The following is a 50,239-nucleotide window of genomic DNA, read 5'->3' on the forward strand; positions in this document are numbered from 1 at the left end:
AAGGCCCTCGAAAGTGTACTCAGGATCAACCCCGCGCTCAAAGCGGTAGCGCGCGTCGGAGTTGATCTTGAGCGCGCGCCCGGTGGTCGCGATTTGCACATGATCCCAGAACGCGCTTTCGAGGAAAACATCAACCGTCTCATCGGTGCAGCCAGTCTCTTCACCGCCCATGATGCCCGCAATGCTCTCGGGACCATTGTCATCGGAGATGACCATCTGGCCTGCCTGCATCTTGTAGGTCTTTTCATCCAGCGCCAGCAGCTCTTCACCGCCTGTCGCGCGATGAACACGCAGGTTCCCGGATACCTTGGCAGCATCGAACACATGCAGAGGACGGTTCTGATCAAAGGTGAAGAAGTTGGTGATATCCACCAGGGCAGAAATTGGACGCAGGCCAATCGCGGTCAAACGGTCCTGAAGCCATTTTGGTGAGGGGCCGTTTTTGACACCGCGGATCATACGACCAGTGAACAGCGGGCAGCCGTCCAAGGTGTCCTCGTCTATCGTAACCTTGATGGGGCTCTCGAACTGACCTTCCACCGGTTTGTAATCACTGGCCTTCAGCGTCCCGAGACCGCGTGCCGCAAGGTCACGGGCGATTCCATATACGCCAAGCGCGTCAGGGCGGTTCGGGGTGATCGCGATCTCGATCATCGGATCGACCTTCGCTGGATCATTCGCCGCAAGCCAGTCCACCAGCTTGTCGCCGACCTCGCCCGAAGGCAGCTCAACGATACCGTCATGGTCTTCGCCGAGCGTCAGTTCTTTCCACGAAGCCATCATGCCGTGGCTCTCGACACCACGGATCTTGCCCACTGAAAGCGTGAAATCCAGACCAGGAACGTAGTCGCCGGGTTTGCAGAGCACCACGGTTATGCCCTCGCGTGCATTGGGCGCACCACAGACGATCTGCTTTTCGCCCTCGTCGGTCATTACGCGACAAACGCGCAGTCTGTCGGCATCCGGGTGTTGCTCCGCACCGACCACCTTGGCCAGGGTGAAGGCGCCCAGTTTGTCAGCCGGGTTCACGACCTCCTCGACCTCCAGCCCAAGGTCAGTCAGGGTCTCGGTGATCTCTTCGACGCTTGCATCAGTGTCGAGGTGGTCCTTGAGCCAGGAGAGTGTGAATTTCATCGGTCAGCGCCCTTTGGCAAAGTCATCAGGTTTGCCAAAGGCAATGGCAAAGAATGCCTCCGGGTTCAAGCCTTGCTGCATAAAGGTCAGACCACTTCGCGCTGTCTGCGGCCTGAAAAACGCCCCTCGACCGCGAAGGCGCATGCCGACCTGCAAAAAACGCAGTCTTCCCAGAACCCGCACGCCTCGCTATCGTCGGATGTTGAGGGTGGCGAAACATGAGTTCTCTGACGCGGCACATCGAACATGTACTAAAAACCGCGACCCATCCGGGCGCGGCCGCGCGCTCGCGCCTGGCAGCTTCATGGCGCCGGTCGCTCAACCATCACGGGCTTGATCCGGGACAGCGCCGGGACGTGCAGCGCATCTGCGCCCGCTCCCTTGCCGAGCGGATGGAACAGGCCGATTGCATGCGCCGCATCGCGCTGCCCAAGATCGATGCCCTGTTTCAGCTGGTTGGCGGATCTGGTTGTGGTGTTCTGCTCACCGATTGCGATGGGGTTGTGCTCGACCTGCGCGCAAGCGATGGCGATACCGACACTTTCAACGCATGGGGTCTGGCGCCGGGCGCGGATTGGTCCGAGGCCTCCGAAGGCACGAACGGGATCGGCACATGCATTGCTGAGGCGCGACAGGTGATCATCCACCGCGAAGAACATTTCCACGCTCGCAACACCGCCATGAGCTGCATGGACGCGCCGATTTTTGGGGCTGATGGACGCCTGATTGGTGCGTTGGATGTCTCCTCGGCGCGGGCGGATCAGACCGCGTCTTTCAACCAGCTGATTGCCGCCAGTGTCGCTCAGACGGCACGTCAGATCGAAGCCGATGTGTTTCGTGCCGCTTTTCCGGAAGCGCGTATCATCACCGCAGAAGCGGGCAGTGCGGAGGCGGCTGTACTCTTGGCGGTGGACGGAGATGACATTGTGCGAGGCGCCACACGGGCCGCACGAAAGGTCTTCAATCTGTCCCAAACCGGCCCCATAAGTCCTCGTCCTGCGTCAGATCTGCTTGGGTCCGAAGACGATTCGAATGGGTTCGACGGGGCGCAACGGGCAGCGGTGAACCGCGCCCTCTCTCGCACCAACGGAAATGTATCAGAGGCGGCACGCCTGCTTGGCATTGGCCGGGCCACGCTCTATCGCCGGATGAAACGTCTCGGCATGCGTGGCGAATGAAATCTACTCACTCCTCCCCAAACCTGTCTCAGAGCTGAGACAGATGCGCCGGCACTCCGCACTTGGGGAGATGACGCGAAGCCAGAGCTTCGTCAGCCTTCCTTAGAACGCCCGGTGGAGGACCGGGCGCCAAGAGGAGGACTATTCATGAATGAAATGACGCAGGTTGCGGGCGAATATACGTCGCCCTTCAAGGCGCGCTATGACAATTTCATTGGCGGTAAATTCGTCGCCCCGGTCAAAGGGCAGTATTTCGACAACATTACCCCGATCACTGGCGCCAAGGTCTGTGAGGTCGCCCGCTCCAGCGCCGAGGACGTGGAGCTTGCGCTCGATGCCGCTCACGCGGCCAAGGACAGTTGGGGCAAGACCTCTCCAGCGGAACGCGCGAATACCTTGTTGAAAATCGCGGACCGCATAGAGGAAAACCTCGAACTGATCGCCACGGCGGAAACATGGGACAATGGCAAACCGATCCGGGAGACCATGGCAGCCGATATCCCCCTGTCTGTCGATCACTTTCGCTATTTCGCGGGTGTTCTGCGTGCCCAAGAGGGCAGCATGTCCGAAATCGATCACGACACGGTCGCCTACCACTTCCACGAGCCGTTGGGCGTAGTGGGGCAGATCATCCCGTGGAACTTCTCGGTTCTGATGGCCGCCTGGAAGCTGGCCCCCGCGCTGGCGGCCGGCAATTGCATCGTACTAAAGCCCGCCGAGCAGACCCCGGCGGCGATCCTTGTGCTGATCGAAGTGATCGCGGATCTTTTGCCTGCGGGAGTTCTGAACATCGTGAATGGCATGGGGCCAGAGGTGGGCCGCCCGCTTGCCGAGTCCGATCGGATCGCCAAGATCGCCTTTACCGGCTCGACCGAGACCGGGCGGATCATCATGAAGGCAGCGACCAAGAACCTGATCCCGGTCACGCTCGAACTTGGGGGAAAATCGCCAAATATCTTCTTTTCGGATGTGATGGCGCAGGATGACGCGTTTCTCGACAAGGCGGTCGAGGGCTTTGTTCTATTTGCCTTCAACCAAGGCGAGGTCTGCACCTGCCCCTCGCGAGCGCTGATTCAGGAAGACATCTACGAAGAATTCATCGAACGCTGCATCGCGCGCGTCAAAGCGATCAAGCAAGGCGATCCGCGCGACATTGAAACCATGGTCGGGGCGCAGGCGAGCCAGGAACAACAGGACAAAATCATGTCCTACCTGACCATCGGCGTCGAAGAAGGCGCTGAGGTGCTTGTCGGTGGCGATGCCGCCCGGTTCAACGGGGACATTGCCAACGGGTTCTATGTTCAGCCGACCATCCTAAAGGGCCACAACAAGATGCGCGTGTTCCAAGAGGAAATCTTTGGCCCTGTCGTGTCGGTGACCACCTTCAAAGACGAAGAAGAGGCCCTCGCAATTGCAAATGACACCATGTATGGCCTCGGCGCCGGCGTCTGGACCCGTGACGGAACCCGCGCGTATCGCTTTGGGCGCAATATCGAGGCAGGCCGCGTCTGGGTGAACAACTACCACGCATATCCGGCGCACGCGGCCTTTGGCGGGTATAAACAATCCGGGATTGGGCGCGAAACCCACAAGATGATGCTCGACCATTATCAGCAGACCAAGAACATGCTGGTGAGCTACAACCCCAACAAACTCGGGTTCTTCTGATCTGAGACAAAGCTGTCCAGCCGCGCGTTCCGCGGCTGGCCTTTTGGTCAGGTTTTCGCACGCTAGGCGGGGGCGAGCTGGCCCTGATAGTGCACCAGCAGATCTCCAGTAAGCGGCGTCAGAAGCTTCACATCGAAACAGAAGCGTCCATCCCGCTCATGCTCTCGCGCAATCGACACGGGCAAGAGCCAACGGGGCAACGGCAGAGGGCCCAATCGAGCCGAGCGGACAGGGAAATGCAGCGCGCCCTCTGAAACCCTAAGCCCGAGAAGAAACGTGAACGGCCCAAACCGCTCCGTCATTCCCGCAGGTGTTCTGGTCAGAACGGAATGAAACAGCCGCCCCCCAAACCGGCGGTGCCAATGCTCACTGTCGCCGCTGACTGTTTTTACCACCTCAACATCGATATGCGCCGCCTGGGCCGGAAATCCAAACACCCAACCAAGAAAACGACTCCAGAGGCTGCGACCCCGACGCACACTCGCCTGCCCCTGCCAGCGGCTCAGGTCCGAGGTCTGATGAGTTGCGCGCACGACTTCGGGCAGGTCGTCAAATGACGGGCCCAAAACCCGCGGAAAGATGGCTTGCACAGGCTCCGAGACCACTTCGGTCGTGACTGAGAGATCGCCCATTGCGCCCTCCGCCTCAGCGAGCGAAATCACCTCCAGCGCGGGTTGCGCCCCAACCGGAAACTCACCGCGACGCAGCAAAGCGCGTATCGCAATCGCGGGAACATAAGGCCCATCTCCCCCCTCGGCGAGCATACGCCAAAAACGCCGCTCGCCATTGGTGATAACCATGACAGACATGCCGCCGCGCCCGCTCCCGAACGGGGCCAGCAGATCGGCTCCGAGTTTAAAGATCCCTAAAACAAAACCGTTGATAGGCACGGGAACCCATCTGCGCAGATACGCAAATGCGGCCAAGCCATAGCGCATGACCGCAAGTTCGAGCCCGGCCCGGAACGCCACACTGTCCGCCCCAAAGTGATCGGGAAAGAGCCTTTGATCCGGCACCTCGATCTGCCACGCTTGGCGTTGCAAGCCTTGCGGCCAATCATAGCTCTTTGGCTGCGACCAACCCGACACAGTCTCCCATGCACCGCCGCGCCAGACCGGCATGGGACGACCGGCCTGCATCAAAATAGAGCGCATGACCGCAAGGCCACGTGGGCTGCGATTGCCCGGCAAAATCGCGCTTTCGATGACCTCTGGTCGCGCACCCGCAGACAATGCTCTGACAGCCGCACTAGAAAGTGCGGGCACTGTCGATAGACCTGAAATCGCCGCGCGTCCGGCCGCACGCGCCTCTGCGTCCAAACTGCGAATGCCCGCGCAAAAAGCCGCGTTGTCAGATAGATCGAGATAGTGTTGCCCTGCCTTCAACGCGGCACGGGCCAGTCGGTAGGGGTCGTTGCCTTCGGTGGAACACGGCCCCGCAGCATCTACCACCACATCAAAGCCTGCAACGCCCGTCAGGTCGCCCTGCCGATCAAGGCGCAGCGCAGCGCATCCCAGCTTGGAGGCCAGCCGCTGCGCGCGCCTAAAATTGCGCGCCGCAAGGGTCAGATCATGTCCGTCTCGAACTAAAAGCTCTGCCAGGCGCGCACCAAAAACGCCTGTGCCACCGACTATCAAAACCCTCACTCAATCAACCTCTTGCGAAACTCCGGGTCAGGCAAGACACAGATGTCACCCTTGCCAAAGAGCATGTAGCGGTTGCGCGCCAAACGTCGATATAGCCAATTGCGTACGGGGCGCGGAAAGAGGCGAAGCACGACGACCAGATGTCCCCAACCACCAAAACTGCGACCAGCATGGATCATGCCCTCAAAATCCATATAGGCCTGCCCCGCATCGAGATAGAGCCAGCTGGTCGGATCTTCTGCACGTAACCCATAATGTTTCAAAAGGGCCCGACCCAAGGGAGACTGTACAGGACAGATACGCACGCGCCCACTTCGATCGAGACGGTGAATCATGCGGGCACCCCAGCTACAGAGCGCACACTCCCCATCCATCACGGCAATCGGCGTGTTGTCGCTAAATACCGGCACGTTGGAGTCGTTGCGATAGCTATACGGAGGTCTCATAACACCCAAAGCATCGCAACCATGCCCAGAGAAGGCAACCGCCGTTGCAAGCGCAATCCCGCGACGGATTGCCCTCTAACCCGGGTCGCGACGCTACTGCGCTGCGATTTCGTCTTGATCTCCGGTGCGACCACCCGGGCGATAATTCAGGATCGGCATCAGCCAGCGCTCTGCCTCATCTTGAGAGAGCCCTTTGCGCTTGGCGTAGTCGGCGACCTGATCCTGTTCCACCTTGGCGACGCCGAAATAATAGGCCTCCGGATGACCGATATAGATGCCGGAAACCGAGGATCCGGGCCACATCGCCATGCTTTCGGTCAAGGTCACACCCGTGGCCACTTCTGCATCGAGGAGTTCGAAGAGGGTGAGCTTTTCGGTATGATCGGGCTGCGCCGGGTAGCCTGGGGCGGGACGAATGCCACGATAGGGCTCTCCGATCAGCTCCTCAGGGGCAAAAGCCTCTGTCGGAGCATAGCCCCAATAGTCCCGGCGCACCCGCTCATGCAGCATCTCGGCCATGGCCTCGGCGTAGCGATCCGCAAGCGCCTTCACCATGATCGCGCTATAATCATCGCCGACATTTTCAAAGCGTTCGGCGATCTCGACCTCTTCTGGGCCTGTGGTCACGACAAACCCTCCAACCCAGTCAGCCACGCCTTCGGGAGCAACGAAATCCGCCAATGCGAGATTTGGGCTGCTCTTGCGCTTGGAGGTCTGCTGGCGCAGCGTGAAGAACGTGGCCAGCTCCTCTTCCCGTGTGTCATCCATGAAGAGGCGAATATCATCGCCTTTACGATTTGCAGGCCAAAACCCCACTACTGCGCGCGGTTTGAACCACTGTTCCGTGATGATCCGGTCGAGCATCGCCTGCGCATCCTTGAACAACGCGCGCGCAGCCTCGCCGTATTTTTCATGCTCCAGAATCCGGGGGTAAACGCCTTTCAACTCCCATGTCTGAAAGAAGGGCGTCCAGTCTATATACTGCGCGATCTCCGCGAGATCCCAGTCGTCGACCACTCGGGCGCCAGTGAATTCGGGCGCTTTGACCTGATAGCCGCTCCAGTCGATCTGCATCGCATTTTCCCGCGCCGACGTCAGTGGCAAACGGGTTTTGGCGCGCTCGGCACGTTCGTGGCGCTCGGCAACTTCTTTATATTCCCTCTGGATATCAGCGACATAGCTGTCCCGCTGGGTGTCGCTCAGAAGTGAAGAGACCACCCCGACAGCACGGCTTGCATCGGTGACATAGATCGCCTGGTTGCGCTCATATTGAGGGGCGATTTTCACCGCCGTATGCACCTTGGAGGTGGTCGCCCCCCCGATCAGCAGCGGAATGTCAAAGCCCTCACGCTCCAGTTCAGAGGCAAGATGCACCATCTCGTCGAGCGAGGGCGTAATGAGACCAGAAAGGCCAATCACATCGACATTATGCACCCGCGCTTCCTCGAGGATCTTTTGTGGCGGCACCATCACCCCAAGATCGATGATCTCGAAGTTGTTACAGGCCAAAACCACACCAACGATATTCTTGCCGATGTCGTGTACGTCACCTTTGACCGTTGCCATCAGGACAGTGCCCGCGGTGTCCTTGCCACCACCACCGTTTTGACGTTTTTCTTCTTCCATATACGGAAGAAGTACGGCCACGGCCTGTTTCATGACGCGGGCGGATTTGACCACTTGCGGCAGAAACATCTTACCCGCCCCAAAGAGATCGCCCACCACGTTCATCCCGTCCATAAGCGGGCCTTCGATTACATGAAGAGGGCGCTCAGCCGCTTGGCGTGCCTCTTCAGTGTCTTCCTCGACGAATTCCGTGATCCCGTTGACCAGAGCATGTTCAAGCCGCTTTTCGACCGGCCATTGGCGCCATGTCAGGTCACGTTTCTTCTCTTCCCGTGTGCCACCCTTAAAGCGCTCTGCAATATCCAGAAGGTTCTCGGTCGCGGAGCCGCCGGCTTTGGGGGTGCGGTTCAGAACAACATCTTCGCAGGCCTCCCGCAGTTCCGGGTCGATCTGATCATAGACCGCCAGTTGGCCTGCGTTGACGATCCCCATATCCATGCCAACCTTGATGGCGTGATAAAGGAACACCGCATGCATCGCTTCGCGTACTGGCTCGTTCCCGCGGAAACTGAACGACAGGTTCGACACCCCGCCCGAGACATGACAGTGCGGCAGATTTTCCCTGATCCACCGCGTCGCCTCGATAAAATCGACGCCATAATTGTCATGTTCCTCAATCCCGGTTGCCACCGCAAACACATTGGGATCAAAGATGATGTCTTCGGGTGGGAAACCCACCTGCTCGGTGAGGATCTTGTAGGCGCGCGCGCAGATCTCGATCTTGCGCTCGAAACTGTCAGCCTGCCCCTGCTCGTCAAAGGCCATCACCACCACGGCCGCGCCATACGCAAGGCAGAGGCTTGCCTGATGCAGGAAACTCTCCTCGCCTTCCTTGAGCGAGATGGAGTTCACAATCGGTTTGCCCTGCACACATTGCAGACCCGCTTCGATCACCTCCCATTTCGAGCTGTCGATCATGATCGGCACCCGCGCGATGTCGGGTTCAGCGGCCACGAGGTTCAGAAAGTCGATCATCGCCTGCTTGGAGTCGATAAGACCCTCATCCATGTTGATGTCGATAATCTGGGCGCCGTTTTCGACCTGGTCGCGGGCAACGTCCAGTGCGGTGGCATAGTCGCGATTGGTGATCAGCTTCCGAAACCTGGCAGATCCGGTGACATTGGTCCGCTCCCCTACGTTCACAAAGGGAATGTCCTTGGTAAGCACAAAGGGCTCGAGGCCGGAGAGACGCAGCAGTGGTTCAGACATTTGCAGCCTCCCGGATGCGACGTGGAGCGTAGGGTGCGACTTGTTCCGCAATAGCGCGGATGTGCTCCGGCGTAGTGCCGCAACAGCCGCCAACCACGTTTACCAGCCCCTCCTTGGCAAAGATCTCTACCTTTGCGGCAGTGTCTTCTGGCTCTTCGTCGTATTGACCAAAGGCATTTGGCAGTCCCGCGTTTGGATAGGCACAGACCAGGGTATCGGCGACACCGGCCAACTCCGTCAGATGCGGGCGCATGGCATCCGCTCCAAGGGCACAGTTAAGCCCAACGGTAAAGGGACGCGCATGGCGAACGGAGTGCCAGAACGCCGTCGGGGTCTGCCCCGAGAGCGTGCGACCGGAAGCATCTGTGATGGTTCCGGAAATCATGATCGGCAAGCGCTCACCATGTTCTGCAAAGGCCTCAAAACAGGCGAATACCGCCGCCTTGGCGTTGAGCGTGTCAAAGATTGTCTCAATCAGGATCAGATCCGCGCCACCGGCGATCAAACCTCGAATCTGCTGACCATAGGCCACCCGCAAATCATCAAAGGTGACCGCCCGGTAGCCCGGATCATTCACATCAGGACTGATCGACGCCGTCCGGTTGGTGGGCCCGACCGCGCCGGCCACCCAGCGTTGTTTGCCATCTTCGGCCGTTGCACGATCCATCGCGCGGCGCGCCACCCGCGCGCCCTCGGCATTGAGATCATGCACCGCATCCTCAAGTGCGTAATCGGCCTGCGCGATCGTGGTCGAGGAAAACGTATTGGTTTCGACAATGTCGGCCCCAGCCATCGCAAAGTCATAGTGGATCTGCTCAACCGCCTCGGGTTGGGTCAATATCAAGAGATCATTGTTACCCTGCTGCGGATGGTTGGAGTGAAACGCACAGGAATGTCCCCCGTGGCCGCGAAAGGCTTCTTCGTCGAGGCCCAGCTTTTGTATCTGTGTCCCCATCGCTCCATCGAGGATCAAGATACGCTCTTGGGCTGTTTTGCTTAGGGCTTCAAAGGCTTTTGATTTGGGAAGGTTAAAGTTTTGCATCTATCCGCTCGCAGAGTTTCGGATACTCATAAAGACCAAGTAAGCTGCTAGCAAATTCATCTTTTGGCTAATGATTATGAGCTTGACTCACATTAAGGCCAATAGACGCGAGAAATGCGACATGCAGGCTTCCTCAGAAAGTGGCAGCTGCGACAGAAAAAGGGGCCGCGAAACCGCGACCCCTCTTTGACGTTATTCTCTTCGGAAATCGCGCAACCGCGACGCCCTCCGAGCAAACCCGCATCACCCAAGTCGATCAATGCACATCTCAGTGCGTCAGGCACGTTTTGAAACCTGCAGAAATCTCGGACAGCAGATCTGTATAGAACGACGGCCCAGTTGCGATTTCGGTCCCCAGCGGGTCGATCACAACGGCCTTAATGTCGAGCCCATCAGCGACGGTGCCTACAAGACCTGCATTGAATTGCGGCTCAGAGAACACACAGGAGACCTCTTGACCAGCAACCGCATCGCGCATTTCTGCGATCCGCGCGACGCTCGGGTCGGAAGCATCTCCAAGAGCAATTGCACCAAGAGCACGAAGCCCGAAGCTTTGCTCAAAGTACTGATATGCATCGTGGAATACCACGAACTGCCCATGGGCTTCGCCGAGATCTGCCTTTGTGGCAGCAACAATTGCGTCGATTTCGGCTTGGCCCGCACGCGCGTTGTTCTGATAGGTGTCCGCATTCGCCGGATCGATCTCAGAGAGCTCATCGGCAATCAAGGCCAGCCACTGCTTGCCGTTTTCAGGTGCCAGCCAGGCATGCGGATCAACCCCGTCGTGCGCGTGATCGTCATGACCATGGTCATCGTGAGCGGTCTCATGCGAGTCGTGATCGTGGGCGTCATGCGCATCCTCATCGTGACCATGCGCGTCTTGATCATTTGCATGGTCGTCATGGTCGTGTGCACCGTGATCATCATGGCCCTTGTGGTCATCATGATCGTGCTCTTCGTGCCCGTGACCGTCGTGAGCATTTTCCTCATGACCATGTTCGTCATGAGCATGATCTTCATGGGCGTCGTGACCATGGTCATCGTGGTCAGCCCCACCAAAAACCACCCCTTCGCGGAACTCAAGCCGCATCGTCTGCGGGGCCTCGAGCAGGGACACCACATGCGCATCCCCTGCGAGCTCATTGAGCGAGCCGAGCAGCCAAGGCGACAATTCATCACCGATCCAGAACACCGCATCCGCAGACGACAACGCGCGGGCATCCGATGGCTTCAGGCTATGCCCATGCGGAGACGCTCCGGGCGGAACCAGAACGTCTGGCGCGCCAACGCCATCCATGACCCGAGCGACCAGACCTTGCACGGGTGCAATGTCGGTCACGACACGCGGGGTCTCTGCAAAGGCAGGTGCAACGGATAGGCTGAGAAAAAGCGCGGGCAATACTGTTCTGGGCACGACGGGCCTCCAGCTAGTGTTATATCATAACGTTGTTGCGGCTTGATAAACCGCATGTTGTAACATATCAATCCCAAATTCACGCCTGAAGGAGGCCCCATGGACAGTGTCGGCTTTACCTCCCACGACCATACCCGCTGTATCTCGGGTGGGCTGGAGTCCATTGAAACCTTCTGCAAAGACAACCGCTTGCAGCTCACACCTGTGCGCAGACGCGTGTTGGAGATTCTCCTCCAGCAGCATCGCGCCCTCGGCGCCTATGAAATTCTGGACTACTTGCGCGACGAAGGACTCGGCTCCCAGCCGCCCGTTGCCTATCGCGCGCTTGATTTCCTCGTGAAGCACGGATTCGTGCATAAGATTGAGCGCCTGAATGCCTTTATCGCCTGTGTCCACCCCGGCGAGACCCATACGCCTGTTTTCATGATCTGCAGATCCTGCGACAGCGTCGCCGAAGCGCAGCGCGAACCGATGCAGGGGCAGCTTGGAGATGCGGCACGCGCCGCAGGGTTTACCATCGAGCGCGCCGTGGTAGAGGCAGAGGGCCTTTGCCCCAAATGCCAGGAATAGCCGATATGCGCCTTGTCTCGCTCCGGAACGCGACCATCCGCCACAGTGGAACGCCGGCACTGGAAAACGTCGATTTTCACATTGACCGGGGCGAGATCGTCACGATCCTTGGGCCGAACGGATCCGGCAAATCAACGCTTTTGCGCTCCATCATTGGCGCCCTCCCCCTCAGTTCCGGGACGGTCGAACGCGCACAGGATCTGCGGATCGGTTATGTGCCACAAAAGCTCCACATCGACCCCACACTCCCGCTCACGGTTGAGCGGTTCTTGAGCCTTCCGGTTCGCATCAGCAAGACCGAGACGGAGAATGCCCTGGCCGAGGCGGGGGTCCCGGGCTTGCGCAAACGGCAGATGACCGGGCTGTCGGGCGGGCAGATGCAGCGGGTGCTGCTGGCACGCGCATTGTTATCAAAACCGGACCTTCTGATCCTGGACGAAGCAACGCAGGGTCTCGACCAACCTGGATCCGCAGCCTTCTATCAGAAGATTGCCTCTGTGCGCAGCCAGATCGGCTGCGCGGTGTTGATGGTGAGCCATGAGCTTCATGTGGTAATGGCGGCCTCGGATCGGGTGATCTGCCTCAATGGGCACGTCTGTTGCGAAGGCGCACCTGCCCAGGTGGCCAGCGCACCGGAATATCAGGCCTTGTTTGGCAGCGGCACGCATGGGGCACTGGCCCTTTATCGGCACGAGCATGATCACATCCATGATTGCGATCATGACCATGCAAAAGACGAGCATGAGCACGCATGATCTTTCTGGACGACTTCATAATTCGCGCAGCGCTTGCCGGGATCGGAGTGGCCTTTGCCGCCGCCCCTCTTGGCTGTTTTGTCGTGTGGCGCCGAATGGCCTATTTTGGCGATGCCACCGCACATGCATCGATCCTCGGTGTTGCCCTGGCGCTGACATTTGATGTGTCTATTTTCAGTGGCGTGCTTGTGACCGCGCTGCTGATGGCCAGCACCATTTCAACGCTAAGTGGGCGTGGATACGCGATGGATACGCTGCTGGGAGTGATGGCCCACAGCGCTCTGGCACTAGGGTTGGTTGCTGTATCCTTCTTGCAAGGTGTGCGCGTCGACCTCATGGCCTATCTTTTTGGCGATATCCTGGCCGTATCCCGCGGGGACCTGGCCGTGATCTGGTCGGGTGCCGCCATGGTGCTCGGACTCATGTGGTGGCGCTGGTCCTCGCTGTTGATCGCGACCCTGAACCCCGAACTTGCGCAGGCCTCTGGCGTCAACCCGAGGCGCGAGCAACTTGTGCTCACGCTTGCGCTTGCCCTTGTCGTGGCCGTCGCGATCAAGGTGGTCGGTGTCTTGTTGATTGCGGCGATGTTGCTGATACCAGCCGCAACAGCCCGGGCCTTTTCCTCCACGCCGGAGCGGATGGCGGTTTTGGCGATCTGCATCGGCTGCGCCTCTGTAGTGGGAGGCATCTACGTTTCTTTTGGCGCGGACACACCTACAGGCCCCACCATCGTCAGCACCGGAACCGCGCTCTTTGCCGCCGCCAGCATTCTGGCCCTGATTGGAAGGAGCTTGCGCCGCCAGGGATGAGCGGCGCAGCATTCTTCGGGGCTGCGCGTTCTAGGCTTCGAGCTTGTTCTGAGGCTCCGCCGAGTCGCGATCCTCGGTCCATTGGTGAAGCGCGTCCAGAAGCGCCTGCTTTCGGATCGGCTTACTGAGAAAGTCATCCATGCCAACCTCAAGACAGGCTTCTTCGTGGCTCTGCAAGGCATTCGCCGTCAGCGCAATGATCGGCACCCGGCGCACGCCGGTTTCGTTTTCGATCTTGCGAATGGCCTTTGTTGCGTCGAGCCCGTCCATAACCGGCATCATCATGTCCATGAGGATGACATCGGGGCGCTCTCTTAGATACATCTCAATGGCTTCCTGACCGTTGGACGCAATGATGATGTCCACGCTTTCACTCTTGAGCATGCGCGTAACGACGACCTGATTGGTGCGATTGTCTTCTGCCATCAGCACCTTGATACGCTGCATAGTCTTCGCATCTTCAGAACCCGAAGGCGCGCGCTCTTCCACTGCGAAACCTGCACCGAGCGCCTGACTGATCACGCCGCGCAGGTCATCTGCCCGCACGGGCTTCAACACCTGATGACACACCTCGATGTCTGCCAGCATCGATTGCGACAGAGCCGGGTCGACGGAGGAAATCACGATGATCGGCACCCTCGCGGTATTGGGCAGCCCCCGGATGCGCAGCGCCAATTCGTACCCATCGCAATCGGGCATGTTATAGTCGAGAAAGATGAGGTCGCAGGTATCCGTCGCATCCCGCATTTCATCCAGATGCAGCATGGCCTCCATCGCGGAGGCCGCCTCGGTGACCCGCAAACCCCAAGAGCGCAACCGCTCCCCGAGAATCCGACGATTGAGTTCGAGATCGTCCACGATCAATGCATGAAGTCCCGAGACGGGCTGCTCAGGCAGAAACGCGACGGGCGCGCGGTCGCTGGTTGGCAGTGAAATGTCGATGGTAAAGACAGACCCTTTGCCTTCGCTGGAGGTCACATGGATGCGCCCCTTCATCATCTGAAGAAGCCGCGTCGAGATCGCCAGCCCCAGCCCGGTCCCCTCAAAATTCCGCGTCGCTGCGCCATCGACCTGCTCAAAGGCATGGAAGATCCGGTCCAGTTTTTCGGCAGGGATACCGATGCCCGTATCAACAACAGAAATGCGCAGATCCATCAGCTGTCCGCGTGCGACGCCGGTCACATCGATGTGTACCGAACCACGCGATGTGAACTTGACTGCATTGCCAACAACATTGGTCACGATCTGGCGGATACGCCCTGCGTCACCGTCGTAAAACTCTGCTAGATCAGGGTCATAGCGCAGGGTCAGCTGAACCCATTTTTCCGCAGCCTTGGGCGCCAGCAGCATGATGACATCCTCGATCACCGTCCGCAGATTGAAGGTGGCCTGTGTCAGTTCGAGCTTGCCCGCTTCGATTTTTGAAAAGCTGAGAATATCGTTGATGATGCTCAGCAGCGCATTGCCGGACTTTACGATTGTCTCGGTATAGAGCTCCTGATCCGGTGTCAGTTCGGTCTCGCGCAGCACTTCTGCCATTCCGATCACACCGTTCATCGGAGTGCGGATTTCATGACTCATATTGGCGAGAAATTCAGATTTCGCGCGGCTGGCGATCTCGGCCTGCTCACGGGCGTGTTCCAGGGCTTTTTCCCGCTCGTCGCGTTCGGCAAAACTGTCTTCCAACACGCCGACCGAAACATTCAATGCCTGAAACTCCCGGCTTGAATACCAAGGAAGCGAGAAATGGCCGGTCTTGGCGCCCGCGACCGCATTGGACATGCGTGCGTGCACGATCTGCAAGGGGTTCAACGCCAATCGATACACGAGATACAGCATCAAGAGCGACATCGCGATCACCGCCAACACGGTCCAGGTGATGGTTTGGCGCACCTTGTCGAGCACGATTTCGCGACCCTCGGCCGTCGACCATTGCACGACCATGGTGCCAAAGACAAAACCCTCGAACTCGACGGGGCGTCGATACATCACATAGCCCTCAGCCTCATCGGCTGCGCTATTGGAGGCCTCCGCGATGACCTCCCCCTCGCTATTCTCGATATTGATCGACAGGATTTTGGGGTAGCGTGTGATCGCCTCGACCAGACCGGTTTCCAGAACCGGGACATCCTCGACAATGATCGCTTCAAGCATGAGCCCGCTCAGCAGCGAAACTGTCAGATTGGCCTGTTCACTCAGCTGTTCGCTGACACGCTCCACCTCGTAGCGCCGGGCCACACCGCCGACCGCAACAACGACCAAAAGCGCCGCGAGCGACATCGACACGACGATCTGAGATAGAATCCCTTTGCTTTGTAAGAGTTTGCGCAGTGGCGCTTTCAAAACCCTTGGCTCCGTATCATTGCGCGCCTCACAAAATCATAGTCCTCATCGCTGCCCGCGAGAAAACCGTTCTTGGCGACTCGTTTCATCATCTCTTCATTCTGCGAAGACAACATCACAGACTTCATCGCTTCCAGTACCCGTTCGTCGAGCCCTGCGCGTGCAAGCCAGGGCTTTGTGACGTTGTCAAAAGACGCCAGAGCGCGGATGGGTACACCTTTGGCAACGAGTTCTTTAAAGGTGCTCTCTTTCAAGGCACCCGCACTGAATTTTCCGGCTCCAACCGCCTCACCCACAAGATCGTGGCGCCCCAAATATTCATAGCCATGCAGCTGATCAGCCGTGATCCCCGCATCCAACAGATACGACTGCGAGAGATACCGTCCGATCGTCGACAACTCATCACCAAAGGCAAACGACAGCCCGGCCAGATCTTCGACACGTTCGATGCCGCTGTCCTTGTGAACGGCGATCACCCCTCTAAAGCGCTTGCTGCCTTTCTTGGACTCCATGGCAATGATCGATATGCCCGGGTTGCGATCCGTTGCATGCACATAGGAGGCTGGTCCAAACCGTGCAAAGTCGACTCGCCCGGTCGCCAGATCGTCGATGCTGGTCTCGTAGTCTTTTGAAATTTTCAAACCGATCGTGACATCTTCTTCGAGAAGAATTTCCATCTGGTTTTCAAGGAAAGTCAAAAACGGACGATATTTGCGCACCGTCGCAGACGGCTTGTCTGCAGCATAAGTGCCAAAAACCAGCTCAATCTCTGCACGAGCGGGATGCGCTGCAACGAGCAGTAGCATGCATGCAACCAGCGCGGTGGCGAGTCGTTTCACAGCGCCACACCCAGAAGGCGAATGAGCCGCTGTGCTTCTAACAGACGCGTATGCCTTCGGCATGAACCTCTCCAATCTCAACGCGTTTGGGCAAGTGTCACCCTCTGAGCGCCTGTTTCCAACCAACTCTATGCCATAGATAAGCCGAAAACTTATTGAAAATTAACCAATAATCACTCGTTCCGCGAAAAAATTAACCCTCTGGAAAGGAATGCGACGTTTCTATGACGCATCCTAAAACCTCCATCAGGTTCCCTTTCCGTTCAGAAGGACTACCCGTGAGTACACCATTCTTACCGCCTTGTATCGCCCAGACGGTTAAAATTTGTATTTGTTTTGCATCAATTGCGGCGTTTTTGTCTGTAGCCCCGACCGCAGCATATGCGATTCCCTCCCCAGAATTGGTTCTTGGCTCGGTCTCGTCCTTGTCACAGATTCTCGCTGTGGTTGTCGCAACGATTTCAGGCTTTGGCGCGATTATCGCGTCACGTTTGGGTCTGAAAACCCGTTCAGGTGGCAGAAAATTTCCCGTCAAAACGATGACGGCGCTGATTTTGCTGATTGTAGCTTTGGGTTTTGCAAATCACTGGCAGTGGCAAAGCCACAAGACAGAAGAGCAGCTGCGCCTGCAAGCCACCTTGACCCGGCCCGCACAATTTGCGGGCACCGAGATCAAGGACGAAGAGCTGAAAGAGACCAGCTATAGCGCGCAAGAAACCCACGCGCAGGGCATCACCACCGAGGAGGCTTCCGCGCTGCTGTCCAAGGGGGACGTCAAATTCTTTGATATTCGCGAGACCGCAGAGAACGCCATGGGCACTCTGCCCGGCGCGGACCACATCCGCTTCCCGGACTTTCGCGAAAATCCACCCGTGGCGCCGGGCGATACCGTTGTCCTGTTTTGTCACAATGGCAACAGAAGCTCCGAGACCTGCACGGAGCTCTCGAAGCTCGGCATCGACTGTCGCTTCATCACTGGCGGTATCGAAAAATGGATCGTCGAGGGGCGCGATTTCTCCGACAGTCGGGTTCAGAGCCTCTCTGATCTGCGCGCGATCCCCGAATACCCGAACAAGTCTCGCCTGATAAATACCGAGACATTCAAATCCTACATGGCGGGCGAGCACGTCCAGATTGTCGACACCCGTTATCCCGGCGATTTTGAAACTGGGCACCTGCCCGGTGCAATCAATATCCCACTGCGGGCGCTCACGAGTGAGGAACTCGAGCGACGGATTTCCCGCCTGCGCAAGGTTCCGACGGTTGCGGCCTGTTATGATCGGCGCAGTTGTTTCATGGGTCAGGTGCTGGGTCTGGAACTGACACAGGCGGGGATCCCATTTGAGGGCCGATATACTGTTCCCTGGGAGTACTTCATTGCGCCGCCGCCCAAACCGCATGTGGTGGAGTGGCTGGCCGAACAGGAAAGTGGTCTTTGGGACAAGGCCATCGCCGGCCTCAGTGCTGCTCTGCTGTGGGGGCACGCCAAGTCTCATCTGCTGCTGAGCCTGTTGGCACTGGCGGCGATCTCGCGAATTCTCGTGCTGCCCATCGCACTCAAATCCGAGAGCGATCAGATCACCCTGCGTCGCCACAAGGCGGATCTGGAGGCGCTAAAAACGCGACTCGCCCATGACCCGATGCGCAAGGCGCGCGCGATCCGCGCGTTTTATGCACAACATGGATTAACCCCCATGCGCAATATGGCGGCCTTGTTGTTCCTGCCGTTGATGATGCTGGGGTTGCAAGCCGCCGAGCGGGCCGCGGCAGAGGTTGTGGGCGGTTTCCTCTGGATCACGGATCTGGGCGCTCCCGATCCCATGTGGATCGCGCCAGTGCTGACCTGCGGGCTTGCGGGCGCGTATCTCGTGTTTGCAATTGCGAAATCTCGTCGCGCGGCACTCCTATGGCTGGGTCTCGGCCTCCCGGCCCTGTTTCTCTTGACGATGGGGCTATCAGCAGCCGGAAACCTCTACCTCGCCATGAGCCTTACAGGGCTGTTGGTGCAGTATCTCTATGTCTCTGGCGCGTTTGCCCGAAAAATACAGTTGCGCAAGCGACTACCCGATGGTGTCCATGCGCTTGCTCAGACTGAGGCCCTCTCGACGGCGGGCAACAAGGCGCTGCGCTTGTCGCAGATGTCGCGGGCGGGATTCCCGGTGCCCAAAGCCGTTGTCCTGACCGACCGCTTCCTTAACCAGTTCAAAGATGCGGATGACCCCAAGCAACAGCAAATGGCCGCGTCTATCTGGCGCAATGTCGGCCCAAGGCCCTGCGCGGTCCGTTCGTCTGCCAGCAATGAAGACGGCGCGGACCAGAGCTTTGCGGGGGTTTTTGACTCTGTTTTGGACGTCAATAAGGATACGCTTTGCGCAGCGATCCGCTCTGTTCTGGCTTCCTTTGCCTCGGAGCGCGCGGACAGCTATGGCAGCGCCGAGGAGGGCCATGCCAACATTCTCGTGCAGGAAATGGTCAACGCCACCTATGCAGGGGTTCTGTTCACCCAGGATATGCAGGCCCCCGGAATGATGCTCTTGGAGTGGGTCGAGGGATGCGGCGAAGATCTGGTGTCCGGTCGCAAGACTCCTGGCACAGCGCGCTTTGGCCGAGTGAGCGGTCTAGCGGCGCAAGACACACACGCCCCGCCGTTTGACCCAGCAGAGCTTTTGAAGATGGGACGCGCCATTGAGGCTCTATTTGAGAGGCCGCAGGACATTGAATGGGCTTGGTCCGAGGGTCGGTTCTACATCCTACAATCTCGAGACATCACAACCGTGGCGATCGGCAGTGCCTCTGAACAGGCCACGGCCGAAGAGTGGCGCAGGCTATTTGCCGCGCGATCACACACTGAGGGTTCCGATGCAATCATCCTTGAGCAGGACGAAATGAGCGAAGTTCTTCCACGCCCAACGCCCCTGTCTTTTTCCTTGATGAGCAACCTTTGGGCCCCCGGGGGCAGTCTTGATCTCGCCAGCCGGGCATTGGGCTTGCCCTACAACCTTCCCGAGGGCGAGGATGCGCATTTGGTGCGCCTCTTTGGTAAAACCTATGTCGACACCGCGTTGAAAAAAAAGCTCTCGATGGATTTGCGCGGCAATCGAGCGAACCGCATGCGCAAGCAACTGACACCGACACTTGAAGGGTTCGAACGCGAGGTGCTTCCGGCTCTTCTGGATCGCATCGAGGACTGGCAGGCGCTACGTTTTGAGGCTCTCCCTCGGCACAAGCTATTGAAAACAATATCGGTCCTGCGCGACTACTTTGTCACGGAGATCTATGTCGAGGCGGAGAAGATCAACTTGCTCGCCGCGTTTTCCATGCAAGAGGCCAATGCCGTTGCACAAGGCGATCCTGCCCTGCGCAGCCATCTGATGCAGGCTGAATTGAAGTATTCGCCAGCCAGCCTCCTGGCGCAATGCACAGGCACCGAAGAGGAAGCACAGGCCCGCGCGCTTGAATTGATGGGACACCGGGCGATGTTTGACTACGAATTGTCGACACCGCGCTATTACGAGGCGCCCGGGCTTTTGTTTACGTTGCTTGATCCCTCTCATCACGGGTTGGAACCCGCTGAACTGCCCTCTGGCGTGCCAGAAACGCTTAGGCAAACCCTAGAAATCGCAATCGCCTTCCAGGACCTCAAGGAACGGGCCAAGCATGAATCCCTGCGCGTCCTGAGTGAGCTGCGGCGCGCGCTCTGTGCATTGGGGGAGGACACCGGTCTGGGGTCACTGATCTTCTATCTGACGCTGGACGAAATCCTCACGGCCGATTGGACGCAGGTAGACATGCTCAGAGCACAAGCAGAACAGCGCAAACATCATGATACGCTCTGCCGGGATCTTGCACCAAACGCGGTTCAACTGAGTTTGCGGGACTGTGAGCTGCTCTCATCCGGGGGCGTCAAGACGCTCGACGAGGGCACGCTTGGCGGTATTTGCGTTGCAGGTTCCGGTCGCGCCACTGGTCGCGTGTACAGGATTGCCGATGAAACCGCCTATGGGCCCGAGGCCTTTGAAGGGTTCGAGCCCGGCGACATCATCGTCTGTCACATGGTAAACCCCGCTTGGCTGCCACAAGTGCTGCAGGCCGGCGCAGTGATCAGCGTTGTCGGTGGCTGGCTCAGTCACATGGCAATCGTTGCCCGTGAAAAGCAGATCCTGATGCTCGTTGGCGCACAGGGCCTCGAGGCGCTCTCTCATGGCGATGTCATCACGGTCACGGATCGCGGTGAAATCGAACCTGAATCTGATAGCAGCGAGGCGTTGAGGGCCTGATCCGCCCCTGCAGATCATATGTTTTGGGTATCCTCACCTCAGAACATATGATCTGTAGCAACCATGACCAAACCGATTGACCCACAGCAAGCCAACCGACTGCTCAGTACCATCAAGTCCCGCATCGAGACTTTGCCACCCAAGCTGAAGACCGCGGCGAAATATGTGATCGATTCCCCCGGGGACTTTGGGCTCGACCCAATTCGCGTGAGCGCAGACAAGGCGGGAGTCAGCCCAAATACGCTCACTCGGCTGGCAGAGGTGTTCGACTACGAAGGCTTTGAGGATTTTCGTGCGCCGTTTCGTGCCGCATTGGTCACGGATCGGGAGGCAGACCTTGGCTCAGAGTGGCTCGACCAGCTGGCTGCGGGTGATCAGACATCGGCTCTTCAGGCGCGCGCGGCACGTAATGCACTCAATATCACCGCCCGTTCCTTGCGGTTGATGACCCCAGAGCGAACGACAGCGATCGTCGACGCGATGACTTCTGCGCGGCACTGTTTTGTCACCGCAAGCCGGTCGACACATGCCTTGGCTTATTACTTTCACTATGTTGGACGCATGGCCCTGCCGACGCTCGAGCTAGTACCTCGCCACATGGGCGATGCCGCGGACGATCTTCTCGATATTGGGCCGCAGGACTGCCTTTTTGCGATGACGTTTGCGCCGTATTCCACAAGCACGATCCGCGCGATCCGCATGGCACGGGAAGCCGGAGCAACCGTGATCCTGCTTTCGGATAGCGACACCATTGCACCGGGGGTGCGGGCGGACCATCAGCTCACCTTCTCGGCGCAATCTCCACATCATTTTGGCTGCCTGTCCGGGGCGATGGTTCTTCTTGAGAGCCTGCTATCGCACCTGATCCATGCCGGCGGCGCAGATGCACAGGCCCGAATTTCGCGGTATGAGACCCTACGTCAGGACAGCGGCGTCTATTGGAGCGCAAAGCGCCTGCCGCGTACGCCCTCACGATAAAGAACAGGCCGCCCAATTGGGCGACCTGTCGGATTTAATGGCTCAGGATTGGCCCCGATTGGGCCAGGCGTTTGGATCGAGATCGAGATCCGGGAAATCTTCCATACGCAGCACGGGCCGCTCGACCCCCGCTTTGAGCTGTTTGCGAAAGTCCTGCAAAACCCGCAGCGCAATGGGAAAGAGCATCATCAGAGCCAAGAGGTTCACCAGCGCCAACACGCCCATCAACGGATCCGAGAAGAAGAAGACCGATGTCGCGTTTGGAGCCACGGCACCCAAGAAGACGATCCCCACGACCACCAGCTTCAGCAGCGTCATCGCATGAGGCGTCTTGGTGAGGATGGAGATTGCATTCTCTCCGAGGTAGTAGTTGTAGATCACCGAGGAGAACGCAAAGAGCAGGATCGCAAAGGTCATGAAATACTGCGACCACGCGCCCAGATGCGACACCATTGCGCTCTGGGTCAGGGCGACGCCGTCAACATCGGTGGCTCCCGGGACGTAAACATCGCTCAGCAGGATGACAAAAGCAGTGCAGCTGCAGATGATGATCGTGTCAATGAACACAGAAAACGCCTGCGTGATCCCCTGGCTGATCGGGTGGTTCACCTCAGCTGTTGCTGCCACGTTGGGGGCAGAGCCGAGACCCGCCTCGTTTGAAAAGAGCCCGCGGCGCAGTCCCTGTGCCAGTGCAGCGCCCATGCCCCCACTGACCGCCTCTTCAAAGCCAAAGGCATTGGCAAGAATACTGCTTAGAACCTGAGGGATCTCGCCGATGTTGGTGAGGATCACGATCAGCGCCATCAGAAGATACCCAACCGCCATGACCGGGACCACAACCTCGGACGCTTTGGCGATACGTCGAATACCACCAAAAACGATGAAACCGGTGACAATTGCCAGGAAAATACCCGTCCACAGGCGATCGATCCCGAGGGAGGCCTCTGCCGCACCAGCCACCGTGTTGCCCTGAAACGCGTTGAACCCAAGCGCGAAGGCCGCAATCAGGCAAATCGCATAGATCACAGCAAGCCAGCGATAGTTTTCGCCCAAACCGTGCAGGATGGCTCGCGCAGGCCCGCCGCGATATTGTCCCGTGAGGGGGTCTGCGCGCTTGAAGAGTTGCGCAAGAGAACATTCCACCAGGCTCGTGGCCATCCCGACCAGCGCAATCGCCCACATCCAGAACACTGCCCCAGGGCCACCCAGTGTAATGGCGACCGCAACACCTGCGATATTGCCACCGCCCACGCGCCCCCCAACAGAAACCAAGAGCGCCTCGCGCGCGGAAATCTGACCGGTATCGGTACGACCGCGGGTCAAGACGCGGAACATTCGGCCAAAGAACTCAATCTGGACAAACCCGGTGGCGACGGTGATGAAACTGCCGAAAATGACCAGTATCGGGACCAGGGACCATCCCCAGGTCAGGTCTCCGATCACACCGAAGAATTGTTCAAGCGCTTGCATCGCTTTTCTCCACTCACATTAAAACACGCGGGCGGGATACGTTGCTCCTAGCGGGGATGCAACGGCGCAAAGTGGAAGAAGAGACCGGAAAAGACCAGATCTACAAGGCCCATTCTCCACATAGGCGGGTTTCAAGGATCTCGCGCCGAGTCGCCAGATCTGCGCTTTGCGACAGCGCATGCAGCAGCTTGGCATAGGCCGCCTCGACGGTCATGTCGCGCCCGTCGATAGCTCCGGTCTGCGCAAGCATTGCACCCGCCGCATAAGTACCAAGGGAAATGCCGCCCTCGGCACATTGGCTCACGGCGAGGACCGGAACGCCGGTGTCTCGTGCTTGCAACATGGCTTTGCGCAGCCCCAGGCCCTCGGGCACGGTGCCAGAGCCGTAACAGCGCAGTACAATCCCCGCGGCCTGTTCTACCGCACAAGAGATCAACGAGGCATTCATTCCCGGAGCCACCGCCGCAATCAGCGCGGTGGCATCGCCGTATTCAAAAATGCTGAGAGTTTCCGCCACCCGGAGGGGGGCTGCATCCGTTGGTGATGCGGTGAATGCGTCAAAGGCCACCGAATGCGATTTTCGCACCCGCGCGCCATGCAGCAACTTACCTGCAAATTGGACCCAGACGCCGGGCGCAGCCTGTTCCGCCGCGAGAAACGCGTCTCGGAGGTTGTCGCTGCCGTCGCTGCCCTCCTCGGTGAGTGGCAGCATCGCTCCGGTGATCACAACCGGCTTGCGCAGCCCTTTGAGACCAAAGGACAAAGCAGCGGCCGTAAAGGCGAGTGTGTCGGTGCCATGTGTCACCACAAACCCCGCGCAATCGTCATGATGCGCTGCGATCTGCGCCATGATCCAGTTCCAATCCGCCGAGGTAGCGTTGGCGCTGTCGATCAAAGGGGATGCCGTCACAACCGTAAAATCAGCCTCTATTGCGCCGATGCGCTGCAAACCGTCGAGCTCCGCCTCCACGATTCCTGTTTTGGGGGCGAACCCCTCTGGCGAGGGGGCCATGCCAATGGTGCCGCCGGTGTGGATTACGCAAATGGTCATTGAAGTCTCCCGGTGACGCTTAAAGGCGCAGATCCGCATCCTCGGCGGGCAACACATATTTGAGATCATAAAGAAGGGCATCTGCCTTGCCAAAGGAGCGCAGCACCTCAGTGCCCATGTCCTTGAACTCCTGGTGGGCCACCGCAAGGATCATCCCGTCATAACATTCAGTTTCCGGGTGCTGGATAAGCCTGAGCCCGTATTCCGCGTAGGCCTCTTCGGGATCTGCGTGGGGGTCAAAGACATCCACCGTCACGCCAAAGTCGCGCAGGGCCTCAATTACATCAACGACGCGGGTATTGCGCAAATCGGGGCAATTTTCCTTGAAGGTCAAACCCATCACAAGGATACGCGAGTCGACCACCTGCACGCGCCGCCGCAGCATGGCCTTGATCATCTGCTGGGCCACATAGGCCCCCATCCCGTCATTGAGCCTGCGCCCTGAGAGCAGAATTTCCGGATGGTAGCCGACTTCTTGCGCCTTATGTGTCAGGTAATAGGGATCCACACCAATGCAATGTCCCCCGACGAGCCCCGGACGGAAGTTCAGAAAGTTCCACTTGGTGCCTGCAGCCTTCAAAACCGCCTCAGTGTCGATTTCCATCCGGTTGAAGATCTTCGCAAGTTCATTGATCAGGGCGATATTGATGTCGCGCTGGCTGTTCTCAATCACCTTGGCGGCCTCGGCAACGCGAATGCTCGGCGCCGGGTACGTACCCGCGCGCACGATGCTGGCATAGAGCCTGTCGACTTTGGCCGCGGTTTCGGGAGAGGAGCCGGACGTGACTTTGACAATATCGGGCAGGCGTCTCGTCTTGTCGCCAGGATTGATCCGCTCGGGGCTGTAGCCAACCCCAAAATCCGCATTGAACACCAGCCCCGAGATCTCCTCGAGCAAAGGTACGCAGTCCTCTTCGGTCGCGCCGGGATAGACCGTAGACTCATAGATGACGGTATCGCCGGGCTTCAACACCTGCGCAACGGTGCGCGTCGCCGACAACAAAGGACGCAGATCCGGGCGACGAGTCGCATCAATCGGGGTTGGAACGGTCACGATATAGATCGATGCCGCCGCAATCTCGGAGATGTCGGAGGTCAGCGCCAAATGTTGCGCACTCTGCAGTGTACCCCTGTCGATTTCACGCGTGCGATCATCGCCGAGGCGCAGCTCATCTATTCGGCTCTGGTCGATGTCAAAGCCGATCACAGGGCGGCTGCGTCCGAATTCCACAGCGAGCGGCAACCCGACATAGCCGAGACCAATTACGCAGATCTGTTCTTGGTTCGGCTGGCCATCTGCCATTTTGGGCTCTCCTGCAAATCGCGAGTCCATAAGACCCGGAGTGACACTTCATAAAACGCGCCAAGGAGAGGTTTCAACCGACACTGGCCAGTTTGTGTAGATCGCCCTACTGCGCCGCAACAGCGACCGAGCGGGCAAACTCTGAAATCCGGTCCACTGCTTTGGTCATTGCTGCATCCTCGACCGTCAGAGCGAGCCTGACCCAGTTCTGCAGATGCGCGCCAAAAGACGATCCAGGCATCACGGCAACGCCAGCGTTTTCAAGCAATGCCCAAGCAAAGGCATCGCAATCCATACCGAGCGGACTCACGTCAACCAGCGCAAACATCCCCGCTTCGGGGCGATGCACGCGCAAGACGGTCTCCGCCTCCAACCGGTCCGCGAGATACTGCGCCCGTTTTGCAAACCGTTGGCGCATGCCGTCTGCTACGGTTGAACCTGCGCGCACGGCCTCTTCGGTGACATCCGCAATGAAGGGTTGATTGCCAAACAGCATGGTCTCGGACACCGGCAAAAGCGCATCCATGAAGCCTCTTGGGCCGATTGCCCATCCACTGCGCATACCGGGTGCGGCATGGGACTTGGAAATCGAAGACACAGCAATCGTGCGATCTGCAATCTGCTCGAGCGTCAATGGCGAGGTAAAGCTGTTGCCCTCGAACACGAGATCTTCATAGACCTCGTCGGAAATCAGCCATAGGTCGTGTTTCAGGGCAATCTCCGCAATCGCCTCGAGCTCAGCTGGGCGCAGAATCGCACCTGTCGGATTGTGCGGCGTATTGAGCAAAATCGCGCGGGTGCGTTCGGTGATACGCTGCGCAATGTCATCGGCCTGCATCCGAAATCCATGTTCTGCCTTGAGCGGAACTGGCACCATGTCCGCCCCAGTGGCGCGGATCACGCCCTCGTAAGTGGCATAGAGCGGGTCGCCCACCAGCACCTCGTCACCCGTCTCGGCAACACCCTGCATCACCGCATAGAGCGCTGTTTGTGTCCCCGGAAAGCACAGAACATTGTCGCGCTCGAAACACCGTCCACGCCGCGCGCTATAGCTCTCAGCCAGCGCATCTCTCAGTCCGTTTTCACCGCGCCCGTTGGAGTATTGCGTCCGCCCAGCCTCTATGGCGCGTGTCGCAGCACGCGCAAGCGGTTCAGGCAAGGCCACATCCGGTTCGCCAATTGTCATCTCAACGATGTCTTCGCCACGGTCCGAACGGTCGCGTGCCGCCGTATGTAAATCCCACTTTGCACCGCCGAGATCTGCCAAGCGATGGGTGATGGATGTGGTTTTCATGATACGGCCCTCGCGCGGTATGTGGTCCAGCGGAATCTCTTCCCTGAACCCCTTATTATACAAATGTGCGATTAGTCAAAGACAATCGCTCAATATCACGCGGGCGCGCAGGCTTGCCTGCGCACCGCGCGCTCGGGGCGGTAGGCTTCAGCAATTAAAGCAAAACTGCGCGTTTGGCCCCGGTTAGCCGGGAATGCCGCTGGCAGTGTCCAGCAGGGCAGGCAATATTTCTTCTTTGAGACGCGCTTCGTCGAAGGTCAGGCTGGAAACCGACACCTGCAGTGCCGCATCGGCCCGCCCGTCAATTGAAATCACAGGCACGGCGAGGCTGATTTCATTCAGCATCATCTGCGCCTTTGTGATGGCGAACCCCTCTTGCCGCGCCCGCGCGATGTCCAGCGCAATCAAGTCACGATCTATGATCGTTTTGGGCGTCGCGGAATGGACCGGCCAGGTTTCAAGAGCATGCTCGACCTCCGCGTCGGACCAAGTAGACAGCATGACGCGACCCGATGCTGTGCCGAGCGCAGGCAGGCGTCGCCCTACGATACTTGCCGCAAACTGCGTGCGCTGATTGGGTAGGCGCAAGGAATAGATGATGTGATCGCCGGAGATTTGCGCGAGGTTTACAATCTCGCCATAGGCACGGCTGAACTCGATCAACTTTGGCAGTGCCCGCGAGATCAGCGGGTCCGACCAATAATATGCATAGGCCAACTCAAGCCAAGCGTGGCTCGGTCGATAGCGCCGGGTGCCCGGATCGCGCTCAAGCATGCCCTCGTGATGCAACGTATACGCCAAGCGCTGCACCGCGCTTTTTTCCAATCCCGTGCGCGCGACCAGCTCTGCCAATGACAGCGAGACATGTGATTCGTCAAAGGCCCGCAACAACCGCAGCCCCTTGGCCAAGGTTCCAACGAAGAGCGAATTTTGCTTTTTTTCCATCGTATTACTCCGCTTCAAAGTTGGAACGTGCAGGGCGCTAGGAACTAAGGCTTGACTAAAACCAGCCGCCTCTGAGTATGATAGTTAAATAACAATCATAAGTATCAAATAATGATACATCAATCATTCCATTATTTAGACAGGGAATACCATGTTTGATCTTTCTCTCCCCCGTTCGGCTTTGATTGCCCTGACGCTTGCTTCGACCACCGCGATGCCCGCGCTTGCAGAGAAAGCTGCAGGCACCTTGAACGTCGCCTTCACCAAAGAGCTCGAGAACGTCGACAGCTATTTCAATTCATCGCGCGAAGGCGTGGTGATGCAGCGCGCGGTCTGGGATGGCCTGATCTACCGCGATCCCAACACCAACGAATACATCGGCAACCTTGCAACCAGCTGGGAATGGATCGACGACACCACGCTGGAATTCAAGCTGCGTGAGGGCGTTACTTTTCACAATGGCGAGCCCTTCAACGCCGATGACGTCGTCTACACCGTGAACTATGTCGCCAACGAGGAAAATGGCGTCAAAACCCAGCGCAATGTGAACTGGATGAAGTCCGCAGAAAAGATCGACGACTACACCGTCCGGATCCACCTCAAGGACAAATTTCCCGCTGCGATCGAGTTCCTCTCCGGCCCAGTTTCGATGTATCCCAATGAGTACTACGCCGAGGCAGGCCCCTCTGGCATGGGACTGAAGCCCATCGGCACCGGGCCTTACAAGGTGACAGAAGTGGTTCCGGGCCAGCATTTTGTGCTTGAGGCCAACGAGACCTATCACGACAGCCCCAAGGGTCAGCCGGAGATCGCAAAAATCGACATCCGCACCATTCCAGACGTCAATACTCAGATGGCAGAGCTCTTTTCCGGCTCTCTGGATCTGATCTGGCAGGTGCCCGCGGATCAGGCCGAAAAACTTGCGCAACTGGGCCAGTTCACCGTCGCCAATGAATCCACGATGCGTGTGGGCTATCTGCAAATGGACTCGGCCGGTCGATCAGGTGAGGACAACCCGTTTACCAACGCCAAGGTGCGCGAGGCCGTGAACTATGCGATCAACCGTCAGGAACTGGTCGATGCCCTGCTCAAGGGCTCCAGCCAAGTTGTCTACACCCCCTGCTTTCCAAGCCAGTTTGGCTGTGTGCAGGATGTGACCACGTATGAGTACAATCCCGAAAAGGCGAAGGCGCTGCTGGCAGAGGCGGGTTATCCCGACGGGTTCTCGACAGAATTCTATGCCTATCGCGACCGCCAGTATGCAGAGGCCATCGTCTCTTACCTGAATGCCGTGGGCATCGATACCGATTTCAAGATGCTACAGTATTCAGCGCTGCGCGACCTGAACATGAAGGGCGAAGTGCCGCTGTCGTTCCAAACCTGGGGCAGCTATTCGATCAATGACGCGTCTGCGATGGTTAGCCAGTTCTTCAAACACGGCTCGCTCGACAGCACCCGCGACGATGAAGTGCTCGATTGGTTGAATGTGGCCGACAGCTCCACCGATCCCGACGAGCGGATCGAGTATTACACCAAGGCGATCCAGAAGATCACAGGCGAGGCCTACTGGGCACCCATGTTCAGCTACAACACGAACTATGTCTTCACCAGCGACGTGAGCTACACTCCCACCGCAGACGAAGTTCTGCGTTTTGTGGACATGTCCTGGAACTGATCTTGCGGGCCGAGCGGAGATCTTTTCGCTCGGCGTCCTCCTCTCCTCTACGACACAACCCCAGATGCGCGGGCCACCGGCCTGACGCGCGAGGTATCCCATGCTTCCTTTCATCCTGAAGAGACTGGGGCTGGCTTTGCTGGTCGCCTTCACAGTCAGCTTCATCAGTTTTTCACTGCTGTTTCTATCCGGTGACCCTGCCGCGGCTCTAGCCGGTGAGACGGCAAGTGGCGAAGACGTCGAAGCCCTACGTCGGCTCTATGGCTTTGACCGTCCCATGTTGGTGCAATACGGCGAATGGCTCTTTGCAGCGATCCGTGGTGATTTTGGTGAAAGCTATTATTTCAAATTGCCGGTTGCCGGTCTGATTGCTGAACGGCTTCAGGTCACTATGCTGCTTGGTGTCTGCGGGATCAGCTTCGCGCTTCTGACTGCAGTGCCCCTGGGTGTGGCGGCCGCAATCCGCCCGAACTCGATTATTGACCGCGTGGCTCTGTTCCTTTCCGTGGCAGGGCAGGCGATGCCCTCTTTCTGGTTCGGCCTGATCCTCATCGTGGTGTTTGCCATCCAACTTGGCCTCTTGCCGCCTTCCGGTGCGGCCACTTGGCGTCACTTTATCATGCCAACCATCGTGCTCGGCTATTACGCCATGCCAGCCATCATGCGCCTCACGCGGGCGGGTATGCTGGATGTGTTGAACTCGGACTACATCCGTACCGCCCGTGCCAAAGGCGCAGGTGAGGGACGGGTCCTGTTCAAACACGCGTTGCGCAATGCAATCATTCCGGTGGTCAGCCTCGCTGCGGTGCAGATGGGCTTTATGCTGGGTGGTTCCATCGTTGTGGAATCCGTCTTTGCCCTGCATGGCGCAGGCTTCCTCGCATGGGAAAGCATTGCCCGTAACGACCTGCCAACGGTGCAGGCTCTGATCCTCGTCTTCTCTATGTTCTACATCATTTTCACCTTCCTTGCCGACGTGCTGAACGCCTGGCTGGACCCAAGAATGCGGAGTTCCTGACGTGACCGACGCAACTGATCCTCTCTATCAAGAAATCCAAGGGCCGACGCCGCGCCAGATGCTGAAGACGCGCGCGCTTGGTCACAAGGGGCTAATCTTTGGCCTCTGTGTGGTTGGCCTCTTGGTCGTGATCGCCCTCCTCGCCCCGGTTCTGGCGCCACATAATCCCTATGAGCAAAGCCTGATGAACCGCATGGTACCCCCTGTTTTTCTGGGCGGCACATGGGAGCATCCCCTCGGCACCGACCATCTCGGGCGGGATTACCTGTCACGCCTGATCTACGGCGCGCGGGTTTCGCTTCTGATCGGCGCAGTCGCTGCGCTGATTTCTGGCGTGATCGGCACCGCCATGGGGGTTGCAGCCGGGTATTTCGGCGGCAAGGTCGACGCGGTTGTGACCTTCCTCATAAACGTGCGCCTGGCGATGCCCGTGGTCCTGGTGGCGCTGGCTGTCGTGGCAATCCTTGGCGGGTCTTTGACGGTCGTGGTCTGCGTGCTCGGCCTATTGTTGTGGGACCGATTTGCCGTGGTGATGCGGGCGTCGACCTTGCAGGTCAGCCGTCGCGACTACGTGGCCGCCGCTCAGGTGATCGGAGCCTCGACCCCGCGCATCCTCTTGACCGAGATCATGCCAAATATCTTCAACAACCTGATCGTGGTGATCACGCTGGAGATGGCCCATGCGATCCTGCTCGAAGCGGCACTGAGCTTCCTTGGTCTAGGCGTGCAACCGCCGACCCCTTCGTGGGGTCTAATGGTGAGCGAAGGCAAAAACATGATGCTGTTTGAGCCTTGGCTGGTTCTCATTCCCGGCGCCGTTTTGTTCCTGCTTGTGCTGGCAATCAATCTTATGGGCGATGGCCTGCGTGACGTCACCGCCCCCGAAGGACGGAGCTGACCCATGAGTGATACGCTTCTTTCCGTAAAGAACTTGACCCTCGACATCCCCACCGGCAGCGGCACGCTGCACGCAGTGCGCGGCATCGATTTTGACTTAAAGCGCGGCGAGACCCTCTCAATCGTGGGCGAAAGCGGCTCCGGCAAGTCACTGACCTCGCTGGCTGTCATGGGGCTGTTGGGCAAGTCGATCAAACGCCGCGCCGATGAGATGCGGTTTGAAAACATCGACCTGCAAACCGCGAACCGCCGGGCAATGCGCGATCTGCGCGGCAACCGCATGGCGATGATATTCCAAGAGCCGATGACGTCGCTCAACCCGGCCTACACCATCGGCGATCAGCTGACCGAAACGCTGCTGCTGCATCGCAAGGTCAGGAAGTCTGCCGCTCGCGCGCGGGCCATTGAGCTGCTTGAAAAGGTCGGCATCACTGCAGCCGAGAGCCGCCTGTCGCAATATCCGCACCAGTTGTCCGGTGGTTTGCGCCAACGGGTGATGATTGCCTTGGCACTGATGTGCGAGCCGGACCTGCTGATCGCGGATGAGCCGACGACCGCGCTGGATGTGACCATTCAGGCGCAGATCCTGCGTCTCTTGGTCGACCTCACGCGGGAAATGAACATGGCCATGATCTTGATCACCCATGATCTCGGCGTGGTGGCGCGCGTCGCCGACAAAGTGGCCGTGATGTATGCGGGAGAGCTTGTGGAGACCGGCCCTGCAGCGGAGGTGTTTGCGACTCCAAGCCATCCCTACACACGCGGACTTTTGCGCTGCATCCCGCAACCCGGCAAGACCGAGCGCGGGGCCGCTCTGGGGACCATTCCGGGCATCGTGCCGTCCCTCATTGGCGAGGTGAGCGGCTGCGCCTTCCGCACCCGCTGCCCGCATGCGCGTCCAGAGTGCCGCGCCGACATTCCCCTTCGAGGCGAAGCAAGCCATGAGTTCAAATGCATTCACCCAGACGGGGCTCTATCCCATGAAGGAGAGGCGGTATGAGTGATGTTCTGACCCTGAATGGGGTGACTAAAACCTACAGCGTCAAACAGGGCCTGTTCGGCGCACGAAAGCCGCTCACAGCGGTGAATAACGTCTCACTCTCACTGGGCAAGGGAGAGGTCCTGGGCCTCGTGGGAGAGTCGGGGTGCGGTAAATCTACCCTCGCCAAGCTTTTGCTTGGATTAGAAAAACCCACCTCGGGTCAGGTACTTGTGGACGGCGCGCCAATGGACGCGCTGGATCGTCGCGGCCTCGCGGGTCGGCTTCAGCCCATATTTCAGGACCCCTACTCCTCACTCAATCCGCGCAAATCCATCTATGATCTGATCTCTTTGCCCCTGCGCGTACACAAGATTGGCGACAGCACCAGCCAGCGCAAGGCTGTGAAAGAGATGCTGGATGTGGTCGGCCTGCCGCAACGGGTCATGAACACATACCCAAGCCAAATGTCTGGTGGCCAGCGTCAGCGCGTTGCCATTGCCCGCGCCTTGGTGATGAAGCCGGAAATCGTCATCTGCGATGAACCCACCTCCGCGCTGGATGTTTCCGTGCAAAGCCAGATCCTGAACCTGCTCGGCGACCTCAGGCGCGAGTTTGGCCTCACCTATCTGTTCATCAGCCACGATCTCGCGGTTGTTGAACACCTGGCGACGCGGGTGGCGGTGATGTATCTCGGGCGTATTGTCGAAGAAGCCCCGGTGGCCGAACTATTCGAGACGCCCAAACACCCCTATACCCGCGCGCTCCTGAGCTCGGTCCTAACCCCAGAGCCGGGGCTAGGTGTGCCGGAAACAGCGCTTGGAACCGCCTATCCAAACCCGATCGCCCCTCCTTCGGGATGCGCCTTTCACCCACGGTGTCCGCTGGCCACAGAACATTGCAAAACGCAGGCTCCCCCCACAATCGCGACTGCGCAGGGGCGTGTGGAATGCCACTATGAAGATCCTGACAGCCCGATGCCGCGAAAGGATGCAGCATGAGCGCTCTCTCACAAACGCAAATTACCCGGAAATACGTCATTGAAACCGCAGGCGGTGTGGTCGCCTCTCAACATCGACAAGCCGCCGAAGCAGGCGCAGCCGTTCTGCGTGCAGGGGGCGATGCGGTGGATGCGGCAGTGGCGACCTCTTTTGTTGTAGGCGTATTGGAACCATGGATGAGCGGTCCGGCGGGCGGCGGCGCAACGGTTCACTGGCGCGCAGACACCGGTGAGGCCGTTGCGATCAACTTTGGCATGCGCTCGCCCAAGGGGCTGGATCTTGCGAACTATCCGCTTTCGGGTGACGGCAAGGCCGGAGACCTCTTTCCTTGGGAACGCGTGGTCGACGACCGCAACGTCGAAGGCGCCACCGCGATCGCTGTCCCGGGCACCGTGGATGGCATCGGTCAGGCACACGCCCGTTGGGGAAGGATGTCCTGGGCAGAGCTCCTGGCGCCGGCCATCGCTCATGCCAAAGAGGGCATGCTGGTGGATTGGTACGCGGCACTGATGATTGCCTCGACCGCACGTAATCTGGCGCGCGACCCGGATGCGGCAGCGCTGTTTCTGGACGATGGGGTCTGGCCCAAAGGCTCTGGCTGGACTGCCGTTCCCGACAATCGCCTCGATCAAAGCCGGATGGCTGACTCGCTTGCGCATATCGCGCAACACGGCCCGCGCGCGTTTTACGAAGGTGATCTTGCGCAGGCGATGGCCCGCGATGTCCAAGACAAAGGCGGCTGCCTCTCGGCAGATGACCTCGCGGGGTATCGGGCCTGGATGGGGAATGCACGCCCCGTGAGCTATCGCAACGCACAGTTTCATGTGATGCCTGGGCTAACGGCAGGCCCCACATTCGCGCGTGTCCTCGAGCAGCTTGAGTCGGCGGATCTCTCAACACCCGCGTCGGCCTATGTCGCCTACGCCCGCGCCCTCGATCGCGCTTATGCGGAACGTCTTGGAAAGATGGGCGATGATGGCGAAGTGCCGGAGGCCCCGGGCTGCACCACGCATTTTTCGGTGGTGGATCGCGACGGCAATATGGTCAGCCATACCCAGACACTCTTGTCGATCTTTGGCAGCCGCGTGGTGTCGCCTGCAACCGGCTTTCTGATGAACAACGGCATCATGTGGTTTGATCCCGAACAGGGGCGTCCAAACTCGCTTGCGCCGGGCAAGGCCTGCCTGATGAACGTCTGCCCAATCCTGGGCGAGACGGTCGACACGCGCTTTGCTTTTGGCGCATCCGGAGGGCGCAAGATCGTCTCCGCCGTCTCTCAGTTGGCGTCTTTCGTGGTCGATGGCGAAATGGATATAGAAGCGGCCTTTCACACGCCCCGCATCGACATGTCCGGAGGCGAGCAGATCATCGCTGATGAGACCCTCCCACCGGAGGTGCTGGGCGCGCTCAACGCAGAAAAACCGACCGTTCCAACGCGTCGCACCGTGTCTCCCTATGCGTTTGCCTGCCCTGCCGGTGTCATGCGCAAGGACGGCAAGAACAGCGGCTGCACTGAAGTCATGTCGCCGTGGGGCGATGCAATCACCGAGGGTCAAACATGAGCCGCGAATCCGCTCTTTCCCGCGCCAGCCGCTATTTTGAGGCCGGAGATTTCCAGTCCGATCTGGCGCATCTTGTCACCTATCGAAGCGAAAGCCAGAACACCGCGCCCGAGGCGCGCATGGAATGTCGGCGCTATCTCGAAAAGGCGATGCTGCCGCGGCTGCGTGCGCTCGGATTTGATTGCGAGATCATCGACAATCCCGACCCGACCGGCGGTCCGCTGCTGATTGGTGAGCGGCGCGAAGGCGAGGCACTCCCCACCATACTGACCTACGGGCACGGTGACGCAGTGCTGGGACAAGAAGGACGCTGGCGCGAGCGGCTAGAGCCCTGGGTGCTCGTCGAAGAAGGCGATCGCCTCTATGGTCGCGGCACCGCCGACAACAAGGGTCAACACCTGATCAACATCGCAGCGCTCGAAGCCGTTCTTGCAGAACGCGGCCACCTCGGCTTCAACACGCGCATTGTCATTGAAATGAGCGAAGAAGTTGGTTCAGTCGGCCTGCCCGACGTGTTCAGAGCCTACAAGGACCGGCTCACAGCAGATGTTCTCATCGCCTCTGATGGCCCCCGGCTGCAGCCCGACGTGCCAACCATGTTCATGGGTTCGCGCGGGGGCACGACATTTGATCTTGTGGTTGAAACGCATGAGGGTGCGCATCATTCGGGCAATTGGGGCGGGCTTTTGTCGGACCCGGCCATGATCCTCGCACATGCGCTGGCCTGTATCACCGATGTGCGCGGCCAGATCAAAGTGCCCGAATGGCGCCCGGATAGTCTTACCGAGAATGTGCGCATGGCGCTTCGAGACCTCCCCGTCGCGGGAGGACAGGGGCCAGCGGTGAACCCCGACTGGGGCGAAGAAGACCTGACCCCTGCAGAGCGCGTCTTTGGCTGGAACAGCTTTACGGTTCTGGCGATGGTTTCGGGTGTGCCAGAAGCGCCTGTCAATGCGATCTCGGGTTGGGCGCGCGCGACGTGTCAGTTGCGATACGTTGTCGGCACCGACCCGGAGGACGTGGTACCCGCATTGCGGCGCCATTTGGACGCGCATGGCTTCGAGAGCGTCGAAATCCACTGCCACGAACGAGGCTTTTTTGCCGCAACCCGTCTGGACCCCGATCACCCTTGGGCGCAGTTCGTTGCAGAGTCGATCCGCAGGACTTCTGGTGCGCTGCATGTGCTTCCAAACCTTGCAGGCTCTTTGCCAAATGACAGCTTCACCGACATCCTGGAGCTGCCGACAATTTGGGTGCCTCATTCCTACAGAGGCTGTTCGCAGCATGCGCCAAACGAACACGTATTGAAATCTGTATGCCACGACGCGTTGAGAGTGATGGCCGGAGTCTTCTGGGATCTTGGCGAACAGGGCGGACCACTCGCCTGACGCCACATCACAAAAAAGCCCCGCAAGACAGCTTGCGGGGCTCTGCACCTCATCGACGAATGCGGATCAGGCCGCTTCGGAGACTTTTTCCTTGAGGTGCTTCAGCAAGTTCTCAGGCGCGGATTCGCCATACGGATCTTCTGCGTGGTTGTCATCGCGGCCCGGCTCTTCGAACCACGCTTCTACAACCCCATCGTTGATGATGGCCGCATAGCGCCAGGAACGCATGCCAAAGCCGAGGTTGTCCTTGGCGACCAGCATGCCCACTTTACGGGTGAACTCGCCAGAGCCGTCGGGGATCACTTTGACGTTCTTGATGCCCTGCGCTTCGGCCCATTTGTTCATCACAAAGCTGTCGTTGACGGACATGCAGTAGATTTCGTCGATGCCTTCAGCCTTGAAATCCTCAAACCCGTTCTCAAAACCGGGCAGCTGGTAGGTCGAGCAAGTCGGGGTGAACGCACCCGGCAGCGAGAACAGGATCACGCGCTTGCCCGCGAAGTAATCTGCAGTGGTCATGTCCTGCCAGCGGAACGGGTTTGGGCCCTCGATGCTGTCGTCGCGAACACGGGTACGGAAGGTCACCTGGGGGAGTTTTTGTCCAGCAAACATGGGAGGATCCTTGAGACTTAGTGAAATTTCAGCCCGTCTCTTACCGCATCTGGCAGGGGGTGCAAGGGGGCGAAAAAAACTTCATAAAAGTCCTGCAAACATTCCGCGCCGACCTCTCAATGATCAACTGAGCAACGTCAGCCAAAGGAGCACGGTCACAACGCTTGAGGCGGTCGCAATCAAGACCGAAGACGCCGCAACACGTTTGGCCCGCCCGTACATATTGGCAAAGATATAGCCATTGACGCCCGGCGCCATGGCCGCATTCAGGACGCCCGAGCGGAAGAGATCCTGGCGCACATCCAATGCAGATCCGAGCGCGTAGACGATGGCCGGATGCAAAAGCAACGCAATACAGCAGACCATCGCAATGGTGCGCAGATCCCCTTCGGGCCGGTACTGCACCATGATCCCACCAAGCGCAAAAAGCGCCGTGGGCAGACCCGCCTTGGCCACCAGTGCCAGCGCATCATCGACGGGTTCGGGCACGCTCAATCCCGAGAGATTTACCGCAAACCCCGCCAGTATGGCGAGGATCAGGTTGTTCTTGAAAATTGACCGGAACACGGATGTGGCCGTACGCAGTCCCCCCTGCCCGCGATTGCGGATAATCTCCATCGCAGTGATGCCAAGCGCATAGCAGAACGGCGAGTGAAACGCGATAATCGCGTAATTCCCTATCAGCGCATCGGGACCGAAGGCGCGTTCCGTGATCGGCAGCCCCAAAAGAACAGAGTTTGAAAACAGGCAACAAAAGCCAATGGCGACGCAGTCTTCCCAATCGCGCTTGAAAAACACACGCGCACCCATAAACCCGGCGAAGAAACAAATCGCCGCGCCAGTGTAAAAACTGATCAGCAAGCGCGGATCAAAGCCGGATTGGAGGTCGATCCCCGCCATGGCGCGAAATAGCAGAAAGGGGATCGCGACCCCTTGGGCGAATTTCATTAATCCGTCGATCTGGACCTGCTGAAACACCCCGCGAAGAGTGAGCCCATACCCGATGCCGACGACCACAAAGACAGGCAGGACGACATTGATAAGATTGAAAATCATCTGCGTGTCGTCCCGGTTCTCGAAAAAGTCTGTCGTTTAATAATCGCTATGGATCACCATCCCATCAAAGGCGGGCGTGATGTGATCGGGGGTTTCGGCCTCGACCGTGTCATAATCCAGATCAATATGCATATTCGTCAGAACTGCGCGCGCAGGCTGCATGCGATCAATCCACGACAAAGCATCCTGATATGAGAAATGCGTTGGATGCGGCGTACGTCGCAATGCGTCGATGATCCAGCATTCCAGTCCTTCGAGCACCGGCACCACAGGCTCGGGAATCTTGGCGACATCCGGCAGATAGGCGAGGTCCCCGATCCGGAACCCAAGCGCATCGATTGCGCCGTGTTCGACCAGAAACGGCAGGAACGGGATGCTGCCACCAGCGCCTGAAATCGTAAAGGCGCCCTCGATATCACGCATCTCCAGAATGGGTGGGTAGCTCGACCCTTCAGGCTGGATAAACGCATAACCAAAACGATCAAGGAGATCGGCTTTGGTCGGCGCATCAGCATAGACGGGGATACGTTCGCGCATGTTGAAGACAACCATGCGCAAATCGTCGATCCCATGGACGTGGTCCGCATGGGGATGCGTGTAAACCACCGCATCCAGCCGCCCGACTCCGGCATCCAACAGCTGATTGCGCATGTCGGGACTGGTGTCGATCAACACCGTTGTGGTGCCATCCGGACCGTCTTGCTCCACCAGCATGGAGCAGCGGCGGCGGGTGTTCTTGGGGTTCTTGGGGTCGCAATCGCCCCAATGGCCGCCAAGACGCGGCACACCGCCGGAGGACCCGCAACCAAGGATCGTGCAGCGCAGGGTTGGCATCAGGTAGCGGCCTCATATTGCGCGGCCTTCCAGAACAGCCGGTCAAAGTTTTCCTGTGTACGGGCCGCGAACTCGGCGTATTCGAGACCAAAGACCTCGGCTCCGACCTTGGCCGTATGCGCGGTATAGGCCGGTTCATTGCGTTTGCCGCGATAGGGCGGCGGTGCGAGATAGGGGCTGTCGGTTTCCACCAAAACGCGATCAATGGGTGCTTCGGCAAAAATATCGCGCAGCTCTTGGCTCTTGGGGAAAGCCGCGATCCCGGACATCGAGAGATAAAACCCAAGATCCAGCGCTGCACGTCCAAGTGATGCGGAGGACGAGAAGCAATGCATAACGCAGGAGTATTCCTTTACGGCATGTGCCTCGCGAAGGATCCGCGCCATATCGTCATCCGCGGCCCGGGCGTGGATAATAAGCGGCAATCCGGTTTCCTGCGCCGCCTCGATGTGAACCGAGAGGCTGCGTTTCTGGATCTCGGCGCTGTCGACCGTGTAGTGGTAATCCAAGCCCGTCTCGCCGATGCCAACGAATTTTGGATGCTGCGCGAGGGCTACCAATTCCTCGACCGAGACCAGAGGTTCGTCCGCGGCGCTCATGGGATGAGTTCCGGCGGCGTAGAATACTGGTTCATACTTCTCAGCGAGCGCACGCACGGCGGCTTCGTTTTTGAGCTTGGTACAGATAGTCACCATACGGGTGACGCCTGCCTCCGCCGCGCGCGCCAGAACCTCGGGGAGTTCTCCCTCGAAATCAGGGAAATCGAGGTGGCAATGGCTATCTGTAATCTGCGGGGTCGTCATGGTTGCCTCTGTCGCGTTCCTGCTGTCGCGGTCCTAGCGCTGATCGCGCAGGCAAAAACCTCAGCGCGACGCGGTGTCCTGCATCTTGAACACCGTATCTAGGACGAGCGCCGCAGGGTCAAGGTTCACGGCCTGACCGTGGCGTGTGCGCTCTGTCACTGTCGCTGCAAGATCGGCCCAGGCGCGGGCCCGCTGCGGGTTTGGCGACAACCGGGTCAGGATCGCACCTTCGTTTGGGGCCGCCTCCGGTGTTGGCGCAAGCCCCGTGGCCCCGGTTCGGGCCAACCGAACGAGCAGCACATCCAAAAGGGTCAGCATCAGCTCAAACCGTTCTGCGCCACCACGCGCGGCTGCTTTTTCCGCAAGCGCCATAGCCCTCTGGCGATCAAGGCGCGGCAGGCTGTCAACGATCGCAAGGAGCTCACCATAGAGCTTCATTCCATCCAGTGACAGCAGCCTCATTGCAGCTCCCACCGACCCGGCCGCGAGCGCCGCAAGATAGGTCGGATCATCGGGAAGTGCGGCTCCAGCCTGTTCAAGCGCAGTCTGCATGTCATCTGGCGCCAAGGGCCCAAGACGCAATGTCCGGCACCGTGACCGGATCGTAGGCAGCAAGCGCGAAGGCTGATGCGAAATCAACAAAAGTGTTGTGCGGGCGGGCGGCTCTTCAAGCATCTTGAGCAATGCATTGGCCGCGTTGACGTTCATTTCGTCAGCGCTGTCGACAATCACGACACGGCGACCGCCCTCTGCAGAAGACAGGCCAAAGAACCGGTTCAGAACACGAATGTCATCGACCACGATCTGATCGCGCAAACGGCCCTTATCGTTGTAGCTGCGGGTAATTGCCGCCAATCCTGGCTCTGCCAGGGCCTGAATGCGATGGCTCACCGGATGATCGGGAGCAACATCAAGGCTCTGTGGCGGCGGAGGTGCCCCAAAGAGACCGTCATCCTCCACCGGAGGCGTTGCCAGCAGGAAGCGTGCGATGCGCCAGGCCAAGGTTGCCTTGCCCACTCCGCGCGGACCCATAATCAGCCAGGCATGATGCAGACGCTCTGACGAGAAAGCGCTAAGGAACTCCGCTTCGGCCTCCGCATGTCCAAAGAGATGCGCCGTTTCCCGCGGATGGGGGGCGCCTTCGGCCTGATCGGCACGGGGAAGGTCATCAACCTCGCTCATACGCGCTGTTCCAGCTCCGCCTCGACAATGCGCACAACATCCGCTGCAACCGCATCCATATCACGGGCGCCATCCACAATGCGGAAACGGTCAGCAAATTCATCGGCCAGCGCCAAGAACCCCGCCCGCATTTTTTCCTGTAATGCGAGGCCAAAATCCTCAAAACGCTCTTCGGTGCCCTGACGCCCCTTGGCCCGCGCAAGACCGGTTTCGGGATCCATATCAATGAGGATCGTCACATCTGGCTCCCGCCCGATCATCAGCGCATGAAGCTCGTCCACGGTGGCACGCAGGTCCCCGCGCGAAAGCCCCTGATACATGCGGGTGGAATCCGCGAACCGGTCGCAGATGACAACCTTGCCTGCCGAAAGCGCAGGCAGGATCGTCCGCTCCAGATGGTCGCGCCGCGCCGCTGTGAACAATAGGATTTCCGTCTCTGCCGACCAGCGGTCCGGGTCGCCCTCCAGCACGAGACGGCGAATTTCCTCGGCGCCCTCTGATCCGCCCGGTTCACGCGTCAGCACGACCTCGCGGCCCAGCCCGCGCAAATGCTCCGCCAGCAGGCGGCATTGAGACGATTTACCCGACCCGTCGATGCCTTCGAAGGTCAGAAAGAGGCCGGAGCCTTGGTTTTGGGTCACGTTGCGTCCTCAGGACCGTTCAGAAAGCGCTGCACCAAAACCCGGGCCGCAGTCATGACCTTCACCGGAAAGCCCCCGGTCCCTACATCCGCTTGCGCCACCAGAGGCAAACGCATTTCGGGAAGGTCTTCGGGATGAACAACCAGTTCCGCCAACTGCTGACCGGCCTGAATCGGCGCGGTAACGGGGCCGGTATAGACAACTTCGGCCTTCACTGCATCATCGGAAAGCGCCGGCAGCAGGATCTCAAGATCCTCGGCGGGCACCAGCCCGACGGTTGGGCTGTCACCCATCCAGACTTCGGCCTGCTCGACGGCGATCCCCTCGCGCGCGATGGTTTTCTTGGTGAACTGGCGGAAAGACCAATTCACGATCGCCTCGCTCTCTTCGGCGCGCTCAGGCGTACTGTTCAGCCCCGAGATCACAAAGATCACCCTCCGGTCGCCCTGTTTGGCAGAGCCAACAAGACCATATCCGGCCTCTTGGGTGTGGCCGGTTTTGAGCCCATCCGCCCCGATGTCCAGTTGCAGCAGCGGGTTTCGGTTGCGTGTATTTGACGGCGCACGGCTGTCGAATTCAAACACCTGCTCAGCGAACATCGGATAGAATTCGGGGAAATCCTCGATAAGATGCTCTGCCAGAATAGCCAGATCGCGCACCGACATGCGGTGGCCATCATCTGGCCATCCGTTCGAGTTCATAAAGGTGCTGTCGTTCATGCCAAGCTCGCGCGCGCGGCGTGTCATGTAGCGCGCGAATCCTGCCTCGGTGCCATCGGGGCTGAGCGCCTCTGCAATCACCGCGCAGGCATCATTGCCAGAGAGCACGATTATGCCACGCAGCAGATCCTCGACACGCACCCGGTCAGTGGTGTCGAGGAACATCGTCGAGCCCTTGTAGCTCATGGCGTGCTCGCTCACTGGAAGGCGCTCATCCATGGTAAGTCGCCCGTCCCTGACGGCCTCGAAAGCGACATAGAGCGTCATCAACTTGGACATGGATGCGGGCGGCATCGGCACATCCGCATTCTTGCTCAGGAGAACCGTATTGGTCCCCTGATCCACCACATAGGCGGCGCGGGCTTTGGTCTCAAAGGCCTGAACCGCGGTTGTGGAACTCGCAATCCACAGCCCAGCCAGAACACCGATGCAGGTCAACGAAATACAGCGAATAGTCACGGGGGAGATCCTCCCTTGGAGCGCTTGTCTGATGTGCGGGTCCGGGCCGGACGGCCCAGATCAGTTTGTCACGGCATAGGCGTCGGCAAAACCAGCGGCCTTGACCGCCTTCAGCAGCTGAGTCCGCTCGCCTTTGGACTGAGCGGGCCCGACCACCACGCGCCAGAACGCCTTGCCGTTGGAAGACTGCTCATAGACTGTGGGGATGATCCCCGCATTGCGCATCTGGTCGGCGGTGCGTTTGGCGTTGGCCTCGACGCTAAAAATACCGATCTGAATGTATGGCTTTGCCAAGGCAGATCGAGGAGATGGCGTTGGCGCCGTAGGGGCAGGCTCGGGTGCGGGTGCCGCGGCCTCGATGGCAGCGGCTGCACCACCGGCAATTGGATCCAGCGCTTGTGTTTCCACCGCCGCCGTTTCTGCAACCTGTGGCTGCTCTTCAAGCCCCTCAATTTCAGGGATCTCAGCCTCAGGCGGGATGTCCTCGACGGCCTCGCGGCGCAGGGCTGTGACATTCAGTTCCACAGGCGCGCCCGCCAGCATGGACAGGGCTGCCGCCGCATCCGAAGATACCTGCAGGCGCGGTCCCGGAATCGCCCGCTCGCGCCGGAACAGGGCCCCAATGACGAATTTGCCGTTGGCGTTGTTGCGAATGATCACCCGCTCGGGATCTTTCACGTCTGGATGCGCCACCCAGACCCCACCGATTGAGGGGCGACCGTCCCACAGGCCAGCTTCGGTCACCTGAAAGACATCCGGGGCTTCGACATCGCGCTCTACAAGCTTAGTGGAATTGCTGGGCAGGCCTTGTTCAGCTTTGTCCTTGGGTTGAAGGAACGGAAGATTGGCGCCCTCTTCGCAGCCCGCAAGAACCAATGCGCCAGTTAGCGCAAGGATCGCGCCACTGGGAACCAATCTCTGAAGTCTCGCCGGGCCAGAAACCTTGTCTTTCATGCGCGTGTCCTGCCTGCTCATGGTCCATCATCACCTGTATTCGCCTCGACGCAGCCCTCTTGTGACATTGCTTCTCACAAAGGGTGCCGATTTTTCGGTCTTCTACGTCTTTGCTCAGAGCATAAACGCAGTGTTTTGGTATGGAAACCCTGACGTTTCCGCAATCCGGAACGATGGGCGATGGATTGCGCGTCGCGCCTGCATGATTTGCGGCGCGGGCAGCATTTCTCCTTGCCACCAGCGCGCCCACATCCTAAACCCCACAACAATTCGATCTGCAGGACCGGGGAGGTGGCAGAGTGGTCGAATGCGGCGGTCTTGAAAACCGTTGAACGTGAGAGCGTTCCCAGGGTTCGAATCCCTGTCTCCCCGCCATTGAATTAGCAACTTAGCAGGCGCCGCGTTGGGCGATATGAGTCCCAATCCAGCGCCATGTTAGGCCCCATGGTGCAGCGAATTTGGGCTTTGCCTTTTTCGAACTCTATTGCCGGTCGGCATTGCCAAATGAATAGGGGTGCCCAGCGGCGCCCTTTCTAGTCAGTAGTGGAAGCGAAGCTGGAGAATCTCCAGAACCTGATCCGCGCCACTCCCTCGTAATCGATATACCATCCTGTGCTCGCGGTTGATCCGCTTGGAACTGAAACCCGACAAGTCTCCCTTTAGCTTCTCCGCCTTGTGCGACCTACCGGTTGGGTCCCGCATGGTCTCCCGGATGATGCTGTTCACGCGATCCAGTATTTTTTGGTCGGCGGCCAGCCAGTATTGGTAGTCGTCCCACCCATTACTCGAAAAAGTCACCTTCAATTTGCTTACCGCCCCCTGCGGCTATCTCAGAGATAGAGTCGCGCAAGCGCTGAGCGTTTTGAGGCGAAGACAGGAGATAGTTGGTCTCCTGTTGCGCATTCCAGTCCTCCAGCGACACCATTACCACGGCCTCGCCCTTACTCCTGGAAATGACTATCTCCTCGTGCCCAGAGGTCACGCGGTCCATCAGGTTCTTCAGGTCAGCGCGCGCAGCGCTGTAGTTCACGACGTCCATCACTCTCTCCTCTGGCCCAGCACGCTGGGTAGTCACTCATCTCCTGATAGATCTTATCGTACAATAAATGGTACAAGTCAAGCCCCTCGCCCAACGGCTGCGATTTTGGCGTTGACATCCGATGTTACTTTTAGACGGTGCCAAAATGGTAAGGCGAGGTGTCGCATTTTTGTTTTATAGTCATATGTCAGGGATTGACCCTAGTATGGCTCTAAAAAGGGACAGTCTTACAAAATTATCCAATGTTTTCTGAGGAAAGTGACGGTCTTGAAAACCGTTAAACGTGAGATCGTTCCCAGGGTTCGAATCCCTGTCTCCCCGCCACAAAATCAATGGGTTACGGTCTTTCATACAGACCTAGGAAAACGCCGAAATTTGCCGGTTTCCCCAAAAGTTTCCCACTTTCACGTTTTGCACCATTTTTGTTCTCGCAGGTTTTGAGCCTCTTTCGCGAGGCGTTTTTGGCTCGCACCCTTGGAGTATTTTTTGCACCATCGAGAGGCTCTTGTGGCCTGTGATTCCCGCAACCTGATGGTCGGTGCAGCCCGCTTCCGCAAGCTAACCCGCAGCACTATACCGGGGCCCGTGGAGAGAGTAGTGCATCAGACCAGCAGTTCTGCACACACGAATAACTTGCTTTTGCAACTGATCATAATTCAGCTGATGGCCCGACTCATCTGTCAAAATGAAGCGTGACTTTGAGGTGTCGACCCCAGCGACAACACCCGAGAGCCGCTTTGTGAAGGGGATCCAGAGCAGAACACTCGTTTTACCTTGAGTGACTCAAATGCCCCCATCTTCGATATGGCCCCACTCCATTCTCGTGAGGCCTGGTGCGCGTTGCCCCGTGCCAAGAGCAAGCTCAAAAATCAGCAAGGCTAATCCATCCGCCTGTTCGCGATAGGCCGCAATAGCAGCGACCTGCTCCCCGCTGGTCCCTCGTTCATAACGAGAGTCTGCAGGTTGGATCTGGGTATTCGGGTTCCCCGTTTGGCGCAATCGCGCCGGGCGCGGAGCCCTCAAATTTCTCAAGCGTCCGGCGCGCTTGCTGCGGCGTTTGGCTGCCCAAGGACGAGTGTGGCCTGACTGTGTTATAGTCGTGGCGCCACAGGGCCAGCTTGCGCCGCGCGTCATCCAGGCTGTCGAAGATCTCCTCGTTTAACAGCTCGTCGCGCAAGCTGCCGTTGAAGCTTTCGATGAACGCATTCTGCTGTGGCTTGCCCGGATCGATATAGTGCCACGGCACCTCGTGCGCGTCGGCCCATTTCAGGCTAACCCGACTGATGAACTCCGTGCCATTGTCGCTGACAACGCAACCGGGCTTGCCGTAGATCCGGATCAGGGCGCTAAGCTCACGGGCAACCCGTGCGCCGGACAGGCCGGTGTCCGCCACGAGGCACAAGCATTCCCGAGTGCAATCATCGATCACGGCCAAGATCCGGAACTTCCGCGAGGCGCCGAAGCTGTCAGACACGAAGTCCAAGGACCAGCGCGCGTTGGGCCACTCGGCAACCGGCATCGGCGTCCGTGTACCCGCTTCCGGCCACGTCGTCGTTTCACTGACAACCCTTCCTCGCGGTAGATGCGATACAGCGCTACGCCCTACAAAAGATCCCCCGGACCTTTTGCTTTACGGGCTCCGATGTGGTTCATGATCATGCCTTTGCGCTCCAACAGAACGCCGATCCGGCGATAGCCGAACCGACGCCACTTGGCGGCGATCTCCTGCATTTCCTTGCGGATCTCGACACAGTCCGGTGGGCGTTCACGCCGGACTGTTTTGGGATCGACACCGACAAGCCTGCAGGCCCGGCGCTGCGAGATGTCATGATCCCGCATAACCCGAAGCGCCGCATCTCGCCGCTTGATCAATGTCGTCAGGGTCGGCCTTGCCCTCGAACCGATGGCGGGCTGGCGGCCTCTATTCCCAGCAGGTCTTTCAACACGACGTTGTCCAGCATGGTGTCCGCCAGCAGGCGCTTCAGCTTGGCATTCTCGTCCTCAAGGGCCTTTGGCCTCGCAGCCTCGGACACCTCCATGCCGCCATACTTGGCCTTCAATTTGTAGAACGTCGCCGTGCTCAGGCCGTGCCTACGGCACACCTCAGCCGTCGGCATTCCCGCCTCCTGTTCCTTGATCATCCCGATTATCTGCGCCTCGGTGAAACGGCTCTTTCTCATGTGTCTGCTCCTTCAAAGTTGGCGCAGACTCTACATTAAAGTGAGGGATTTCGAGGGGGCAGGTCAGTTTCTGTCGAAGCCCTTGGGACGAGATATGCTGGACCAACTTGTTTCCGAGTTCTCGTGACCCTTGTGCGTTGTTTTGGTTTTTTGAACGCCGCAATCCCCCGCGGATGCGAGGTTTAGGTTTGTTGTAATCATGTATTTGATTTGGTTGCGGGAGTAGGATTTGAACCTACGACCTTCAGGTTATGAGCCTGACGAGCTACCTGGCTGCTCCATCCCGCGTTGTTTGTTTTGTTTTTTTGTTTAGAGAGGATTTATTTGGGTTCTTATTAGGTTTGGCGGTGCCCTACTCTCCCACACCTTAAGATGCAGTACCATCGGCGCAACAGCGCTTAACTTCCGGGTTCGGGAAGGGACCGGGTGTTTCGCTTGTGCTTTGGCCACCAAACCGAATAAGAACCCAACTGAGTTTTTGCTCAGGGTATCAACGTATTGATCGTCCTTTTTTTCAGGAGATCAACGTGTTGACCCTTTTATGAGGGTCAACGGGTTGTCCAAGTTTTGTTTTTGCTTTTTGGTTTTTGGCTGTCTTTTACTGGATCAGATCAAGCCAATCGGGCGATTAGTACCGGTCAACTGAACGCATTGCTGCGCTTACATCTCCGGCCTATTGACGTGGTGGTCTTCCACGGCCCTCAGGGATACCTTGTTTTGAGGGGGGCTTCCCGCTTAGATGCCTTCAGCGGTTATCCTTTCCGATCATAGCTACCCTGCACTACCGTTGGCACGATAACAGGTCCACCAGTGGATCGTTCACCCCGGTCCTCTCGTACTAGGGGCAACTCCTCTCAAGTATCCTACACCCACGGCAGATAGGGACCGAACTGTCTCACGACGTTCTAAACCCAGCTCACGTACCTCTTTAAACGGCGAACAGCCGTACCCTTGGGACCTGCTCCAGCCCCAGGATGAGATGAGCCGACATCGAGGTGCCAAACACTGCCGTCGATATGGACTCTTGGGCAGTATCAGCCTGTTATCCCCGGCGTACCTTTTATCCGTTGAGCGATGGCCCTTCCACTCGGGACCACCGGATCACTATGGCCGACTTTCGTCTCTGCTCGACTTGTCAGTCTCGCAGTCAGGCAGGCTTTTGCCATTGCACTCAACGAGCGATTTCCGACCGCTCTGAGCCCACCTTCGCGCGCCTCCGTTACGCTTTAGGAGGCGACCGCCCCAGTCAAACTACCCGCCACGCAGGGTCCCGGATCCCGGTAAGGGACCGCGGTTAGACATCAAGAGTGCGAAGGGTGGTATCTCAAGGATGGCTCCACAGGAACTAGCGTTCCTGCTTCGATGCCTACCACCTATCCTGCACATCACAATCCTGATGCCAGTGCGAAGCTGTAGTAAAGGTGCACGGGGTCTTTCCGTCTAACCGCGGGAAGCCTGCATCTTGACAGGCAATTCAATTTCGCTGAGTCGATGTTGGAGACAGCGGGGAAGTCGTTACGCCATTCGTGCAGGTCGGAACTTACCCGACAAGGAATTTCGCTACCTTAGGACCGTTATAGTTACGGCCGCCGTTTACCTGGGCTTCAATTCGGAGCTCTCACCCCTCCTTTTAACCTTCAGGCACCGGGCAGGCGTCAGACCCTATACGTCGTCTTGCGACTTCGCAGAGCCCTGTGTTTTTAATAAACAGTCGCCACCCCCTGGTTTGTGCCCCCGGATTCCACTTGCGTAGGACCCGGGCCTCCTTCTCGCGAACTTACGGAGGTATTTTGCCGAGTTCCTTCAACATCGTTCTCTCAAGCGCCTTGGTATTCTCTACCAGTCCACCTGTGTCGGTTTAGGGTACGGTCTGATGGAGGGCTATTTCCAGGGACCAATCAGCGGCCCGCCCAATCCGATAAGGGCGAACAACCTTCATGATCCGTCACATCCTCCTGGCCCAGGAATATTAACCTGGTTCCCATCGCCTACGCCTTTCGGCCTCGGCTTAGGGGCCGGCTTACCCTGCTCAGATTAGCTTTAAGCAGGAACCCTTGGACTTTCGGCGAGAGTGTCTCTCACACTCTTTGTCGCTACTCATGTCATCATTCTCGCTAGTGATCTCTCCACGGGATCGCTCACGCGCCCGCTTCATCGAAAGAACTGTTCCTCCAATGACCCCGAGGGGTCTAAGGAGGAGCTGTTCTATGTCACACTACGCTCTGCTACCATGCACTATGTGCATCCTCGGCTTCGGCTCATGGCTTGAGCCCCGTTACATCTTCGCCGCAGGACGTCTTATTTAGACCAGTGAGCTGTTACGCTATCTTTAAAGGATGGCTGCTTCTAAGCCAACCTCCTGGTTGTTTTGGACATCCCACCTGCTTTCCCACTTAGCCATGAATTAGGGGCCTTAGCCGGAGGTCAGGGTTGTTTCCCTCTCCACTACGGACGTTAGCATCCGCAGTGTGTCTGCCATCTAGTACTCCCGGGTATTCGGAGTTTGGTTAGGATCAGTAAGCCTGTGGGGCCCCATTACCCATCCAGTGCTCTACCCCCCGGGGTATTCGGATGACGCTCTACCTAAATAGATTTCGCAGAGAACCAGCTATCTCCGAGTTTGATTGGCCTTTCACCCCTAGGCACAACTCATCCCGACCTTTTTCAACAGGTGTGGGTTCGGACCTCCAGTGCGTGTTACCGCACCTTCATCCTGGTCATGCCTAGATCACTCGGTTTCGGGTCTGATCCCACGAACTCATGCGCCCTATTAAGACTCGCTTTCGCTGCGCCTACACCTAACGGCTTAAGCTTGCTCGTAAGACCAAGTCGATGACCCATTATACAAAAGGTACGCTGTCAGCTCGCAAGGAGCCTCCAACTGATTGTAGGCGTTCGGTTTCAGGTACTGTTTCACTCCCCTCGTCGGGGTGCTTTTCACCTTTCCCTCACGGTACTGGTTCGCTATCGGTCAGTAAGGAGTACTTAGCCTTCGGAGGTGGTCCTCCGATCTTCAGACAGGATTTCACGTGTCCCGCCCTACTTAATACGTCCCTCAGAGCTTCCTATACGGGGCTGTCACCCGCTATGGCTGTGCTTCCCAACACATTCTAGTCACTCATCAGGCTCGGCTGGTTCCCGTTCGCTCGCCGCTACTAGGGAAGTCTCTATTGATGTCCTTTCCTCCGGGTACTTAGATGTTTCAGTTCCCCGGGTTTGCTCTTAAAACCCTATGTATTCAGG

Annotated in this window: 37 protein-coding genes, 2 tRNA genes, 2 rRNA genes and 1 pseudogene (2 of these 42 running past the window's edge); 15 read left to right on the top strand and 27 right to left on the bottom strand. The window is 58.5% G+C overall.

The annotated features are described in order from the left end of the window. Positions 1-1,134 carry the 5' portion of a phenylalanine--tRNA ligase subunit beta gene (pheT, locus tag ACZ1HH_RS15600; RefSeq protein ID WP_472635271.1) on the bottom strand. It extends 1,263 nt beyond the left edge of the window, so only the first 1,134 of its 2,397 coding nucleotides appear in the window; its start codon is at positions 1,132-1,134; the stop codon falls past the left edge of the window. Positions 1,135-1,352: 218 nt separating this feature from the next. Between pheT and ACZ1HH_RS15605 the strand changes: the two genes are divergently transcribed. Further along, positions 1,353-2,312, top strand: coding sequence for a helix-turn-helix domain-containing protein (locus tag ACZ1HH_RS15605; RefSeq protein WP_472635272.1), 960 nt, complete (start codon positions 1,353-1,355; stop codon positions 2,310-2,312). Positions 2,313-2,459: 147 nt separating this feature from the next. Then, positions 2,460-3,980 carry an aldehyde dehydrogenase gene (gene adh / locus ACZ1HH_RS15610; RefSeq protein WP_472635273.1) on the top strand — a complete coding sequence of 507 codons (1,521 nt, stop codon included), beginning with the start codon at positions 2,460-2,462 and terminating at the stop codon, positions 3,978-3,980. Between the two features lie 62 nt (positions 3,981-4,042). Here the strand turns inward: adh and ACZ1HH_RS15615 are convergent, their stop codons facing one another. The 5 genes from ACZ1HH_RS15615 to ACZ1HH_RS15635 all read right to left on the bottom strand — a co-directional run bounded on the left by ACZ1HH_RS15615 (position 4,043) and on the right by ACZ1HH_RS15635 (position 11,363). Next, positions 4,043-5,626 carry a saccharopine dehydrogenase family protein gene (locus tag ACZ1HH_RS15615; RefSeq protein ID WP_487320503.1) on the bottom strand — a complete coding sequence of 528 codons (1,584 nt, stop codon included), beginning with the start codon at positions 5,624-5,626 and terminating at the stop codon, positions 4,043-4,045. Further along, a complete protein-coding gene (locus ACZ1HH_RS15620; protein ID WP_472635276.1) occupies positions 5,623-6,072 on the bottom strand; it encodes a thiol-disulfide oxidoreductase DCC family protein in 450 nt (149 codons plus the stop codon). The genes ACZ1HH_RS15615 and ACZ1HH_RS15620 overlap by 4 nt, the downstream gene beginning before the upstream one ends. 93 nt (positions 6,073-6,165) lie before the next feature. Further along, complete coding sequence (gene metH, locus ACZ1HH_RS15625; RefSeq protein ID WP_472635277.1) at positions 6,166-8,907, bottom strand: methionine synthase; 2,742 nt, start codon at positions 8,905-8,907, stop codon at positions 6,166-6,168. Beyond that, positions 8,900-9,949 carry a homocysteine S-methyltransferase family protein gene (locus ACZ1HH_RS15630; protein ID WP_011537223.1) on the bottom strand — a complete coding sequence of 350 codons (1,050 nt, stop codon included), beginning with the start codon at positions 9,947-9,949 and terminating at the stop codon, positions 8,900-8,902. Before ACZ1HH_RS15630 ends, metH begins: the two co-directional genes overlap by 8 nt. A 268-nt stretch (positions 9,950-10,217) precedes the next feature. After that, positions 10,218-11,363, bottom strand: coding sequence for a zinc ABC transporter substrate-binding protein (locus ACZ1HH_RS15635; RefSeq protein WP_472635278.1), 1,146 nt, complete (start codon positions 11,361-11,363; stop codon positions 10,218-10,220). Between the two features lie 99 nt (positions 11,364-11,462). Between ACZ1HH_RS15635 and ACZ1HH_RS15640 the strand changes: the two genes are divergently transcribed. The 3 genes from ACZ1HH_RS15640 to ACZ1HH_RS15650 are packed head-to-tail and all read left to right on the top strand — an operon-like array spanning position 11,463 to position 13,497. Next, on the top strand, positions 11,463-11,933 hold the full coding sequence (locus ACZ1HH_RS15640; protein WP_011537221.1) for a transcriptional repressor: 471 nt from the start codon (positions 11,463-11,465) through the stop codon (positions 11,931-11,933). Between the two features lie 5 nt (positions 11,934-11,938). Next, positions 11,939-12,688 carry a metal ABC transporter ATP-binding protein gene (locus ACZ1HH_RS15645; protein WP_472635279.1) on the top strand — a complete coding sequence of 250 codons (750 nt, stop codon included), beginning with the start codon at positions 11,939-11,941 and terminating at the stop codon, positions 12,686-12,688. Beyond that, positions 12,685-13,497 (top strand): metal ABC transporter permease, encoded by an 813-nt coding sequence (locus tag ACZ1HH_RS15650; protein ID WP_168610838.1) that lies wholly within the window; start codon positions 12,685-12,687, stop codon positions 13,495-13,497. The genes ACZ1HH_RS15645 and ACZ1HH_RS15650 overlap by 4 nt, the downstream gene beginning before the upstream one ends. Positions 13,498-13,527: 30 nt before the next feature. On the opposite strand, the gene ACZ1HH_RS15655 is transcribed toward ACZ1HH_RS15650, so the two are convergent. Further along, positions 13,528-15,840 carry a response regulator gene (locus ACZ1HH_RS15655; RefSeq protein ID WP_472635281.1) on the bottom strand — a complete coding sequence of 771 codons (2,313 nt, stop codon included), beginning with the start codon at positions 15,838-15,840 and terminating at the stop codon, positions 13,528-13,530. Continuing rightward, the gene (locus ACZ1HH_RS15660) at positions 15,837-16,646 is read right to left on the bottom strand and encodes a PhnD/SsuA/transferrin family substrate-binding protein (RefSeq protein WP_472635282.1); all 810 of its coding nucleotides are present in this window, start codon (positions 16,644-16,646) and stop codon (positions 15,837-15,839) included. The genes ACZ1HH_RS15655 and ACZ1HH_RS15660 overlap by 4 nt, the downstream gene beginning before the upstream one ends. Before the next feature lie 458 nt (positions 16,647-17,104). On the opposite strand from ACZ1HH_RS15660, the gene ACZ1HH_RS15665 reads away from it, so the two are divergent. Together ACZ1HH_RS15665 and ACZ1HH_RS15670 are read left to right on the top strand one after the other, a co-directional pair. After that, positions 17,105-20,956, top strand: a complete 3,852-nt coding sequence (locus tag ACZ1HH_RS15665; RefSeq protein WP_487320504.1) for a PEP/pyruvate-binding domain-containing protein — start codon at positions 17,105-17,107, stop codon at positions 20,954-20,956. Positions 20,957-21,019: 63 nt separating this feature from the next. Continuing rightward, on the top strand, positions 21,020-21,934 hold the full coding sequence (locus tag ACZ1HH_RS15670) for a MurR/RpiR family transcriptional regulator (protein ID WP_011537215.1): 915 nt from the start codon (positions 21,020-21,022) through the stop codon (positions 21,932-21,934). Between the two features lie 42 nt (positions 21,935-21,976). Here the strand turns inward: ACZ1HH_RS15670 and ACZ1HH_RS15675 are convergent, their stop codons facing one another. The 5 genes from ACZ1HH_RS15675 to ACZ1HH_RS15695 form a co-directional block, all read right to left on the bottom strand. Then, positions 21,977-23,404, bottom strand: coding sequence for an alanine/glycine:cation symporter family protein (locus tag ACZ1HH_RS15675; protein ID WP_472635285.1), 1,428 nt, complete (start codon positions 23,402-23,404; stop codon positions 21,977-21,979). A gap of 100 nt (positions 23,405-23,504) precedes the next feature. Continuing rightward, the gene (locus tag ACZ1HH_RS15680) at positions 23,505-24,455 is read right to left on the bottom strand and encodes an asparaginase (protein ID WP_472635286.1); all 951 of its coding nucleotides are present in this window, start codon (positions 24,453-24,455) and stop codon (positions 23,505-23,507) included. 19 nt (positions 24,456-24,474) lie between these two features. Further along, the gene (gene tviB, locus ACZ1HH_RS15685; RefSeq protein WP_472635287.1) at positions 24,475-25,758 is read right to left on the bottom strand and encodes a Vi polysaccharide biosynthesis UDP-N-acetylglucosamine C-6 dehydrogenase TviB; all 1,284 of its coding nucleotides are present in this window, start codon (positions 25,756-25,758) and stop codon (positions 24,475-24,477) included. 106 nt (positions 25,759-25,864) lie between these two features. Continuing rightward, a complete protein-coding gene (locus ACZ1HH_RS15690) occupies positions 25,865-27,052 on the bottom strand; it encodes a pyridoxal phosphate-dependent aminotransferase (RefSeq protein ID WP_472635288.1) in 1,188 nt (395 codons plus the stop codon). Between the two features lie 183 nt (positions 27,053-27,235). After that, positions 27,236-27,997 (bottom strand): IclR family transcriptional regulator, encoded by a 762-nt coding sequence (locus ACZ1HH_RS15695; RefSeq protein ID WP_472635289.1) that lies wholly within the window; start codon positions 27,995-27,997, stop codon positions 27,236-27,238. A 151-nt stretch (positions 27,998-28,148) separates the two neighbouring features. Here ACZ1HH_RS15695 and ACZ1HH_RS15700 point away from each other — a divergent pair, with 151 nt between their 5' ends. From ACZ1HH_RS15700 to ACZ1HH_RS15730, 7 genes are all read left to right on the top strand, one after another. Then, positions 28,149-29,672 carry an ABC transporter substrate-binding protein gene (locus ACZ1HH_RS15700; RefSeq protein ID WP_472635290.1) on the top strand — a complete coding sequence of 508 codons (1,524 nt, stop codon included), beginning with the start codon at positions 28,149-28,151 and terminating at the stop codon, positions 29,670-29,672. Between the two features lie 100 nt (positions 29,673-29,772). After that, the gene (locus ACZ1HH_RS15705) at positions 29,773-30,690 is read left to right on the top strand and encodes an ABC transporter permease (RefSeq protein ID WP_011537208.1); all 918 of its coding nucleotides are present in this window, start codon (positions 29,773-29,775) and stop codon (positions 30,688-30,690) included. Between the two features lies 1 nt (position 30,691). Next, on the top strand, positions 30,692-31,588 hold the full coding sequence (locus ACZ1HH_RS15710) for an ABC transporter permease (protein WP_011537207.1): 897 nt from the start codon (positions 30,692-30,694) through the stop codon (positions 31,586-31,588). 3 nt (positions 31,589-31,591) lie between these two features. Further along, positions 31,592-32,587 (top strand): ABC transporter ATP-binding protein, encoded by a 996-nt coding sequence (locus tag ACZ1HH_RS15715; protein ID WP_472635291.1) that lies wholly within the window; start codon positions 31,592-31,594, stop codon positions 32,585-32,587. Continuing rightward, positions 32,584-33,567, top strand: a complete 984-nt coding sequence (locus ACZ1HH_RS15720) for an ABC transporter ATP-binding protein (protein WP_487320505.1) — start codon at positions 32,584-32,586, stop codon at positions 33,565-33,567. Before ACZ1HH_RS15715 ends, ACZ1HH_RS15720 begins: the two co-directional genes overlap by 4 nt. Further along, a complete protein-coding gene (locus ACZ1HH_RS15725) occupies positions 33,564-35,129 on the top strand; it encodes a gamma-glutamyltransferase family protein (protein ID WP_472635293.1) in 1,566 nt (521 codons plus the stop codon). Before ACZ1HH_RS15720 ends, ACZ1HH_RS15725 begins: the two co-directional genes overlap by 4 nt. After that, the gene (locus ACZ1HH_RS15730; RefSeq protein ID WP_487320506.1) at positions 35,126-36,517 is read left to right on the top strand and encodes a M20 family metallopeptidase; all 1,392 of its coding nucleotides are present in this window, start codon (positions 35,126-35,128) and stop codon (positions 36,515-36,517) included. The genes ACZ1HH_RS15725 and ACZ1HH_RS15730 overlap by 4 nt, the downstream gene beginning before the upstream one ends. Before the next feature lie 66 nt (positions 36,518-36,583). Here the strand turns inward: ACZ1HH_RS15730 and ACZ1HH_RS15735 are convergent, their stop codons facing one another. The 8 genes from ACZ1HH_RS15735 to ACZ1HH_RS15770 all read right to left on the bottom strand — a co-directional run bounded on the left by ACZ1HH_RS15735 (position 36,584) and on the right by ACZ1HH_RS15770 (position 43,777). After that, positions 36,584-37,129 (bottom strand): peroxiredoxin, encoded by a 546-nt coding sequence (locus ACZ1HH_RS15735; protein WP_011537202.1) that lies wholly within the window; start codon positions 37,127-37,129, stop codon positions 36,584-36,586. Between the two features lie 123 nt (positions 37,130-37,252). Beyond that, the gene (locus ACZ1HH_RS15740) at positions 37,253-38,185 is read right to left on the bottom strand and encodes an AEC family transporter (RefSeq protein ID WP_472635294.1); all 933 of its coding nucleotides are present in this window, start codon (positions 38,183-38,185) and stop codon (positions 37,253-37,255) included. 36 nt (positions 38,186-38,221) lie between these two features. Then, positions 38,222-39,019, bottom strand: a complete 798-nt coding sequence (locus ACZ1HH_RS15745) for an MBL fold metallo-hydrolase (protein WP_472635295.1) — start codon at positions 39,017-39,019, stop codon at positions 38,222-38,224. Beyond that, the gene (locus ACZ1HH_RS15750) at positions 39,019-39,822 is read right to left on the bottom strand and encodes a TatD family hydrolase (protein ID WP_472635296.1); all 804 of its coding nucleotides are present in this window, start codon (positions 39,820-39,822) and stop codon (positions 39,019-39,021) included. The genes ACZ1HH_RS15745 and ACZ1HH_RS15750 overlap by 1 nt, the downstream gene beginning before the upstream one ends. Before the next feature lie 60 nt (positions 39,823-39,882). Further along, entirely contained in the window at positions 39,883-41,004 is a 1,122-nt protein-coding gene (locus ACZ1HH_RS15755) for a DNA polymerase III subunit delta' (RefSeq protein WP_472635297.1), read from the bottom strand. Next, on the bottom strand, positions 41,001-41,645 hold the full coding sequence (tmk, locus tag ACZ1HH_RS15760) for a dTMP kinase (RefSeq protein ID WP_472635298.1): 645 nt from the start codon (positions 41,643-41,645) through the stop codon (positions 41,001-41,003). Before tmk ends, ACZ1HH_RS15755 begins: the two co-directional genes overlap by 4 nt. After that, on the bottom strand, positions 41,642-42,823 hold the full coding sequence (locus ACZ1HH_RS15765; protein ID WP_487320507.1) for a D-alanyl-D-alanine carboxypeptidase family protein: 1,182 nt from the start codon (positions 42,821-42,823) through the stop codon (positions 41,642-41,644). The genes tmk and ACZ1HH_RS15765 overlap by 4 nt, the downstream gene beginning before the upstream one ends. 60 nt (positions 42,824-42,883) lie before the next feature. Continuing rightward, on the bottom strand, positions 42,884-43,777 hold the full coding sequence (locus tag ACZ1HH_RS15770; protein WP_416369651.1) for an SPOR domain-containing protein: 894 nt from the start codon (positions 43,775-43,777) through the stop codon (positions 42,884-42,886). A gap of 285 nt (positions 43,778-44,062) precedes the next feature. On the opposite strand from ACZ1HH_RS15770, the gene ACZ1HH_RS15775 reads away from it, so the two are divergent. Next, positions 44,063-44,152 (top strand) — tRNA-Ser (locus ACZ1HH_RS15775). Positions 44,153-44,314: 162 nt separating this feature from the next. On the opposite strand, the gene ACZ1HH_RS15780 is transcribed toward ACZ1HH_RS15775, so the two are convergent. The 6 genes and pseudogenes from ACZ1HH_RS15780 to ACZ1HH_RS15805 form a co-directional block, all read right to left on the bottom strand. Further along, positions 44,315-44,575 carry a Txe/YoeB family addiction module toxin gene (locus tag ACZ1HH_RS15780; protein WP_472635299.1) on the bottom strand — a complete coding sequence of 87 codons (261 nt, stop codon included), beginning with the start codon at positions 44,573-44,575 and terminating at the stop codon, positions 44,315-44,317. After that, positions 44,559-44,816 (bottom strand): type II toxin-antitoxin system Phd/YefM family antitoxin, encoded by a 258-nt coding sequence (locus ACZ1HH_RS15785; RefSeq protein ID WP_472635300.1) that lies wholly within the window; start codon positions 44,814-44,816, stop codon positions 44,559-44,561. Before ACZ1HH_RS15785 ends, ACZ1HH_RS15780 begins: the two co-directional genes overlap by 17 nt. A gap of 943 nt (positions 44,817-45,759) precedes the next feature. Then, positions 45,760-46,996, bottom strand: a pseudogene (locus ACZ1HH_RS15790) (IS3 family transposase). Between the two features lie 211 nt (positions 46,997-47,207). Continuing rightward, positions 47,208-47,284: transfer RNA gene (locus ACZ1HH_RS15795), tRNA-Met, on the bottom strand. A gap of 51 nt (positions 47,285-47,335) precedes the next feature. Further along, positions 47,336-47,450: ribosomal RNA gene (gene rrf, locus ACZ1HH_RS15800) — 5S ribosomal RNA — on the bottom strand. A gap of 153 nt (positions 47,451-47,603) precedes the next feature. After that, a 23S ribosomal RNA gene (locus tag ACZ1HH_RS15805) occupies positions 47,604-50,239 on the bottom strand (it continues 197 nt past the right edge of the window).

The organism is Epibacterium sp. HA2-3, from assembly GCF_055693725.2.

What these genes read in the sequence shown, in the direction of transcription:
- ACZ1HH_RS15650 (WP_168610838.1), top strand. Translation starts at nt 12,685, where the DNA reads ATGATCTTTCTGGACGACTTCATAATTCGCGCAGCGCTTGCCGGGATC.
- ACZ1HH_RS15630 (WP_011537223.1), bottom strand. Translation starts at nt 9,949, where the DNA reads ATGCAAAACTTTAACCTTCCCAAATCAAAAGCCTTTGAAGCCCTAAGC.
- ACZ1HH_RS15705 (WP_011537208.1), top strand. Translation starts at nt 29,773, where the DNA reads ATGCTTCCTTTCATCCTGAAGAGACTGGGGCTGGCTTTGCTGGTCGCC.
- ACZ1HH_RS15735 (WP_011537202.1), bottom strand. Translation starts at nt 37,129, where the DNA reads ATGTTTGCTGGACAAAAACTCCCCCAGGTGACCTTCCGTACCCGTGTT.
- adh (WP_472635273.1), top strand. Translation starts at nt 2,460, where the DNA reads ATGAATGAAATGACGCAGGTTGCGGGCGAATATACGTCGCCCTTCAAG.
- ACZ1HH_RS15745 (WP_472635295.1), bottom strand. Translation starts at nt 39,019, where the DNA reads ATGCCAACCCTGCGCTGCACGATCCTTGGTTGCGGGTCCTCCGGCGGT.
- ACZ1HH_RS15730 (WP_487320506.1), top strand. Translation starts at nt 35,126, where the DNA reads ATGAGCCGCGAATCCGCTCTTTCCCGCGCCAGCCGCTATTTTGAGGCC.
- ACZ1HH_RS15605 (WP_472635272.1), top strand. Translation starts at nt 1,353, where the DNA reads ATGAGTTCTCTGACGCGGCACATCGAACATGTACTAAAAACCGCGACC.
- ACZ1HH_RS15690 (WP_472635288.1), bottom strand. Translation starts at nt 27,052, where the DNA reads ATGAAAACCACATCCATCACCCATCGCTTGGCAGATCTCGGCGGTGCA.
- ACZ1HH_RS15725 (WP_472635293.1), top strand. Translation starts at nt 33,564, where the DNA reads ATGAGCGCTCTCTCACAAACGCAAATTACCCGGAAATACGTCATTGAA.
- ACZ1HH_RS15755 (WP_472635297.1), bottom strand. Translation starts at nt 41,004, where the DNA reads ATGAGCGAGGTTGATGACCTTCCCCGTGCCGATCAGGCCGAAGGCGCC.
- metH (WP_472635277.1), bottom strand. Translation starts at nt 8,907, where the DNA reads ATGTCTGAACCACTGCTGCGTCTCTCCGGCCTCGAGCCCTTTGTGCTT.
- ACZ1HH_RS15670 (WP_011537215.1), top strand. Translation starts at nt 21,020, where the DNA reads ATGACCAAACCGATTGACCCACAGCAAGCCAACCGACTGCTCAGTACC.
- ACZ1HH_RS15700 (WP_472635290.1), top strand. Translation starts at nt 28,149, where the DNA reads ATGTTTGATCTTTCTCTCCCCCGTTCGGCTTTGATTGCCCTGACGCTT.
- ACZ1HH_RS15645 (WP_472635279.1), top strand. Translation starts at nt 11,939, where the DNA reads ATGCGCCTTGTCTCGCTCCGGAACGCGACCATCCGCCACAGTGGAACG.
- ACZ1HH_RS15660 (WP_472635282.1), bottom strand. Translation starts at nt 16,646, where the DNA reads ATGCTACTGCTCGTTGCAGCGCATCCCGCTCGTGCAGAGATTGAGCTG.
- ACZ1HH_RS15620 (WP_472635276.1), bottom strand. Translation starts at nt 6,072, where the DNA reads ATGAGACCTCCGTATAGCTATCGCAACGACTCCAACGTGCCGGTATTT.
- ACZ1HH_RS15640 (WP_011537221.1), top strand. Translation starts at nt 11,463, where the DNA reads ATGGACAGTGTCGGCTTTACCTCCCACGACCATACCCGCTGTATCTCG.
- ACZ1HH_RS15750 (WP_472635296.1), bottom strand. Translation starts at nt 39,822, where the DNA reads ATGACGACCCCGCAGATTACAGATAGCCATTGCCACCTCGATTTCCCT.
- ACZ1HH_RS15720 (WP_487320505.1), top strand. Translation starts at nt 32,584, where the DNA reads ATGAGTGATGTTCTGACCCTGAATGGGGTGACTAAAACCTACAGCGTC.
- ACZ1HH_RS15695 (WP_472635289.1), bottom strand. Translation starts at nt 27,997, where the DNA reads ATGGAAAAAAAGCAAAATTCGCTCTTCGTTGGAACCTTGGCCAAGGGG.
- tviB (WP_472635287.1), bottom strand. Translation starts at nt 25,758, where the DNA reads ATGGCAGATGGCCAGCCGAACCAAGAACAGATCTGCGTAATTGGTCTC.
- ACZ1HH_RS15675 (WP_472635285.1), bottom strand. Translation starts at nt 23,404, where the DNA reads ATGCAAGCGCTTGAACAATTCTTCGGTGTGATCGGAGACCTGACCTGG.
- ACZ1HH_RS15740 (WP_472635294.1), bottom strand. Translation starts at nt 38,185, where the DNA reads ATGATTTTCAATCTTATCAATGTCGTCCTGCCTGTCTTTGTGGTCGTC.
- ACZ1HH_RS15770 (WP_416369651.1), bottom strand. Translation starts at nt 43,777, where the DNA reads ATGAAAGACAAGGTTTCTGGCCCGGCGAGACTTCAGAGATTGGTTCCC.
- ACZ1HH_RS15680 (WP_472635286.1), bottom strand. Translation starts at nt 24,455, where the DNA reads ATGACCATTTGCGTAATCCACACCGGCGGCACCATTGGCATGGCCCCC.
- ACZ1HH_RS15715 (WP_472635291.1), top strand. Translation starts at nt 31,592, where the DNA reads ATGAGTGATACGCTTCTTTCCGTAAAGAACTTGACCCTCGACATCCCC.
- ACZ1HH_RS15785 (WP_472635300.1), bottom strand. Translation starts at nt 44,816, where the DNA reads ATGGACGTCGTGAACTACAGCGCTGCGCGCGCTGACCTGAAGAACCTG.